47 protein-coding genes (2 of these 47 cut by a window edge) are annotated in these 57,671 nt (G+C 65.9%); 23 read left to right on the top strand and 24 right to left on the bottom strand.

The genetic code is table 11. The annotated features are described in order from the left end of the window. Positions 1-41 carry the 5' end (the start) of an efflux RND transporter permease subunit gene (locus VIM12_RS03285; RefSeq protein ID WP_331940188.1) on the bottom strand. The gene continues 3,118 nt to the left of window position 1, outside the view, so 41 of the gene's 3,159 nt are visible here — the first part of the coding sequence; it begins with the start codon at positions 39-41; its stop codon lies off the left edge, out of view. A gap of 12 nt (positions 42-53) precedes the next feature. After that, positions 54-1,316, bottom strand: coding sequence for an efflux RND transporter periplasmic adaptor subunit (locus VIM12_RS03280; protein ID WP_331940187.1), 1,263 nt, complete (start codon positions 1,314-1,316; stop codon positions 54-56). A gap of 170 nt (positions 1,317-1,486) precedes the next feature. On the opposite strand from VIM12_RS03280, the gene VIM12_RS03275 reads away from it, so the two are divergent. Together VIM12_RS03275 and VIM12_RS03270 are read left to right on the top strand one after the other, a co-directional pair. Beyond that, on the top strand, positions 1,487-2,125 hold the full coding sequence (locus tag VIM12_RS03275) for a TetR family transcriptional regulator (protein ID WP_331940186.1): 639 nt from the start codon (positions 1,487-1,489) through the stop codon (positions 2,123-2,125). A gap of 22 nt (positions 2,126-2,147) precedes the next feature. Next, positions 2,148-3,191, top strand: a complete 1,044-nt coding sequence (locus VIM12_RS03270) for a phospholipase A (protein ID WP_331940185.1) — start codon at positions 2,148-2,150, stop codon at positions 3,189-3,191. A 7-nt stretch (positions 3,192-3,198) separates the two neighbouring features. Here VIM12_RS03270 and VIM12_RS03265 read toward each other — a convergent pair whose 3' ends face one another. From VIM12_RS03265 to VIM12_RS03240, 6 genes are all read right to left on the bottom strand, one after another. Further along, entirely contained in the window at positions 3,199-7,287 is a 4,089-nt protein-coding gene (locus tag VIM12_RS03265; protein WP_331940184.1) for a translocation/assembly module TamB domain-containing protein, read from the bottom strand. A gap of 13 nt (positions 7,288-7,300) precedes the next feature. Beyond that, a complete protein-coding gene (locus VIM12_RS03260; protein WP_331940183.1) occupies positions 7,301-9,106 on the bottom strand; it encodes an autotransporter assembly complex family protein in 1,806 nt (601 codons plus the stop codon). Between the two features lie 153 nt (positions 9,107-9,259). Continuing rightward, positions 9,260-9,769 carry a LapA family protein gene (locus tag VIM12_RS03255; RefSeq protein ID WP_331940182.1) on the bottom strand — a complete coding sequence of 170 codons (510 nt, stop codon included), beginning with the start codon at positions 9,767-9,769 and terminating at the stop codon, positions 9,260-9,262. Positions 9,770-9,909: 140 nt separating this feature from the next. Next, the gene (locus VIM12_RS03250) at positions 9,910-12,750 is read right to left on the bottom strand and encodes an Hsp70 family protein (protein ID WP_331940181.1); all 2,841 of its coding nucleotides are present in this window, start codon (positions 12,748-12,750) and stop codon (positions 9,910-9,912) included. A gap of 4 nt (positions 12,751-12,754) precedes the next feature. Next, entirely contained in the window at positions 12,755-14,587 is a 1,833-nt protein-coding gene (locus VIM12_RS03245) for an Hsp70 family protein (protein ID WP_331940180.1), read from the bottom strand. After that, the gene (locus tag VIM12_RS03240) at positions 14,584-15,174 is read right to left on the bottom strand and encodes a DUF2760 domain-containing protein (protein WP_331940179.1); all 591 of its coding nucleotides are present in this window, start codon (positions 15,172-15,174) and stop codon (positions 14,584-14,586) included. Before VIM12_RS03240 ends, VIM12_RS03245 begins: the two co-directional genes overlap by 4 nt. Positions 15,175-15,431: 257 nt before the next feature. Between VIM12_RS03240 and VIM12_RS03235 the strand changes: the two genes are divergently transcribed. Beyond that, a complete protein-coding gene (locus VIM12_RS03235; protein WP_331940178.1) occupies positions 15,432-16,547 on the top strand; it encodes a DNA repair exonuclease in 1,116 nt (371 codons plus the stop codon). Further along, positions 16,544-19,177, top strand: a complete 2,634-nt coding sequence (locus VIM12_RS03230; RefSeq protein WP_331940177.1) for an AAA family ATPase — start codon at positions 16,544-16,546, stop codon at positions 19,175-19,177. The genes VIM12_RS03235 and VIM12_RS03230 overlap by 4 nt, the downstream gene beginning before the upstream one ends. 60 nt (positions 19,178-19,237) lie before the next feature. Here the strand turns inward: VIM12_RS03230 and VIM12_RS03225 are convergent, their stop codons facing one another. Further along, positions 19,238-19,636 (bottom strand): hypothetical protein, encoded by a 399-nt coding sequence (locus tag VIM12_RS03225; RefSeq protein WP_331940176.1) that lies wholly within the window; start codon positions 19,634-19,636, stop codon positions 19,238-19,240. A gap of 550 nt (positions 19,637-20,186) precedes the next feature. Here VIM12_RS03225 and VIM12_RS03220 point away from each other — a divergent pair. From VIM12_RS03220 to VIM12_RS03195, 6 genes are all read left to right on the top strand, one after another. Further along, a complete protein-coding gene (locus VIM12_RS03220; RefSeq protein WP_331940175.1) occupies positions 20,187-20,786 on the top strand; it encodes a class I SAM-dependent methyltransferase in 600 nt (199 codons plus the stop codon). Positions 20,787-20,963: 177 nt separating this feature from the next. Continuing rightward, positions 20,964-22,259, top strand: a complete 1,296-nt coding sequence (gene phaZ / locus VIM12_RS03215; RefSeq protein ID WP_331940174.1) for a polyhydroxyalkanoate depolymerase — start codon at positions 20,964-20,966, stop codon at positions 22,257-22,259. Continuing rightward, on the top strand, positions 22,256-23,128 hold the full coding sequence (locus VIM12_RS03210; RefSeq protein ID WP_331940173.1) for an NAD-dependent protein deacetylase: 873 nt from the start codon (positions 22,256-22,258) through the stop codon (positions 23,126-23,128). Before phaZ ends, VIM12_RS03210 begins: the two co-directional genes overlap by 4 nt. 96 nt (positions 23,129-23,224) lie before the next feature. Further along, entirely contained in the window at positions 23,225-24,367 is a 1,143-nt protein-coding gene (locus VIM12_RS03205) for a CaiB/BaiF CoA-transferase family protein (protein ID WP_331940172.1), read from the top strand. A 43-nt stretch (positions 24,368-24,410) separates the two neighbouring features. Continuing rightward, positions 24,411-25,598, top strand: a complete 1,188-nt coding sequence (locus tag VIM12_RS03200) for an acetyl-CoA C-acetyltransferase (RefSeq protein WP_331940171.1) — start codon at positions 24,411-24,413, stop codon at positions 25,596-25,598. Between the two features lie 19 nt (positions 25,599-25,617). Beyond that, complete coding sequence (locus VIM12_RS03195) at positions 25,618-26,295, top strand: ion channel (protein WP_331940170.1); 678 nt, start codon at positions 25,618-25,620, stop codon at positions 26,293-26,295. A 9-nt stretch (positions 26,296-26,304) separates the two neighbouring features. Here the strand turns inward: VIM12_RS03195 and VIM12_RS03190 are convergent, their stop codons facing one another. From VIM12_RS03190 to VIM12_RS03175, 4 genes are all read right to left on the bottom strand, one after another. Further along, entirely contained in the window at positions 26,305-26,892 is a 588-nt protein-coding gene (locus tag VIM12_RS03190; RefSeq protein ID WP_331940169.1) for a sugar O-acetyltransferase, read from the bottom strand. A 90-nt stretch (positions 26,893-26,982) separates the two neighbouring features. After that, positions 26,983-27,960, bottom strand: a complete 978-nt coding sequence (locus VIM12_RS03185; RefSeq protein WP_331940168.1) for an alpha/beta hydrolase — start codon at positions 27,958-27,960, stop codon at positions 26,983-26,985. After that, positions 27,957-28,766 (bottom strand): SDR family NAD(P)-dependent oxidoreductase, encoded by an 810-nt coding sequence (locus VIM12_RS03180; protein ID WP_331940167.1) that lies wholly within the window; start codon positions 28,764-28,766, stop codon positions 27,957-27,959. Before VIM12_RS03180 ends, VIM12_RS03185 begins: the two co-directional genes overlap by 4 nt. Next, positions 28,763-30,250, bottom strand: a complete 1,488-nt coding sequence (locus VIM12_RS03175; protein ID WP_331940166.1) for an NAD(P)/FAD-dependent oxidoreductase — start codon at positions 30,248-30,250, stop codon at positions 28,763-28,765. The genes VIM12_RS03180 and VIM12_RS03175 overlap by 4 nt, the downstream gene beginning before the upstream one ends. A 140-nt stretch (positions 30,251-30,390) precedes the next feature. Between VIM12_RS03175 and VIM12_RS03170 the strand changes: the two genes are divergently transcribed. The 3 genes from VIM12_RS03170 (at position 30,391) to lhpH (ending at position 34,117) form a co-directional block, all read left to right on the top strand. Beyond that, positions 30,391-30,939 carry a helix-turn-helix domain-containing protein gene (locus VIM12_RS03170; protein ID WP_331940165.1) on the top strand — a complete coding sequence of 183 codons (549 nt, stop codon included), beginning with the start codon at positions 30,391-30,393 and terminating at the stop codon, positions 30,937-30,939. A 379-nt stretch (positions 30,940-31,318) separates the two neighbouring features. Further along, the gene (locus VIM12_RS03165; protein ID WP_331940164.1) at positions 31,319-32,914 is read left to right on the top strand and encodes a glucan biosynthesis protein D; all 1,596 of its coding nucleotides are present in this window, start codon (positions 31,319-31,321) and stop codon (positions 32,912-32,914) included. 192 nt (positions 32,915-33,106) lie between these two features. Continuing rightward, positions 33,107-34,117, top strand: a complete 1,011-nt coding sequence (gene lhpH / locus VIM12_RS03160; RefSeq protein ID WP_331940163.1) for a trans-3-hydroxy-L-proline dehydratase — start codon at positions 33,107-33,109, stop codon at positions 34,115-34,117. A gap of 1,091 nt (positions 34,118-35,208) precedes the next feature. On the opposite strand, the gene VIM12_RS03155 is transcribed toward lhpH, so the two are convergent. The 9 genes from VIM12_RS03155 to VIM12_RS03115 form a co-directional block, all read right to left on the bottom strand. Next, positions 35,209-35,841 (bottom strand): hypothetical protein, encoded by a 633-nt coding sequence (locus tag VIM12_RS03155; RefSeq protein WP_331940162.1) that lies wholly within the window; start codon positions 35,839-35,841, stop codon positions 35,209-35,211. A 294-nt stretch (positions 35,842-36,135) separates the two neighbouring features. After that, positions 36,136-37,239: a zonular occludens toxin domain-containing protein gene (locus VIM12_RS03150; protein WP_331940161.1), complete on the bottom strand. Its 1,104-nt coding sequence runs from the start codon at positions 37,237-37,239 to the stop codon at positions 36,136-36,138. After that, positions 37,236-37,544 (bottom strand): DUF2523 domain-containing protein, encoded by a 309-nt coding sequence (locus VIM12_RS03145; RefSeq protein WP_331940160.1) that lies wholly within the window; start codon positions 37,542-37,544, stop codon positions 37,236-37,238. Before VIM12_RS03145 ends, VIM12_RS03150 begins: the two co-directional genes overlap by 4 nt. An 8-nt stretch (positions 37,545-37,552) precedes the next feature. Continuing rightward, positions 37,553-38,104: a virulence factor TspB C-terminal domain-related protein gene (locus VIM12_RS03140; RefSeq protein ID WP_331940159.1), complete on the bottom strand. Its 552-nt coding sequence runs from the start codon at positions 38,102-38,104 to the stop codon at positions 37,553-37,555. Between the two features lie 1,094 nt (positions 38,105-39,198). Then, positions 39,199-39,432, bottom strand: a complete 234-nt coding sequence (locus tag VIM12_RS03135; RefSeq protein WP_331940158.1) for a major capsid protein — start codon at positions 39,430-39,432, stop codon at positions 39,199-39,201. Continuing rightward, positions 39,416-39,826, bottom strand: a complete 411-nt coding sequence (locus VIM12_RS03130) for a hypothetical protein (RefSeq protein WP_331940157.1) — start codon at positions 39,824-39,826, stop codon at positions 39,416-39,418. Before VIM12_RS03130 ends, VIM12_RS03135 begins: the two co-directional genes overlap by 17 nt. Positions 39,827-39,939: 113 nt before the next feature. Continuing rightward, complete coding sequence (locus tag VIM12_RS03125; protein WP_331940156.1) at positions 39,940-40,236, bottom strand: hypothetical protein; 297 nt, start codon at positions 40,234-40,236, stop codon at positions 39,940-39,942. Positions 40,237-40,252: 16 nt separating this feature from the next. Then, complete coding sequence (locus VIM12_RS03120; RefSeq protein WP_331940155.1) at positions 40,253-41,272, bottom strand: replication initiation factor domain-containing protein; 1,020 nt, start codon at positions 41,270-41,272, stop codon at positions 40,253-40,255. Further along, positions 41,269-41,415 carry a hypothetical protein gene (locus VIM12_RS03115; RefSeq protein ID WP_331940154.1) on the bottom strand — a complete coding sequence of 49 codons (147 nt, stop codon included), beginning with the start codon at positions 41,413-41,415 and terminating at the stop codon, positions 41,269-41,271. The genes VIM12_RS03120 and VIM12_RS03115 overlap by 4 nt, the downstream gene beginning before the upstream one ends. 176 nt (positions 41,416-41,591) lie before the next feature. Here VIM12_RS03115 and VIM12_RS03110 point away from each other — a divergent pair, with 176 nt between their 5' ends. From VIM12_RS03110 to VIM12_RS03100, 3 genes are all read left to right on the top strand, one after another. Continuing rightward, positions 41,592-41,954 carry a helix-turn-helix transcriptional regulator gene (locus VIM12_RS03110; protein ID WP_331940153.1) on the top strand — a complete coding sequence of 121 codons (363 nt, stop codon included), beginning with the start codon at positions 41,592-41,594 and terminating at the stop codon, positions 41,952-41,954. Between the two features lie 67 nt (positions 41,955-42,021). Then, positions 42,022-42,327, top strand: a complete 306-nt coding sequence (locus VIM12_RS03105; RefSeq protein WP_331940152.1) for a hypothetical protein — start codon at positions 42,022-42,024, stop codon at positions 42,325-42,327. 874 nt (positions 42,328-43,201) lie between these two features. After that, positions 43,202-43,483, top strand: a complete 282-nt coding sequence (locus VIM12_RS03100) for a hypothetical protein (protein WP_331940151.1) — start codon at positions 43,202-43,204, stop codon at positions 43,481-43,483. Positions 43,484-44,211: 728 nt separating this feature from the next. Here VIM12_RS03100 and VIM12_RS03095 read toward each other — a convergent pair. Beyond that, entirely contained in the window at positions 44,212-44,661 is a 450-nt protein-coding gene (locus tag VIM12_RS03095; RefSeq protein ID WP_331940150.1) for a hypothetical protein, read from the bottom strand. A gap of 894 nt (positions 44,662-45,555) precedes the next feature. Between VIM12_RS03095 and VIM12_RS03090 the strand changes: the two genes are divergently transcribed. Continuing rightward, on the top strand, positions 45,556-45,936 hold the full coding sequence (locus VIM12_RS03090; protein ID WP_331940149.1) for a hypothetical protein: 381 nt from the start codon (positions 45,556-45,558) through the stop codon (positions 45,934-45,936). A 110-nt stretch (positions 45,937-46,046) separates the two neighbouring features. Here VIM12_RS03090 and VIM12_RS03085 read toward each other — a convergent pair whose 3' ends face one another. Beyond that, on the bottom strand, positions 46,047-46,232 hold the full coding sequence (locus VIM12_RS03085) for a hypothetical protein (RefSeq protein ID WP_331940148.1): 186 nt from the start codon (positions 46,230-46,232) through the stop codon (positions 46,047-46,049). A gap of 748 nt (positions 46,233-46,980) precedes the next feature. Between VIM12_RS03085 and VIM12_RS03080 the strand changes: the two genes are divergently transcribed. From VIM12_RS03080 to VIM12_RS03055, 6 genes are all read left to right on the top strand, one after another. Continuing rightward, complete coding sequence (locus tag VIM12_RS03080) at positions 46,981-47,223, top strand: hypothetical protein (RefSeq protein ID WP_331940147.1); 243 nt, start codon at positions 46,981-46,983, stop codon at positions 47,221-47,223. Between the two features lie 172 nt (positions 47,224-47,395). Beyond that, positions 47,396-47,752, top strand: coding sequence for a YciI family protein (locus VIM12_RS03075; protein ID WP_331940146.1), 357 nt, complete (start codon positions 47,396-47,398; stop codon positions 47,750-47,752). 138 nt (positions 47,753-47,890) lie between these two features. After that, a complete protein-coding gene (locus tag VIM12_RS03070) occupies positions 47,891-48,310 on the top strand; it encodes a YciI family protein (RefSeq protein WP_331940145.1) in 420 nt (139 codons plus the stop codon). A 41-nt stretch (positions 48,311-48,351) separates the two neighbouring features. Further along, positions 48,352-48,759: a VOC family protein gene (locus VIM12_RS03065; protein WP_331940144.1), complete on the top strand. Its 408-nt coding sequence runs from the start codon at positions 48,352-48,354 to the stop codon at positions 48,757-48,759. Next, on the top strand, positions 48,759-50,057 hold the full coding sequence (locus VIM12_RS03060) for an RNA polymerase sigma factor (RefSeq protein WP_331940143.1): 1,299 nt from the start codon (positions 48,759-48,761) through the stop codon (positions 50,055-50,057). The genes VIM12_RS03065 and VIM12_RS03060 overlap by 1 nt, the downstream gene beginning before the upstream one ends. A gap of 249 nt (positions 50,058-50,306) precedes the next feature. Further along, positions 50,307-57,671: the 5' portion of a VCBS domain-containing protein gene (locus VIM12_RS03055; RefSeq protein ID WP_331940142.1), read on the top strand. 6,159 nt of this gene lie beyond the right edge of the window; only the first 7,365 of its 13,524 coding nucleotides appear in the window; it begins with the start codon at positions 50,307-50,309; its stop codon lies off the right edge, out of view.

Raw genomic sequence — 57,671 nt, 5'->3', positions numbered from 1 at the left:
ACCCAGGCAAATACCGGGCGATCAATGAAATATTTTCCCATTCGCTTGCTCTCTTATTTGTTGCCGGCCGGCTGGCCTTTGGCAGCCGGCTTTTCTTCCGCCTTCGCGGCCGGCTGCGCGGCGGGTTGAGCAGCCGGTGCGGCGGCCTGGCCGTTTCCGGCGGCGGCCTGCTTCCAGGGCACCGCGCGCACGGTGGCGCCCGGCTGGGCCTTCTGGAAGCCTTCGACGATCACCTGCTCGCCGGCCTTCAGGCCCTCGCTGACCACCCATTTGTCGCCAATTGCGGATTCCGCCTTGACCGGCCGCGCGGCCACCTTGTTGTCGGCGCCGACCACCATCACGATCGCGCCGTTAGGCTGGCGCTGCACCGCCTGCTGCGGCACGGTGATCGCGTTCTCGCGCACCGCCTGCTCGACCCGCGCGCGGACGTACATGCCGGGGAGGAGGAAGCGGTCGGGATTGGGCACCAGCGCGCGCAGCGTAATGGCGCCGGTGCTGGGATCGACGGTCTGGTCGGAGAACAGCAGCTTGCCGGCATGCGGATAGGGCTCGCCGTCTTCCATGACGATGGTGACCCTGGCCTCGTCCTTGCCGGTCTTCTGCAACTGGCCGCTGCGCATCGCGCGCTGGAGGCGCAGGGCCTCCGAAGCCGACTGCGTCACGTTGACGTAGATGGGGTCAAGCTGCTGGATGGTGGCGAGCGGCGTGGCGGCGCCCTGGCCGACCAGCGCGCCTTCCGTCACCAGCGCGCGTCCGACGCGGCCGGAGATCGGTGCGTTGACGGTGGCGTAGCCGAGATTGAGGCGCGCGGTTTCGAGCGATGCCTTGGCCGCCTGGACGTCTGCCGCCGCCTGCTTCTGCGCGGCCTGGGCGTCATCGTATTCCTGCTTGCTGACGGCATTGGTCTCCACCAGCGGCTTGTAGCGCTGTGCGCGCAGCGTCGCCTGCGTCAGGTTGGCCTCGGCACGGGCCACCGCGGCCTGGGCGCTGTTGACCGTCGCCTGGTAGGGCGCCGGATCGATGCGGAACAGGACTTCGCCCGCCTTGACTTCGCTGCCTTCCCGGAACACGCGCTTGAGGACGATGCCGGGGACCCGCGCCCGCACTTCTGCGACGCGGGTCGCTTCCAGCCGGCCGGGCAGTTCGTTGGTCAGGGTCAACCGCTCGGGCGAGGCGGTGACGACCGAGACTTCCGGCGGAGGCATGCCCCCGGGCGCCTGGGCATGGGCGCTCGCGATCTGGTCGCCGCAGCCCGACAGATTCAGCAGCGCCACGAGGATCGCCGCAAGCGGTGTGTATCGAATAAGAGCTGTCATGGGGTTTCCGGGGGAAAAAGTGGAATAAGTTACTGCAGATTGCCGGATTGTGCAGGTTCTCTGTGACCGGAGATCGCGCACCCCGCATTCTGCCGGGCCGGTGTATTATACATACGATCCTGAATGTATGTCAGGCGCATCCCGCGCCTCGCGCGGACCGGGAGCAGGCCATGGTAAGGAAAACGAAGGAAGAAGCACTAGAGACCCGGAATCATCTTCTCGATGCGGCAGAGCAGGTGTTTCATCGTGCAGGCTATGCGCGCACCACCCTGGAGGCGGTTGCCGAAGCCGCCGGCCTGACCCGGGGCGCGATCTACTGGCATTTCAAGAACAAGAGCGACCTGTTCAACGCGATGTGCGAGCGCGTGCGCCTGCCGATGGAAGAGCTGGCGGCTGCGGGCGCCGCCGACGGCAGTGGCGACCCGCTCGGCCACCTGCGCAAGGTTTGCGTGTATTTCCTGGTGCATGCAGTGCACGACGTCCACCTGCGCAAGGTGGTCGACATCCTGTTCTTCAAGTGCGAATTCGTTGACCCGGAGGATCCGGTCTACGTGCGGCAGCAAGAAGCATTCCTCCGCGGCCGGGGGCGGATTGCGGCGATGATGCAGCAGGCGGTGGACAAGGGACAGCTCGCGGACGACCTCGATGTCGAGATGGCGGCAGTCATGTTCCATGCGGGAATTGACGGTGCATTAAGGAACTGGCTTTTCGCCGCGGAGTCATTCAATCTGGCCGGCGAAGCGGAGCGGCTGGTCGACGCCTGTCTCGACGCGGTGCGTTACGCGCCCAGCCTCAGGAAAAAACATTAAGCAAGAAACGGCGGAGGTGAGGATGGTGAACCTGAAAAAATACCTGGGCGCCGTGGCCGGCGTACTCGTCGCGGGATATCTGCCGGGGCAGGCGGCGGCCCAGGTCCCGACCCGGCTGGAAGCCTGCGCCGCGCTGCCCGATGACCGGGAGCGGCTTGCCTGCTATGACCGTCTTGCGCGCGGTGCGCCCGTGCCCGAGCAGGAGCAGGCCGCCCAGGCCCTGTCGCCCGAGCCGGACCAGGCGGCGCTGGACCAGGCCGCTGCCGAGGGAACGGAGACCTCCTTCCTGTCGCGCTACTGGGAGCTGCAACCGGCCGACAAGCGTGGCATCTTCCATTTCCGGCCGCACCGGGACAACTACCTGATCGCCACCTATAACGATTCTCCCAACGTCGAACCCTACCGTCCGTTCCGCGCGCTCGCCGACGGCGGCGGGCTGTCGAACGCGGAGCTGGCCTTCCAGATCGGCTTCAAGCTGAAGCTGGCGGAGAACCCGGCCAACCTGCCGGTGGACCTGTGGTTCGGCTATACGCAGCGCAGTTTCTGGCAGGCCGACAACCGCGAGGCCTCGAGTCCGTTCCGCGAGACCAACTACCAGCCGGAGGTCATGGCGGTGGTGCCGCTCAACCTCGACCTGCTCGGGGTGAAGCTGCGCTTCGTGAATCTGGGCTTTGTCCATGAATCCAACGGCCAGGGTTCGGGACTGTCGCGCAGCTGGAACCGCAGCTACATCCAGGCGGGTTTCGAACGCGGCGAATACACGCTGCTGGCGCGTGCCTGGAAGCGCGTCAACGAAAGCGCGGACGAGGATGACAATCCCGACATCGAGGATTACCTGGGCCATGGCGACCTGGTCGGGACCTGGCGGCGCGACGGCCACGAGGTGTCGCTGCTGACCCGCTACAACTTCGGTACCGACAAGGGGGCGCTGCAGGTGGGCTGGGCCTTCCCGCTGGCGCCGCGCCTGAAAGGCTACGTCCAGTACTTCACCGGCTACGGCCACACCCTGATCGACTACAACGCCTACCAGCGGGTGTTCGGCTTGGGCGTGCTGGTCACCTACTGATCGTCAGCTACTGATCGTCGCCGCCGGCCTCGGCGCCGTCCTCACCGGACGAGCCGGGCTTGCCGGTCGACGCTTCGCGGCGTTCACGGGGCGGCTTTTCCGCCGCGGCGCCGGTCGCGTCCAGACCGGACGCCCCGCGCCTGCCGGCCACCGGCGCACCGAAGCGGTCGAAGCGGCGGCTGTAGAACAGGTCCATCCCCGTCACCGCGCCGCCGCGCACCACCACCGTCCAGCGGCGCGACAGCTGGTAGGTCAGCTTGAGCACGCTCTCGGCGCCGGCCAGGCTCTGCTCGTAGCCGATGAACAGGCGGTCGGTGATCTCCTTGCCGAGATTGACCACCTGGCTGTCGGCGAGGCCGAATTCGCTGGCGCCGATCGACAGCTGGTCGAGGCCCAGTCCCTTGGCGACGCGGCCGCCGCCGAACTTGTTGAGCAGGCCGAGCGCCGCGCCCTGTGCCGCCGCCCTGGCCTGACCCTGCTCGGTGCCGCCGCCGCCGCGCCCGAAGATCAGCCATGACAGCTTTTCCTCGTCGGAGACGTTGGGCTCCGACACCAGCTGTACCCGCGGCTGCTGCACCGTCCCCGTGACCTGGACCCCGGCATCGACTTCCTGCTCCCTGCGCATGGCGAGGATGTTGAGATTGGGATTGGCGAGCGGGCCCTGGAAATTGATCACCCCGCGTTCGATGGCCAGCTCGGTGCCGAAGGCTTCGTAGGTGCCCTCCGCCACGCGCACGGTGCCGAAGGCCTGCGGGGTCTCGCCCGGCGCGCTGCGGATGTTCACCGTACCGGCCAGCCGCAGCTCGGCGCCCGAGCCCTCGAAGCGGAAGTTGCGGCCGAGATCGACCGCGACATCGATGCGCGGACTGAGCGGCGACGCCCGGCGCTCGCCCGGCGGCACCTGTTTCTCGGGCGGGGGGCGGTCGCTGCGGATGACGACCACGTCGTCGCCGAGCTTCGGGGCGCTCTTCTCGGGCAGGCTGAACAGCGCGCGGTCGACGGTGAACTTGCCGCTCACCAGCGTCTGGCCGTCGACGGTCGCGGCGCCGGCCTGGCCGGAGACGGTGAGCCGCCCGGTCGGGCTGGCAAGCAGCTGCAGGCGATCGGCAACGATGCTGGCGTTCAGTCCGCTGCCGTCGCCGCCCACGGGGATGCTGCCGGTCGCGCGCAACGTGCCGTCGCCGCCGTGGAATACCACCTCGCGCAGTTCGACCACATTGTTGTCGACGCCGATGCGGGCAACGCCGTCGCTCAGCCGCACGCCCTGGTCGAACAGCGTCAGCGCCAGGCGGTCGCCGTCGATGGTGCCCGTGACCCGGGGATCGCCGATGCTGCCGCCGACGTTGACATCCGCGTTGACGGTGCCGTCGAGTGCGATGCGCGGTCCTGCGAGGGAGGCGATGGTCTGCAGGCGCGGGATACCGGCCCGGATGCGCGCCGACAGCGGCGATTCCGGCCCGAGCGCGACGCGTCCGTCGACCTGCTTCAGCTGCACCCGGCCCTCGGCGTCGAGCTTGCCGATGCGCGCCGCTTCGGCCCGGGCGGTGAATGCGATGCCGTTGCCCTGTCCGTCGGCGCGCAGGGAAAGTGTCCCGATGCCCAGCGGTGTCTCGCCGGCGGCGCCGGGAATCGACACGTCGCCGCTGCGGCGCTCGATGCGCAGGAACCCGGTCGCGCTTTCGGCCAGCGCCAGGTCCCAGCTGCCATCCAGCACCAGGCTGGTGGAAGCCGGCGGCGCGATGCCGGTGAACTGGCGCAGCAGGGCCAGCAGGTGGCCGGTGTCGAGCGCGGAGAAGCGGCCGGCGCTTTGCACCCGGCCGTTGTCCAGCAGCAGGCCCTGCAGTTCGACCTCGGCCCGCGCCAGCGACAGGCGGCTGCTCCCCGCCTCGATGCGGCCCGGGCCGATCGCCAGCGGCAGGGGGGAAGCCAGCGCAACGCGCGGCTCGCTTCGGTTTTCCAGGGTGGTGACGCTGCCATCCCAGACCAGTCCCTGCGGCGTCTCCCGCAGCCGGCCACGCGCGCCCGCGCTGAGCGCCAGCGGCTGGCCGCGCAGGCGACCCTCGGCATCGACGCGGATGGTATGGCTTGCGTAGCTGCCGTCGATGTCGGCGTTCAGGGTGGCGATGGCGATCTCGCCGCTGCGGACGCCGCGCGCCGCCAGGTCCAGGTCGAGCCGGGCGTCGGGGCTGCTGTCCGGCACGCCCTGCACGCTGGCTTCGCCGTCGAGGAAAGCAAGGGTGTGGGCGCCGAAGGCCAGGCTCTCGCCGTGGTAACGCGCGTTGACCTGCGGGCGCTCCAGCGTGCCGGCGGCCTCTCCCGACAGTTGCAGGCGGCCGGCAAGGCCAAAGCCGAGGCGGTCGAGCGCCGGCGCATCGACGTCGAATTTCACGCGGTCGCCCGGCGCGCCGAAACTGCCCTTCAGCAGAATCCGGTTGCCGGCGACCTGCAGGTCGGCATCGCTCGGCAGCAGGCGCTTGCCGGCCAGCCGCAGCCGGCCGCCGCCTTCCATCGGCAATCCGGCGTAGCTGCTGTCGTCGATGTCGAAGCGCAGCTCGGCGCGCAGCGCCGGTCGCAACGCGCCTTCGGCCTCGAAGTCCATGTTGATGCGGGCATCGGGCGCGCCGGACTTGCCCTGCCTGCGACGGTCCTGCGCGCCCCGCTTGTTGCCGGCCGGCGCCTGTACCTGCGCCGCGAAGCGCGCCGGATTGAAATCCTGCAGCTTGCCGCTCGCCGCAAAGGCGCCGCTGGCGCCGCGATCCAGCGTACCGCGCAGGTCGAGGCGGGCGTTGCCGGCTTGCAGCCGGGCCGATTGCACCCGGATCCTGTCGGCGGTCATGTCCGCCTCGGCGCCCACGGCGAGGACGTCATCGGCGAGTTCCAGCCGGACCGACTGGGTGCCGGCCTCCATCTGCAATGACAGCGGGCCGGCGAGCCTGGTCGGCCGCAGGCTGCCGTGCAGCGCGCGCAGATCGAGACCGGAAGCGCGCAGCGTGAATTGGCCGCCGCCGTCGGCGCGCATCTCGCCCCCGCCGGTCAGCGAGCCGTTGCCGGCCAGGCGCAGGACGACGTCGGACAGCTGCTGCCGGCGCGTGTCGAGCCTGACCGTGGCGCTGGCGGCGGCCAGCGGCAGCAATTCCTTGTCGATGGCGCCGGGACGCGCGTTGTCGAGTTCCACCGGTCCGGTCACCACCAGCTGCGACAGGTCGGCCGCCGGTCCCTCCGGCACCAGCGATGCGCGCAGGTCGAGCTGCGCGCGCGGCCAGTCCGGATTGAGCGCCCGCGGGTCGAAATCGTCCACCCGGATCAGCGCCCGCCGCAGCGGCAGCGGCGAGAAGGGCGCCGCGTCGATTTCCGCCTTGCCGCTGAACTCGCCGGCGCCGGCGTCGGCGTCCACCCGCAGCGCTTCCAGGCTGCCGCCCAGGCGTGCGTCGAGCCGGAACGCCTGGTCCTGGTAGCGCCCTTCGAGGCCGATGTTGCCGTCGAGGGGAAAGGGGGCGTCGCCCGCGAGGCGCAGCGTGCCCTGCAGGCTGCCGAACGGGGTATCGAGCTGTTGCAGGCGCAGGCTGTGGCGCACCCGGTCGGAGGCGGCCTGCAGGCGGAGGTTGCGGTAGCGTGTTTCACCGCCTTCGGCGTGCAGCACCAGCTCGCGCAGGACCGCATCGCGCACCTCCAGCGCCAGCGGCAGACGCAGCGAACGCGGCATGGTCGCGGGTTCGGACGGTGTCGGCTGGCGGGTGACGTCGACCGTCCCGATGCGCAGCGATTCGATCGTCAGCGACAGCGGCGACAGCGACAGCCGCCAGGCGCCGTCGATGCTGTCGACGGACAGCAGTTGCGTCTCGTCCTGGTAGCGCAGCGCGCGCAGCCGCAGTCCGTCGGCGACGGTGCCGCCGGCCACCTCGCCGCTCAGTTGTCCGGGGGCGAAGCGCACCGCCGCCCGCCACAGCGTCCTGGCGCCGGCCTCGGTGTGCAACGCCGCGTGGATTGCCGCGGCCAGCAGCAGGACCAGCAGCGCGAGCACCGCCACGGTCCAGGCGAGCGCGCCGCCGCGCGACGGACGGAACAGGTGCAGGGGCGGGGAAAGGCGGGCGCGCATCGGTTCCTGGTCCTCAGAAGGCGACGCCGAGCGAAAGATGCGGCCGCAGGCGGTTTTCCTGGAACCCGTAGGCGAGGTCGACGTTTACCCGGCCCACCGGGCTGCGCCAGCGCGCGCCGATGCCGACCGCATGGAACAGCGAACGATCCTGCCAGCGGTCCGTGGCGAGGCCGACGTCGTAGAACAGCGCGCCGCCCCATTGATCGTCGAGCCAGTGCACGTATTCCGCGCCGCCGGTGGCGAGGTAGCGGACCGGGTAGACGGTGTCGCCGCTGCGGTTGCCGATGCTCTGGAAGCCGTAGCCGCGGACCGATTCGGTTCCGCCGGCGCGGAACAGCAGCGATGCCGGCACCGAGGAATTGCCTCCTTGCGTAACCACCGCGCCCAGCTCCGCGCGCAGGATCACCAGGTCGCGCCGGCCGACCGGCAGGAACTCCCGCAGGCGGCCATAGGCGCGGACGAAGGTCTGGTCGGTGAGCAGGCCCTTGAGCGCCACCCCGGCCTGCACCGTCACGATGCGGCCCTTGCGCGGATAGAGCTGGCTGTCCACCTGCCGCCGCGTGCGGGAGAAACCCAGCACCAGTGCCTGGTGCGTGCCGGGGCGGACCAGTACGTCGGCGGGGAGTGCGGTGCCGTCGATCTGGGTCAGGGCATCGCTGAAGTACTCGATGCTGTACGCGGTGTCGCGGCGCTCGGTGCTGCGCGCCCGTCGCAGCCCGATCCGGCGGCTGCGCAGGTCGATGCCTTCCAGCGTGGTGCGCTCCACGGTTCCCGCCAGGCTGTGCACCCATGCCCCGGGCGCTGGCGGCATCGACAGCTCGAGGCGCCCGTATTGCCGGCGCTGCTCCAGCCGCGCCTGCGCGTCGAACACCCACGCCCGGCCGAACATGTTGTTGTGGGTGTAGAGGCCGTCCAGGTGTACGCCGGTATCGGTGGTGTAGCCGCCGCCGGCACGGATGCGCTGCTCGGGGAATTCCGTGACCCGCACCCGCACCGGCGCGGCGGCGGCGGACTCGGGCGCGGGGTCGATGTCGATGATGGCATTGCTGTAGTAAGGCGTGCGCAGCACCTGGCGCTGGAATTCCAGCAAGCGGTCGGCGCTGTATTCCTCCCCGGGGCGCAAGGGATTGACGTTGCTGACGATGCTCTCGGGATAGCGCCGGCTGCCGCTGACGTCGACCTGGCCGAGACGGAACAGCGGTCCGCTGTCGTAGTCGACCGCCAGTTCGGCCTGCTGGCGGTCGGCGACCACGCGCGCCTCGGAGCGGGCGATGCGCGCGGCCGGATAGCGTTGCCGCTGCAGCACCTGCAGGCCGCGCTGCTTGGCGGCTTCCCAGGCCTCCTGCCGGAACGGATCGCCGGCCCGCAGCGGCCATTCGTCCACCACTTCCCGCGCCTGTTCCGGAGAACGCTCCCGGGCGGCGCCGTTGACGGTGATGCCGGCAGCCGAGATGCGGGTACGGGGACCGGCATCGACGGTCACGCGCACCAGGGGCAAGGCATCGGTGCGGTCGACGGTGACCTGCGTCTTCGGCGTGAAGTACCCCTCCGTCGACGCCAGTTGCTCCACCTGCTCGGGCGCGGTGGCGACCATGAAGTTGAGCTGCTCGGCGTCGATGTCCTCCCGCTCGCGATAGCGCATCAGGTCGAGGAATTCATTCAGGAGGCCGCGCAGCGCATCCGGCGCCTCCAGTTCCACCCGGTAGCGTTCGGCGGCGGCGCCCTCGGCTGCCGCGAGCAGGCCGCCGCCCGCAAGCAGCATCGCCAGCAGGCGGACGGCGAGGCGCCGCCGGATTCCGGAAAAATGATCGCCGCTCAAAGATCCTCCGGTGTCCCGGTCGGTGCCCGCATTGCCGTTCCTCTCACACTCATCCGCGCCGTCCGGCCTGGCTGCCGCGACGCGAAGCCGAGATCTTGCCACAGCCTTGCGGCGGGGCAGGCCGATGTCCGCCGCTTCCGGTGCCGGCGGCCATTAGTGGTCGAGCCGGCGCGGCGTGCCGGGCTGGCGATTGTCATTGCGATCCAGGCGGTCTTCCAGTTCGCCGAGATAGGCCGCGAGCGTGTTGTTGGCGTCGTCGAGCGCGGCGCGCATCGTGGCTTCGAGCTGGTCGATCCGGCTCACCAGGGCGCGGGTGTTCTCCGTGTCGCGCGCGGCGATCGCCTGCATCTCGCCTTCGAGGTAGGCGCGCAGCTCGGTGAAGCGGGACGCTTCGGCCTGGTCGGCCAGCGCGCGCTGCGACTGCAGCTCGCGTGCGTGGCGCCGGGCATCGAGCAGTACCGAGGTCTGCAGGTAGACGATGAAGCTGAGGAAGACCAGCGCCAGCAGCGTGAGCAGGCCCAGCATCACCATGCCGAGCGGCGCCTGGAAGTCGGCGAAACCGACCGACAGCATCGAAGGCGCGAGGAAGGTTTCCCAGTTGAGGGCGGTGAATGCGACGATGGCGGCGAGCGCCAGCAGCAGGAGGAGTGTCCGTATCTTCATGCTCGGCTTTCAGTTGGGCTACAGGACGGCGCGGCGCGAAGTGCCACCGCAAGGAATGACCTCGCCGCGCAGGCCCGGTTCCGTTTTTGCAATTACGAGAGGAACTGCGTCAAGGAATTGCAGGCGGGAATTGCGGCTGCTCACGGAATCAGGCGCAGTCCGGGCGGCAGCGAGTCGCCGAGCAGGCCCTGCTCGGTCGCCGCGTCGAGCGCCGCCACCTCGCGCACCATCGCGGCCCATGCCGGCGGAAGGCCGGGCGCGGCGAGCCGCGCCAGCAGTTGCTGGCGCACCGCGCCGGGAAGGTCGCGGACCCGGTCGCCGGTCATGCGGCCGATATGGGCAGCGGCGAAACCGGCGGCCTGCATCCGCTTCCAGTCGAGCGCGAGCAGCCGGTCCAGCCAGCGCGCGGCGTCTTCGGGCGGCACCACGTCATGGGCACTGCCGTGGAACGGCTGGCGTGCGCCGATGCGGGCCAGGCACCAGAGCACGAGCGCGTCCACGGGGGTGTCCGCGGCGGGCGTCAGCAGGCCGAGCAGCCAGTCGCCGATCTCGACCTTGTAGGCGGCGGGAACGCGCTCCAGCGCGCCCGCCAGGCGCAGCATGTCCTCGCGGTTGCCGTCGACCAGCCGCGCCGGGCGGGGGCCGCGCTCCGCCTCTTCGGCGACGTTGAAGCCGAAGTCTTCCAGCAGGCGCAGCTGCGCGTCGCGGTCGAGGCCGCCGGCCGCGCGCCGCCACATGGTCCACCATTCGCTCGCCACCTGGCTGTCCTTGCCGTACTGCGCGCCGGTCTCGAACAGGGGCCACAGCCGGCCGATGCGCCAGCCGTCGACCGGATGGCCGAAACCCGGCCGCAGGCAATAGCCCACCAGGTTGAACCAGGCCTTCTCATGGTCTGCCGAGCGACGGCGGCCACGCGCCCGTTGCAGCAACGCATCGCACAGGTGGCGCAGCAGCGGCGTGGTCCAGCGCTCGCGGTCGCCGAGCAGGCGCTCGAGCTGCGACCTGAGCTGGCGTACTTCCTTGGGCGTGGTTTTCTGTGCCCGGCTGCCGAAGATGCGGTCGATCTGCGCGACCGCGTCCGGCGTGCGCGCGGGAAGGCTGGCTGACGAAGCGGCATCGGCGCCCGGACTGCCGGTATCGCCGGCGGCTTCGTCGCCCGCTTCCGCGGCCGCCTGATCGGCAGATCCGCTGCCTGCGGCGCGCAGCTGGAACTCCAGCAGCCATCGCCGCGCAGGATCGTCGATGCCGACGCAGTGCATCTCCAGTGTGCCGACCTCGGTCAGCATGCTCGCCAGCTGCACCCGCACCTCTTTCGCCGTGCCGGCGCGTTCCGGCTGCAGCACGGTGGCGATCGGCGGCAGGGGGGTGAAGTCGCCGTTGGCAAGGTCGACCAGCGCGCCCGGCGGCGGCGGGCTGCCCTCGTCGGCGGTGCTGGTGAAGAGGTGGAAGCGGACCGGCTGCCCCAGCCGCAAGCCGAAGCTGCGATCGGCGAGCAGCTGTTCCTTTCCGGGCTCGCTGCCCCGCGGCAGCACGCAGACCGCGCCATGGTGCCGGCCGCCGCTGTCCGCCAGTGCGAGGAAATAGCTGCGGGCCGAGCCGCCGCCAATGCGCGGCGCGCGGCCGCGGCGCGCGAGCGTGTATGCGACCGCGCCACGGGCGACGGCGATGTCCGGGTCGGCGTTGTGCAACAGCCGCAAGGGCGCGCCGCGCCAGGCGGCAAGGGTCTGCTGCAGGCGGGCGGCGATCGCCGGCGCGCGAAACACGCCGCCGTTCAGCAGCAGGGTGTCGGGCACGGCCGGCATGTCCGGGGCTACCCCGAGCGCCTCGCGCGCGGCAGCCGCATGCTGGGCGAGGAAGGCGGCAAGATGACGGGTCACGCCGGGATCGCTGGCATAGGGCAGCCCGAATTCGACGATGCCCGCGCGGCGCTGGGCCGGCCGGTCCGCGAGGGAGGCGAGCGGAAAGAAGCCGTCGACGATGCTGCGTTCGACCTCCTCGCGGCCGAGTTCGACGGTGGTCGTGCCGCCGACCAGCCGGGAGCCGGCGCCGAGCAGGGTGACCGCCGCAGCGTCCGGCGCTCCCCATGCCAGCAACTGCTCCTTCGCCGCCCGGCAGCGCTCCACCAGTTGCGAGAGCCGGGCCGGGGACAGGGCTTGCCCGGCGTTCGCTCCCGCGCGCATGCGCTGCTCCGCCAGATGGGCCAGCACGAGGTCCATGTTGTCGCCGCCCAGCATCAGGTGCTTGCCGACCCCGATCCGGGTGAGCTGCGGCGTGCCGTCCGCCAGGCTCACGCGGATCAGGCTGAGGTCGGTGGTGCCGCCGCCGACGTCGCACACCAGCACGAGGCGCGCATCGCCGAGCTGCGTCGCGAGCGAAGCGCGCTCGCGGTGCAGCCAGTCGTAGAAGGCGGCCTGCGGTTCTTCCAGCAGGCGCACGCCGCCCAGTCCGGCGTCGCGCGCCGCCTGCAGCGTCAGCGCCCTGGCGCCCTCGTCGAAGGAGGCAGGCACGGTCAGCACCAGCTCCTGCTGTTCCAGCGGGGCATCGGGAAAGCGCCAGTTCCAGGCGTCGCGCACGTAGGCCAGGTAACTTGCGCTGGCTTCCACTGGCGAAACCTTTTCCACGTCCGGCCCCGCGCCCCACGGCAGGATAGGCGCCAGCCGGTCCACCGCGGCGTGCGACAGCCAGCTTTTCGCGCTGGCGACCAGTCGTCCCGGCACCTGCGCACCGAGGCGACGCGCCAGCAGGCCGATCACCGCCTGTCCGTCGCCGCCGCTGCGCCAGGGTAGTTGCAGCGCGCCGGGCGCCAGCTCGCCGACTGCCGGGTGAAAGCGCAACGACGGCAGCAGCGGCGCCGGCTTGACCTCGCCCGGCGCCACCAGTTGCTCGATCTCGAACAGCCGGATCTCGTCGCTTTCCGCCTCGGCATAGGCGACCACGGTGTGGGTGGTGCCGAGGTCGATGCCGACCGCGTATCGTTTCATCGCATCAGGACTCGCCCTGGCCGCGTACGTCGAACTCCACCTTCCAGCGCTCGCCGCCGGCCAGCGGCGTGGCCGACAGCTCGAGCGTGCCGGCCTCGGTGACGGCCGCATGCAGCCTTACCTGCACCACTTCACCCGGCTGCCTTCCTTCCGCGGGCAGGGTCGCCTGTATCTCGTCGAGTTCCTGCAGCTCATCCGGCTGCCAGGCCTCGAGCACGTCGCCGAGACGGTCCTGGCGGCGCGTGGTGGAGCCGAAGAAACGGAAATGCACCGGCTCGCCCACCACCAGTCCGAATTCCTGCGTCTGCAATTCGGCATCCGTGCCTTCCTCCATGCCGAACGGCGCCACGCACAGGGCCTGTACCGGAGGCTCGAACCCGGGAATGGCCGGCATCGCCGATTCGACCGCGACGTAGAACGCGCGCGCGGTGCCGCCGCGGATGCGCACCCCGGTGCCCTGGCGCACGTAGCCGTAGTAGGCCGCGCCCCGGGCCACCGCAAGGTCGAGGTCGGCGCCCTGCAGCAGGCGTGCCGGGGCGGCGTTCTCGGAGGACAGCCAGCCGTTCACCGTGTCCAGCATGCGCTGGGCCAGCATCGCGGACTTGAACACGCCGCCGTTGAACATGATGGCGGTCGGGTGCAGGAAGCTGCCGGTGGCCTGTACGCCGAGTTCCGACAGGGCGCCGGCCTGGCGGCCGAGGAAGGCGGCCAGGTGCCGGCTCACGGCGGCGTCCTGTGCGAATGGCAGGCCGAGCTGGGTCAGCGCGGCGCGGGTGCGGGTGGCGGGGCGGGCGCTCGCGTCGACCTGCGGGAAGAAGCCCTCGAGGATGACCGCGCCGACTTCGTCGCGGGTCAGCTCGGTGCGGATCGAACCGCCGATCAGCCGGGAACCGCGGCTCGGCACCACTAGCGGCACGTTCTCGACGCCGGCATCGGACAGCAGGGTCTCCTTCGCGGAACGGCAGGCGTAGGTCAACGCGCGCATCTGCCATGGATCGAGCGTGGACCCGTTTGCCGCCAGCTTGCGCGCGACGACATGCGCCAGCGTCAGGTCCATGTTGTCGCCGCCCAGCAGGATATGGTCGCCGACGGCCACCCGGTGCAGCTCCAGGTTGCCCTCGCGCTCGACCACGGCAATCAGCGAAAAGTCGCTCGTGCCGCCGCCGACGTCGATCACCAGGATCACGTCGCCCGGCTTCACGTCCTTGCGCCAGCGGCCCTGGCTGGCCTGTATCCAGTGATAGAGCGCGGCCTGCGGTTCCTCCAGCAGGGTGAGCGAGGCAAAGCCGGCGATCCGCGCCGCCTCGGCCGTCAGCTCGCGCGCGGCGGGGTCGAAGGAGGCCGGAATGGTGACGGTGACATCCTGGTCGGCGAAAGGCGCGTCCGGGTGGGCGTGGTCCCATGCCGCGCGCAGGTGCTCCAGGTAGCGTACCGACGCCTGCAACGGCGACACGCGTGCCACTTCGGGCGGTGCGTCCGCCGGCAGGATCGCCGCGCGGCGGTCGACGGCGGGGTGGCAAAGCCAGCTCTTGGCGCTCGAGACAAGACGGATCGGCGTGCCCGCGCCGCGGCTGCGCGCGAGCTCGCCAACGATGTCCGGCTGCTCGCCGCTCCATGGCAGGCTGCGTTCGCCTGCCGCAAGCTCGTCGGCATGCGGCAGGTACAGGAAGGACGGCAGGAGCGGCAACGCCTCGACTGCACCCGGCGCCGTCAGCTGCGGCACCGGCAGGATGCCGTGCACGGTGCGGTCGCCGTCGGCGGCGCCGAGTTCAGTCCAGGCAAGCGCCGAATGGGTGGTGCCGAGGTCGATGCCGATCGCATAGCGGGCGGTGCTCATAGTTCCACCTCGGCCGGCGCCACCACGCTCGCATCATGGGCCTCGGCCAGTTTCGGCAGCCGCACTTCGGACGCCCGCCAGCCGCGATGCGTCAGGCTGCCCTTGAACGGCGGGCCGCCAACCACGTTGCCCGTCAGGTGCACGGCCGCGGCGTCGAAGCCTTCGTCCAGTACCACGCGGCTGCCTTCGCTTTCCGCGCGCACCGGTTCGATCGTGAAGTGCTCGCGCAGCACCTTGCGGCAGCCTTCGTGCACGACGCGCGCGGCGGCGCCGATTTCCTGGTCGGAATAGGCGGAGAGGTCTTCCATCGCGAAATCGATCAGGCGCGCATCCCGCTGCAGCAGGCCCAGCAGTTGCAGCGCGGCGTCGGGCGCCGCCTCCTTCAAGACGGGAGGCGCAGGCTTCGGCGCCTCCGGTGCCGTTGCGGCGGGCGCGGCAGCCGCCGCGCCGTGCCGGTCGATGCGGTCCACCTCGCGGGCGAACTCGCCGTCAGAAAAGCTGCGGAAGAAGGCGCCGAAGGCGATGGAGATCCTGCGCATGAATGACGGCTTCGCGTCGTTCTCCGCGGCGGTCTTCGGTTCGTTCATGGTTTTGCTCCTCAATGTTTACCTGTTGCAAGTCCGGCAGGCCGACCGGTATCTGATGCGCGGGTGAAAGCGAGGTTCACCGGCGGCGGGGCGCGCAGTTTACCAGCCCCGCGGCGAAGGATCAGGAAGGCCGCAGGCGGGGCAGGCAGGAAAATACTGTATGCCCATACCGTCCTTTCTGTAGAATTTCCGCTTGCGCCGGCCCAACTGCCCAGCATCCGCGAATCAGTCCGCCGGCGTCTTGAGGAAAACTATCGATGGTGCATTTTCTGCATACGGCCGACTGGCAGATCGGCAGCCGTTTCGGCCAGTTCAGCGCAGAGGAGGCGGCGCTGCTGGGCGAGGCCCGTTTCGAGGCCGTCGAGAAGATCGCGGCCCTGGCCACGGAGCGGCAGGTGCAGGCGGTGCTGGTGGCGGGCGACGTATTCGACCAGCAGACTGTCTCCGACCGCGTGATCCGCAGGCTGTTCGGCGCGCTTGCCGGCTACGCCGGAACCTGGGTCATGATTCCGGGCAATCATGACGCGGGGCTGGCCGAAAGCGTCTGGACCCGCGCCGCCGCACTCGATTGCGTTCCATCCAATGTGCATGTCTGCCTGAAGCCCATGGTGGTCGAGGTCGGCGATTGCGCCGTGCTCGCGGCGCCCCTCGCCCAGCGCCACACGATGGACGACGTCACCGCCGTATTCGACGACATGGCGACCGCCCCCGGCATCGTGCGCGTCGGCCTGTCTCATGGATGCGTGGCCGAGCGCCTGCCGGAAGGCATCGAGGCGACCAATCCGATTGCCGCCGACCGGTGCGCGCGCGCCGGCCTGGACTATCTTGCGCTGGGCGACTGGCACGGCATGTTTCAGATCGACGACCGGACCTGGTATTCGGGCACGCCGGAGACCGACCGCTTCACCAACAACGCGTCGGGCATGCTGCTCGAGGTGCGCATCGCCGCGCCCGGCAGCGTGCCGGAAGTGACCCCCCATCGCAGCAGCAAGTACACCTGGCAGCGCTGGGATGAGACCCTGGCCGTGGCCAGCGACGTCGATGTGCTGGCCGGACGGCTCGCCAGCCTCGGGGCGAGGGACGTGCTGATGCTGAAAGCGGACGGCGGCGTCGACCTTGCCGGACACCGCGCGCTCGAACAGGCGATCGAGACCGCGGCCGCCCGCGTGCGGGCGCTGCGGCATGACCTGTCCGGACTGCGCTTCCTGCCGACCGACGCCGATCTTGCCGCGCTCGGTGCGCGCGGCGGCTATCTCGCCGGTGCGGTGGAACGTTTGCGCGCCGAGCAGGAGATACCCGCGGAGCGCGCCGCGGCAACCGAAGCGCTGCTGCTGCTGGCGCGCTTCCAGCAGGCGCTGGGGGCACGGCAATGAAGCTGCGGCGCATCGTCATCGAGGATTTCCGCAAGTTCAGCGGCCAGCTGGTGATCGACGGCCTGCAGGACGGCATCAACATCTTCACCGGCCCCAACGAGGCGGGCAAGACCAGCATCGCCACCGCCATCCGCACCGTTTTCCTCGAGCGATATCGTTCCTCGGTCCTGTCGCACGTCGTTCCCTGGCAGTCGCCGGCCGCGCGTCCGCAGGTGCTGGTGGAGTTCGAGACCGGCGGCCGCAGTTATCGCCTGCGCAAGCGCTTCATCAAGGGACAGGAGTGCGAGCTGCTGGTCGATGACGGACGCGAGAAGTACAGCGGCGACGGCGCCGAGGAGATGCTGTCGGCGCTGCTGCGCTTCTCGATGCCGGGACGCGGCGCCTCGACCGCCCAGCACGGCGGCATTCCCGGGCTGCTGTGGATCACGCAGGGCCAGGGACATGAGCTTGCCGGCCCTGCCGCCCACGCCGGGACACACCTGCGGCAGGCATTGGGGGAACTGGCGGGCGGCAAGGTGGAGCAGGGCGAAGACGTGCTGATCGCCGCCGTGCAGAAGGAACTGCACAAGCTGCTCACGCCGCGCACCGGCCAGCCGACCGGCGATTATGCGGAGGCCGATGCCGCGCTGAAGGCCGCGCGCGAGCGCCTGCAGCAGTTGCAGAAGACCCAGGACGCGTTCGCCGCCGACGTCGAGCGGCTGGCGCGGCTGCAGGCCGAGTCCGACGAGGTCGGCCGGCGCAGGCCTTGGGAAGCGCTGGCCGCACGTGCCGAAGAAGCGCGCCGCCGGTTCGCCGCGCTGCGCGAGGCGCGCGACCGGCTGGCCCAGCTCGACAGCTTGCGCGAGGCGATTGCGGAACGCATCCTGCTGCTGCAGGAGCGCGAGCAGCAGGCGCAGCAGGAACTCGCCGCCATGCAGGCGCTGGAAGCCAACCGGGCAGCCGCGCAGCAGTCCGGGGAGGCGGTGCACGCCCGCTGGCTAGAGGTCCGGCAATCCGAGGAAGCCGCCGCCGGCGCGCTGGAGCGGGCGCGTCGGGCGCTGCAGGCCGCGGCCGCCGCGGAGCAGGCACAGCAGTTGCGCGAGCAGGCGGCGCTTGAACAGGAACAGCTGGCGCGCCTGCAGCAGGCACTGCAGGCGGCGCAGTCCCTGCGCGAGCAGGCCGCCGCCTGCCGAACGGCGCTGGAGACGACACGCATCGACGTCGCCCTGCTGCGCAGGCTGCGCGCACTCGACGCCGAGATTGCCAGCCTGCAGGCAAAGGCCGAGGCGGCCGGCACCCGCATCGCCTTCCGGCTCGCTCCGGGCAGCGCGGTGGTGCTCGATGGCGCTGCCTTGTCAGGCACCGGACAGGTGCTGCTCGAGGGCGAGGCGGTACTGGCCGTGCGGGACGTCGGTGAATTCCGCCTGATTCCCGGGACGTCCGCGGCGAGTGAAATTGCGGCCACCCTTCGCGAGCGCCAGGCGCAACGGGAAACCTTGCTGCTTCAACTCGGCGTTTCCGGCCTGGCGGATGGCGAGGCGCGCCTGGCCGAGCACGAGGCGCAGCAGAAGGAACTGGAAAGCCTGGAGAAGCAGCTGAAGATTCACGCGCCGTCAGGACTGCAGGCGTTGGGCGACGCAATCGGCCAGGGCCAGGCCAGGCTGCAGGCGCTGCAGGTGCGGCTGGACGGGTTGCCCGCCGCCGGCGGCGCCAGCGGCGTCGACGAGGCGCGCGCGGCGGCAGGCCAGGCGGAAGCCCGTTTCCAGGCCTGCCAGCAGCAGTCCCGCCAGCTGCATGATGAACACCTGATGCTGGCTGCGCGTGCCGCCTCGCTCGGGGATGAGCTTGCGGGGCGCCGTTCCCGGATCGAGGGTGCGGAAGGGCAGGCCAGGCGCGCCGACGCGCAGCGCGCATTGGTCGAGGCGGCCGCGCAGGAAGAGAAGCTGGCGGTGCAGGCGCGGCAGTTGCGGGCGGAGGTGGACACGCTTGCCGCCGACGTCGACGACGACGAAGCCGACAGCCTGATGCGCGCCGCCGCCAACCAGCGCGAGGCCCACGCCAGGCTGCAAAACGAGATCGTCGCGCTGCGGACGCGGCTGGAACAGGTCGGCGCCAGCGGCCTGGGCGAACAGCTCGCGGAGGCCGCCGCGCAGGCCGAGCAGCTCGGGCGGCGTCACGCCGAAATCGCGTTGCGCGCGAGCGGGCTGGCGAAGCTGCATGCGGTTCTGGTCGAGGAACGGGACAAGGCCGTGCAGAAGCTGCAGGCACCGCTGCTGGCGCGCATGGAACATTACTTCCGCAAGCTGTTTCCGCAGGCGGAACTCGCGCTCGGCGAACAGCTGACCCTGAGCAGCCTGGTACGAGAAGGCGCGGCCGCCGAGCCGGAGCAGCTCAGTTTCGGCACCCAGGAACAGATCGGCCTGCTCGGCCGTTTCGCCTATGCCGACCTGCTGAAGGAGGCCGGCATGCCGACCCTGCTGATTCTCGACGACGCGGTGGTTCACACCGATGCGGAACGGCGCGCGCGCTTGAAGCGCGCGTTGCGCGACGCCGCACGCCGGCATCAGGTGCTGGTATTCACCTGTCATCCTGAAGATTGGGACGACATGCCGGAGGCGCCGCGCGACCTGCGGATGCTGACGGCCGGCTAGCGGGCAGCCGGCGAGGCGGGCAGGGCGACGGAGGTGGCCGGCTGCCTGGACAAGCGCCGCTCACGCATCCCGCAGCAGGCCCTGTTCGTTCAGGATGGCGTAGACGATTTCCGGATTCCGTTCCAGGCAGCGGCGTACGGCGGCGGGCACAGCCTGCCGCGTCTTGCGGCAGAGTCCCGGCTGCTCGTCGAGGGTGATGCTGATGCCGCGCACCGTGCGCACTTCACTGCTTCCCGGCGCCACGCGCAGCACGATGCCGAGCTGTTCATGCATGCGGGCGGCAAGATGGCGGAGTTCGGCGAGGCTGCGCAGCCCTTCGATGCGCGCGACCAGCTTTTTCTCCTCCTCCTTCGTCAGCAGCAGGATCCGCAGGGCATGCGCCGGGGCGTCCGCCAGCTGCTCGCGCGCGCAGGTGCAGGCGCCCGGAGGGCATTCCTTGCGGATCGGCGGCTGGTGCATTGGCGTCTTCGGGTGTCGGCTGGAAAACAGCGAGTATAGCGAGGCCGCGCAGGAATGGAATGGCATGGCACCCAGACTTGCCGCGTCGGTCGCGTCCCGGTGTCTTCGGCGCCGGACTGCGCCGGCATCCGCCGGTGAATCCTTGCCTTGCGCGCCCGGCAAGAGGTTCGACGCAGCCCCGTCTTTTCACCGAGCCGGGCCTCAGACCACGAGGTCCGTCGCCCGGCTGATCGGGCCAACCCCTTCTGACATGCCTTTGATCCCCCCGCATCGGCCTGCCGCGCGGCCCGCTTCAACGTCGCCGGCGCTGCCTTCACGCTAGCGCGGCATGTCCGCGACAGCTCATTTCATTTCGTTCCAGCCGTTGCCATTGGGCAGTCTTGGTTGCCGGCATTTCCCGACCGGTACCGAGGCGCGCGGCGCGGCCCCGGTACAGGCGCAGGAATTCGTTGCCGCGGATGCCAGCGACTAGCGCCAGCGCAAATTCGAGAACTTCCCGTACGCCGGCCCATCGGATCGGAACCGCCCACGCATTCCAACCGGAGTCCGCATGAAGACCAAGCCCTTTCCGCAGGCGTCCTTCACCGTGCGCCGCAATACCCTCCGCCTGTGCGCCGCCGCCGCCGTCGCATCGATTGCACCGCGCACCTGGGCCCAGAAAGCCGGGCCGAAGCTCGACGTGCCCTATGTGCCGACGCCGCAGGAGGTGGTCGACCGCATGCTGGAGATCGCGAACGTCCGGAAGAGCGACCTGGTCTATGACCTCGGCTGCGGCGACGGCCGGATGGTGGTGACGGCCGCGCGGAAATACGGCGCACGCGGCATCGGCATCGACATCGACCCGCAACGCATCGCCGAGGCACGCGCGAATGCGGCGAAGGCGAAGGTGACCGACAAGGTCAAGTTCAATGTCGGCAACCTGTTCAAGACCGATCTTTCCGATGCCTCCGTGGTCACGCTGTACCTGCTCAACAGCATCAACCGCGAACTGCGCCCGCAACTCTGGCGGCAACTGAAAGTCGGCACGCGGGTCGTGTCGCACGCCTTCGACATGGGCGACGAGTGGCCGCCGGAAAAAACCGAAACCGTCGCGGGCAGCACCATTTACTACTGGACGATCACCGAGGCGCAGAAGCGCGCGATCGCGTAACACACCGGCAGGCAATGCCGCGGCGCTGCATCCCGGACGCCATGTCGTCCGCACCTTGACGTCGCTCAGTTCTTGGCGCGACGTCCCGGCGTTCCCGCCGTATCCCTGTCATCGTAAACGCCCGCATCAGGCATGCCCGGTTGCCTTCCGGCTGCCGGACATGCCCTTCCACCTGAGATGAACCACGATATCTATCGGACCTACCTGGACGCCGCGGCATGGTGCACACCGGCGCGCAGTGCGATGCTTGCCGCGATCCAGACATGGCGGCCCTTCGGCGATGCCCTGCCCGGATCGGATGCGGCTGCTGCTGCGCTGGAGCTGCTGGCGTCGCTGCAGGTGAGCGGCGACGCGCCGCCGTTCGTGCTCGGCGGCGCGCCCGCAGCTGACGGCGACTTTTCTGCGGTGCGCCAGGAAGTCGTGCTGCGCCTGCCGTTCTGCAACCTGGTCCGCTTCCGCCGCCAGCAAGACTTGCCACGCCCGAAGATTCTGCTCGTCGCGCCGCTGTCGGGACACCATGCATCGCGACTGCGCGACACCGTCGGCGCATTGCTCGGTGGGCATGACGTCTTCGTGACCGACTGGCGCAATGCCCGCGACGTCCCGGTCGCCGCGGGCCGCTTCGATATCGACGACTACCTGGAGTACCTGCTTGTCTTCCTGCGCGAGATCGGCCCCGGCGTCCATCTCGCCGGGATCTGCCAGTCGTGCCCTCCGGTCCTGGCGGCCGCCGCCCTGCTGGCGGAGGACGGCGACCCCGCTACGCCGCGCAGCCTGATACTGATGTGTGGGCCGGTCGATCCGCGCATCAACGCGACGTTCACCGGGCTGGCCGCGCGTGCTGCTCCGCTGGCTTTGTTCGAACAGGCGATGACGGCGACGATTCCGGGGGAATTTGCCGGGGCGGGACGACGCGTTGCACCGGGCTTTCTCCAGGCCGCGTGCCTTCTCGGTGCGGATGCGCCGGGCCGCATGGCCGCGCTGCTGCAGACCTGTGCCGGCCTGGGCGTCCTGGACCGGGCAGGGCTGGAAGAAGCAAGGCGCTGCTACCAGGATGAACTGTCCCTGGTCGACCTGCCGGCCGAGTTTTACCTGTCGACGATCGACCGGGTGTTCCGGCAGGCGGCGCTGCCGCGGGGTCGCTTTTCGTGGCGCGGCAGGCCGGTGCGCCTGGCAGCGATCCGGGACACCGCGCTGATGACCATCGAAGGCGCGGACGACGCAATCTGCGGGGCCGGCCAGACGCACGCGGCGCATGCCCTGTGCGCCGGCATTTCCGATGCGCTGCGCGTCTGCCATACAGAACCTGCCACCGGCCACGCTGCCCTGTTTTCCGGTGCGCGCTGGCGCTCCGGCGTCCATCCGGCGGTACGCGCATTCGTTGCAGCGCAGGAGCGCCGCATGTCCGGTGGCTGCGCGGCCTCGCCCGGTGTGCGAACATGCGCCCAGGAAAACGAGATGCTACGCCCATGAGCTTGAAGGAAGACGCAGGAAAGCTGCAGCAGTGGTTGCAGGGCAGGGGGCCGGTCGTGGTGGTCACGGGTGCCGGCCTCAGTACCGCCTCCGGCATTCCGGATTACCGGGACGCGCACGGCGTGCGGCGCGGGCGGATGCCGGTGCAAGGGCCCGAATTCCGCGCCGATGCATCCGTGCGCAAGCGCTACTGGGCGCGCAGCATGGTCGGCTGGCGCCTGCTCGGGACGGCGCAGCCCAATCCCGGGCATCTCGCCCTTGCCGCACTGGAAGCCAGTGGCATCGTGCCTGGCGTGGTCACCCAGAACGTCGATGGATTGCATTTCGCCGCAGGCAGTCGCCAGGTGGTCGAGCTGCACGGCTCGATCCGTGTCGTCCGCTGCACGACGTGTGGAGGGCGGCTGGAGCGCAGTCGTATGCAAGCGCTGCTGGAGGCCGTCAATCCGTTCTGGTCCGCGCACGCTGCAGCGCCGGCGCCGGACGGCGACGCGCTGCTCGAACCGGCCGACCTGTCCACCTTCACGGTTCCCGGATGCGCGCATTGCGGTGGCGTGCTGCAGCCGGATGTGGTGTTCTTCGGCGACGGCGTGCCGCCCGAGTGCAAGCAACGGGCGCACGCGCTGCTGCAGCAGGCCGGCGCAATGCTGGTGGTGGGTTCGTCGCTGATGGTGCATTCCGCCTACCGCCTGTGCATGCTGGCTGCCGAACAGGGCAAGCCGCTTGCCGCCGTCAACCTCGGCATCACCCGTGCCGATCATCTGTTCTCGCTCACGCTGGCCGCGCGGTCCGAGGAAATCCTGCCCGCGCTTGCGGAACAGCTCGGGTTGTCCGGCGCGCGCCAGGACAACCCGCTCGCACACGCGGGATGACGTGGACGCGACGGGCGCGGCGGATACGTCCGTGCCCTGGTGCAAGTCCGCCGCCGCCGGGATAGTATGGCGGTTTCGGATAGTCGGGAGAGTGCGATGGCAGGTCCGCTGGCGGGACTCAGGATCATCGAGATGGTCGGCCTCGGGCCGGCGCCGTTCTGCGCGATGATGTTCGCCGACATGGGCGCGGAGGTGATCCGTATCGACCGGCGCCGCAGCGGCGCCAGCGTGGTCGTCGAGGAAATGCGTTTCGACGTCACTGCGCGCGGACGCCGTTCGCTGGCGATCGACCTGAAACAGCCGGGCGCCACCGACATCGTCCTGGACCTGGTGTCGCAGGCGGATGCGCTGATCGAAGGATTTCGTCCCGGCGTGATGGAGCGCCTCGGCCTCGGCCCCGACGCCTGCCTCGCGCGGAATCCGCGCCTGGTCTACGGGCGCATGACCGGCTGGGGCCAGGAAGGGCCGCTGGCGCACGCGGCCGGGCACGACATCAACTACATCGCCCTCTCCGGCGCGCTGCATGCGATCGGCAAGGCCGGGGAGCCTCCCGCGGTGCCGCTCAACTACATCGGCGACTTCGGCGGCGGCGCGATGATGCTTGCCTTCGGCGTACTCGCGGCCATGCTCTCGGCCGGCCGCACCGGCAAGGGCCAGGTGGTGGATGCGGCGATGACCGACGGCGCCGCCTTGCTGTCCGCGATGATGTACGGCTTCCGCGCCGCGGGCACGTGGAGCAATCGCCGCGGCGAGAACCTGCTGGACGGCGGCGCCCATTTCTATGGCACCTATGCCTGTGCCGACGGCAAGTACGTCGCCATCGGCGCCATCGAGCCGCAGTTCTATGCGCTGCTGCTCGAGCGTTGCGGGATCGACGACCCGGCCTTTCGCGCACAGAACGACCGCGGCGCCTGGCCATTGCTCAGGCAGCGTCTTGCGGACCTGTTCCGGACGCGGACCCGGGCCGAATGGTGCACGCTGCTCGAAGGGACGGACGCCTGTTTCGCGCCCGTGCTCGACTGGGACGAGGCGCCGCGCCATCCGCACAACGTCGCGCGCCAAGCCTTCGTCGACCTCGACGGAATCATCCAGCCTGCGCCGGCGCCGCGCTTCAGCGACAGCAGGCCGGACACGCCGTCGCCGCCGGCACAGCCGGGCGAGCACAGCGCCGCGATCCTGCGCGACTGGGGTATCGACGCCGGGCGGATTGCCGCACTGCAGAACGCCGGTGTCATTTGAGCACCGCCCGGACAGTTTTCAACGAACAAAGGAGACAACAATCATGGCCGAAGCTTATATCGTCGCTGCGACAAGGACCGCCGGCGGCCGCCGTGGCGGCCGCCTCTCGGGATGGCACCCGGTGGACCTGGCCGCGGGCGTGCTGGACGAACTGGTCGCCCGTGCCCGTATCGACCCGGCCGCGGTCGAGGATGTGATCATGGGCTGCGTGAGCCAGGTCGGCGAGCAGTCGACCAACATTGCGCGCAACGCGGTGCTGGCCTCGACGCTGCCGGAATCGGTGCCGGGCACATCGGTGGACCGCCAGTGCGGGTCGTCGCAGCAGGCGCTGCATTTCGCGGCACAGGCCGTCATGGCCGGCACGATGGACGTGGTGATCGCCGCCGGCGTGGAGAGCATGACGCGGGTGCCGATGTTCAGCGCGAGCGCGCTGCCGCGCAAGAACGGCATGGGCTACTACATGAGCCCGCGCATCCGGGCGCGGTATGACGGCATCGAGGATTTCAGCCAGTTCGTCGGCGCCGAGATGGTGGCGCGCAAATACGGCCTGTCACGGGATGCACTCGACCAGTATGCGTGGCGCAGCCACCAGCAGGCGATTGCGGCCACCCGCGAGGGCCTGTTCCGCGACGAAGTCATGGCGGTCCAGGCGCGTACTGCCGATGAAGGCGGAGCCGGGAACGGTGAATTGCATACGGTGGACGAAGGCATCCGCTTCGACGCGTCGCTGGAGGGCATCCGGGGCGTCAAGCTGCTGCAGGAGGGCGGGGTGATCAGCGCCGCCAACGCCAGCCAGATCTGCGACGGTGCCAGCGGCGTCATGGTTGTCAGCGACAGGGCACTGAAGACCTTCGGCCTGCAGCCGCTGGCGCGCATTCATCACATGTCCCTGCTCGGGCACGATCCGGTGATCATGCTGGAAGCGCCGATTCCGGCCACCCTGCGCGCCCTGGAAAAGGCCGGCATGAAGATCGACGACATCGACCTGTTCGAGGTGAACGAGGCCTTCGCTTCGGTACCGCTCGCGTGGCTGCAGGCAACCGGGGCGGACCCGGCGCGGCTGAACGTGAACGGCGGCGCGATCGCGCTCGGCCATCCGCTCGGCGCCTCCGGCACCAAGCTGATGACGACGCTGGTCCATGCCCTGAAACACCGCAACAAGCGCTACGGACTGCAGACCATGTGCGAAGGCGGCGGCATGGCCAACGTCACGATCGTCGAACGCCTGTGACCTGCTGAAAGGGAGCCGTATGGCATCGATGAAGTCGCTCCAGCTCCTCGCCCGCAGCCGCCGCCACCCCTGCGCCTTTCTGCTAATCGTGCAGATCCTCGGCATGCTCCTCTACCCGATGATAGAAACCACGCCTGCCGGGCATGTCGCCTTCAACCTGTTCGGCATCGTGGTGCTCAACCTGACGGTGTACATGGTGCGGCGCACCCCCGGACTGGCATGGATCAGCGCCAGCATCGCGGTACCTGTCACGGTGCTGCTCCTGCTGCAGATGGTCTTCAGCCTGCCGCAACTGGTGCCATGGTCGGCGGGGCTGGAGGCCCTGTTCTATTTCTACGCGGCGGGCAGCCTGGTGGCGTACATGATGGGCGACCGGCGGGCGACCACCGACGAACTGTTCGCGGCGGGCGCCACGTTCACGCTGCTGGCCTGGGCCTTCACCCATCTGTTCGTGCTGATACAGGCATTGCAGCCGGGTACCTTTGCCGCCGCCGTCAATCCGGAGGCCGCGCGCACCTGGACCGAACTGAACTACCTGAGCTTCGCGCTGCTCTCGAGCACCGGCATCGGCGACGTGATCCCGCTCAGCCCGCAGGCCCGCGCGGTCGCCTCGGTCGAGATGTTCGTCGGCCTGATCTACCTCGCCGCGGTGGTGGCGCGCCTGATCGGGTTCACGGTACAGGCGCCGCAGCGATGAGGGGCGCCTTCAGCCCGCGAGGGCGCGGATGACGCGACAGGGATTGCCGGCCGCGAACACGTCTTCCGGTATGTCCTTCGTCACCACGCTGCCCGCGCCGATCACGCTGCGGGCACCGATGGTCACGCCGGGACAGACCACCGCGCCGCCGCCGATCCATACGTCGTCGCCGATCACGATCGGCTTGCCGCCTTCGAGGCCGCCCCTGCGCTCTGCCGCGCGCATCGGATGCGTCGCGGTGTAGATCTGTACCGCCGGGCCGAACAGCACGAAGCTGCCGACATGCACCGGCGCCACGTCCAGCACCACGCAGTTGAAGTTCATGAAGACCTTCTCCCCAAGGGTGATGTTCGTGCCGTAATCGCAGTAGAAAGGGGGCTGGATCAACGCGTCGGTGTCGCTGCCCAGCAGTTCGGCCAGCAAGCGTTGCCTTTCCTGCAGCTGGTCCTCCCGTGTCGCATTCATCTGCAGCAGCAGGTCGCGGGCGCGACGCCGTTCAGCGACGAGCTGCGCGTCGTTCGGATCGTAGAGCTCGCCGGCGAGCATCTTTTGCTTCTCGGTCTTCATGGCAGGGGCAAGTGATGGGCGTGCCGTCATTGTCCCCAGCCATGCCCGTGCGCGGCCTTGTGCCCGGTCAAGCAGCCTGCCGATACCTGTCGGGGCGCGGTAAAGGCGGCGGGGTTGCGCTCAGGTTGCGCGGCTGGTCCGGAATGCCTGCTCCGCGCACTCCCGGATGAAGTCGGCCGTGACGTCGGGCTGCGTTACCGGCAGCATGTGTCCGCCGTCAACCACTTTCAGGCGCGCGCCCTGCACCTTCGCGGCAAGCGCGTCGCCGTTCGCCCGCCAGTCGAGGATGCGGTCGCCGCGGGCGAACAGGATGCCGACCGGCGTCCGCAGTTCAGCGTAGCGGGCCGCAATGGCGGACAGGCGCAGCGGAACCGCCTGCAGGTCGCGCGACGCAGCGATGAAATGGCTGGGACGCAGTCCGAGCAGGCCACCGCCACGCGTGCCGAAATCGGCGGGCACCGGCTCGGGTCCGAACACCTGGTCGAGGACGGCGTGCCGTCCGGCGATGGACCCCGGAATCGCCAACGTCCATGCGAAGACCTTGCGCAGGAAGGGCGATGCAATGGTCAGGGCGCGGAAGGCCGCGGGCGGAGCATCGTCTTCCGGCGGATGCGTCAGCGGCGCGACCAGGGCGAGTCCGGCGACATGTTGCGGATGCTCGACGGCCAGCGTGAGGGCGATGGCGCCGCCGAGCGAATGCCCGGTGACGAGAGCCGGTCCGAGTTGCAGCGTGTCGATCAGGCTGGCGATCGATGCTGCCTGGGTAGACAGGTCGGCCGGGGTCGATGCGTCGCGCACCGAGTAACCCGAGCCCGGCCGGTCGATCGCGACAACCCGGTATTCCCGCGCGAGTTGTGATGCCACGCCGTAGGTGTAGTGGCGCATCTGGCCCGCCAGTCCGTGGATCAGCAGTACGCCGGGCCCGCTGCCCTGTTCGGTGACATGAAACCGCACGCCGGCGGCATCGACAAAGCGGCCTTGCGGCGGCATGCCGGCCTCCACCCGCCGGGCGGTCCACCAGGTGAACAGCGCCAGGCCGGCCGCCCCGGCCAGGACGAGCATGGCCATGATTGCCGCCGCCGTCAGAATGATGCTCATTGCTGGACTCCCTTCTTCAATAGTTGCCAGTAGCGGACCGGCGCCAGGCGTTCGATCAGCGACACGATTTTCGCATCGGTCCCGACCAGGATCCGTGCCTTGTCCCGCTCGATGCCGCGCACGATGATCTCGCCTGCCTTTTCCGCCGGCATGCGCAGCATTTTCTCGGTCAGCGCCTTGCGCTTGCGCACTTCCTCCTCCGGCACGCCGGCCGGGGTCCGCGCGCTGCGTGCGATCGAGGTGGCGACGCCGCCCGGATGCACGACGGTCACGCCGACGGTAGAACCTTCCAGCTCGTGACGCAAGGCATTCGAGAATCCGCGTACCGCGAACTTGCTGGCCGAGTATGCAGCCTGGCCCGGCGGCGAAACCAGGCCGTAGAGACTCGAGACATTGACGATGCGCGAACTGCTGCCAGCGTGCAGGTAGGGCAGGAAGGCACGCGTCATGCGTACCACGCCGTTGAAATTGATGTCCATCAGCCAGTCGAAATCCGCCTCGCTGACCTGCTCGAAGTTGCCGCCCAGCGCGACCCCGGCATTGTTCACCAGCACGTCGACGCGGCCATGCGCCGCGTTCACGACGGCCGGCAGCGCGCGCACCGATTCGCGGTCTGCCACGTCAAGGCGATGCGTGCTGACGCGCGCGCCCGCGGCCTTGGCCAGGGCCGCCGTCTGCATCAACCCGCTGTCATCGATGTCGGCCAGCGCAAGGTGACAACCTCGGCGCGCGAGCGAAAGGGCAGTGGCGCGGCCAATGCCGCCGCCTGCGCCCGTGACGACCGCCACCCTGTCTTTCAGATTCATGGCATGGCTCCCTTGGCGCCGAAGCGCATGACGCCGTCGGCCACGCGGCCGAAGCGGATGGCGACGAGGTCCTGCAGGTAGTTCTGGTACACCTGCCAGGGCGTGCGCGAACCTTGCTTGGGCAGCAGGTGCTGTGCCCGCTGCACGTAGCCCGAGGTGAAGTTGAGGAAGGGCTGCGGCGCGACGCCGGCTTCGCGCCGCGGCACGGCGATCGCCGCCCCGGTGCGGTCCATGTACTGCAGGAGGCGGCAGACATAGCCGGCGGTGAGGTCCGCCTTCAGCGTCCACGACGCGTTGGTGTAGCCGAACGCCATCGCCATGTTGGGTACGTCGCTCAGCATCATGCCCTTGTAGGCCATCGCCTCGTTCGGCACGCACGGGACGCCGTCCACGGTGAGGCTGACGCCGCCCAGCACATTGAGCTTCAGGCCGGTCGCGACCACCACGATGTCAGCCGGCAGCTCACGCCCGGACTGCAGGCGAATGCCGGTGCTGGTGAAGCATTCGATGGTGCCGGTGACGACGGAGGCGGCGCCCTTGCGGATCGCGCGAAACAGGTCGCCGTCCGGCACGGCGCACACCCGTTGGTCCCAGGGCTTGTACTGCGGCGTGAAATGGGTGCCGACGTCATAGCCCTGGCCCAGCTGTTTCGCCGCCATCTGCACGATGTAGCGCTTGAACGGCTCCGGTCGCTTGCGCGCCAGGCGGAAGAAGAACATGCCGACCAGCACGTTTTTCCAGCGGGTGAGGCTGTAGGCGAACCGTTCCGGCAGAACCCGCCGCAGTCCCTGCGCAATGCGGTCCTGCCCGGGCCGGGTGACGACATAGGAAGGAGAGCGTTGCAGCATCGTCACGTGCGCCGCCGTCTGTGCCATGGCCGGCACGATGGTGACCGCTGTCGCGCCGCTGCCGATGACCACGACGCGTTTGCCTGCGTAATTCAGCCCCTCGGGCCAGAATTGCGGCAGCACGAAGGTGCCCTGGAACTGTTCCTCGCCGGGGAATGGCGGGCGGTAGGCCTCGTCGTAGCTGTAGTAGCCGCTGCAGCTGTAGAGGAAGCGCGCGCGGACGGTGTAGCGCCGGCCGGATGCCAGGTCCTCGACGACGACCGTCCAGCAGGCCTCCTCGCTCGACCAGGCGGCACTCGCGACTTTCTGGCGGAAGCGGATGTGCCTCGTGATACCCGCTTCATCCGCGGTTTCCCGGATATAGGCGCGAATCGACGGTCCGTCCGCGATGGCCTTCGGATTGGTCCAGGGCTTGAACGCATAACCGAGGGTATACATGTCCGAGTCCGAGCGGATGCCGGGATAGCGGAACAGGTCCCATGTGCCGCCGATGGCGTCGCGTGCTTCCAGGATCGCGAAGCGCTTTCCCGGGCAGCGCTTCTGCAGCTGCCAGGCAGCGCCAATGCCGGACAGGCCGGCGCCGATGATGAGGACGTCGAGCATGTTCTCGGTCGAAGCTGGGGGAGTGATGGCCATGGTGGTCGCCGTGCGTGAAGTAATTTTGACACTGTACCTTGTCAATTGCGGTCTGACAAGAAGTCGTGTCAAAATAGCGCATGGCCGCCCGACCACCCACCCCTCGCCCTTATCGCGGCATGTCCCAGGATGAACGGCGCATGCTGCGCCGTCACAGCCTGATAGCCGCCGCCATCGCCGTGTATGGCGAGCGCGGGTACCGCAACGCATCGGTGAAGGCCGTGTGCGAAGCCGCCGGCCTGACTGAACGGTACTTCTACGAATCCTTCGCCAACAGCGAGGAGCTGCTGGTCGCGGCTTTCAATGCAGTGACCTATGCGGTGCATCGCGAAAGCCTGGACGCGGTACGCGGCATGCGCGGTCGCAAGCAGCGTGCGCGCGGAATGCTGCATGCGTACTTCTCCGCGCTCCAGCGGGAGCCGCATTCGGCGCGCGTGTTCCTGGTCGAGATCCGGGGCGTGAGCCGGGCGGTCGACGAGGCATTCGAACTCGCCCTGCGCGCGATCGCGCGCAGCAACAGCGAAGCGTTATCCCTGCAGGGGAACGGCAAGGATGAACTGTTGCACCTGGCAGTGCTCGGCGGCGTGATCCAGCTGGCGTCGAGCTGGGTCAACCAGGGCTACGCGCCGTCGATCGGCACGTTGACGGACACCGCGATGCGGCTGGTGCAGGTCCTGTTCACGCGGTAGTGACAGCACCGGCACGGATGCCCGGGGCAGGAGAGGGCGTTTCGCCGCCTCCATTACGTCCGCGCCATGCCGCCGGACGGCGCAAGGTTGACCCTGGCGTCCAGCTGCACATTCTCGCACTCGGACGCCATGCCATCCGGCGCCGGTGCCACGGCTCCGCGATCCGGGAATCATGTCCGCATGGCACTTGCATTTCTCGTCCAGGACGGGATTTTCTGCAGAAACTCTTATCTAGAACAAACAACGCTCGCGCTGCCGCGCTTAAGCTCTCGGCACGGCGGAGCCGCCCGCAAGCTTCATGCATTGTCACGCGCGGCGCCCTTGCTCCGGCGCGCCATTCCTGCGCGCCGCCTTTCCCAACCGGAAACCGAGAGGACCTATGCAGAGACGCCATATCCTGCGCGGACTCGCTGCGCTTGCCGCGGCGGGTTTTCATCCCCAGCTGCTCGCCGCAGCGGCCCGGCCACGCACCACGAAGTTCATCGGCGAAGCACGCCCGTTCGACTATGCCTGGCTGAAGGGAGAGGCACGCCAGCGCGCCGCAAGGGCTTACCAGCCGGTGCCGGACAGGGTTCCGGCGGACGTCGAGAAACTCGACTGGGACCAGTACCAGGCCATCCAGTACCGGGCCGATCATGCGCTCTGGAGCGACGATGCCGCGCGTTTCCAGGCGCGCTTCTTCCACCTCGGCCTGTTCTTCAGGACCCCGGTGCAGATCCACGAGGTGGTCGACGGCCGCGCACGCGAGATCGCCTACGACCCCGCCATGTTCAACTACGGGAAAAGCGGGCTCAACGCCGCCAAGCTGCCGAAGGATCTCGGCTTTGCCGGCTTCCGCCTCAACTTCCATACCGATCTGACGCGCGACGTCGCCGCCTTCCTCGGCGCCAGCTATTTTCGAGCGGTCGGTTCGGACTGGCAGTACGGCTTGTCGGCGCGCGGGCTGGCGATCGACTGCGGCATGGACCGGCCCGAGGAATTCCCCAACTTCACCCACTTCTGGCTGGAACGGCCGAAGAAAGAGGCGGGCAGGCTCGTGGTCTATGCGCTGCTCGACTCCCCCAGCATCGCCGGTGCGTACCGCTTCGAGATCGAGCCGGGGGCGACACTGGTGATGGATGTCGATGTCGCCCTTTACCCCCGCAAGACCATCGAGCGCCTCGGCATTGCGCCGCTGACCAGCATGTACCAGTTCGGCGAGAACGATCGGCACATTGCGGCAGCCAACGACTGGCGCCCCGAAATCCACGACTCGGACGGTCTGTCGATGTGGCGCGGCAACGGCGAGTGGATCTGGCGTCCGTTGACGAACCCGGCGCAGTTGCGGTTCAACGCCTACCAGGACGACAGCCCGAAGGGCTTCGGCCTGATGCAGCGCGACCGCGATTTTGACAACTACCAGGATGACGGCGTCTTCTACGACCGCCGGCCCAGCCTCTGGATCGAGCCGAAGTCGAACTGGGGCAGGGGCGCCATCCAGCTCGTCGAGATCCCCACCGTCGACGAGACATTCGACAACATCGTCGCCTTCTGGAACCCCGCCGAGAAGCCGCAGGCCGGGCAGGAGCTGCTGTATTCCTATCGTATGCACTGGGGCCGCCAGATGCCGGTCAACCCCTCGCTCGCCACCGTGGCGCACACCCGTACCGGTATCGGTGGCGTGGTCGGGCAGCCGCGCAAGCATTTCTCCTGGCGCTTCGTGGTGGACTTCGTCGGCGGCAATCTCAAGCTGCTCGGCAAGGATGCCAAGGTCATTCCCGTGGTGACTGCCTCCCGCGGGGAAATCGAACTGGCCTCCGCACGTCCGCTGGAGCATGTGCAGGGCTACCGCCTGATGTTCGACCTGCGTCCGACGGACAGCAACATGGCGCCGATCGACTTGCGCGCCTACATGACGGCAGGCGGTGCGCCGCTTTGCGAGACCTGGCTTTACCAATGGAGCCCGACCGGCGCGGACGTCGCGCAGCGCGGCTAGCGAAGCCGGGGCATTTGCACGACCTGCCGTGCGCGAGTATCCTTTCGCGCCGGCGCATGCAGGGTCGCATGGCACGCCTGGACACGCTGCCGCGACCCGTGAACGGTGCCGGCAGCTTCGGCTGCGGGAGCGAGGCCGCCCCGGCGCTCGCCCGGCCGCCAGTTCGCTCCGCATGAAAAAGGGAAAACGGAAATGCCCAGCTTTGTTCGTACCATCCAGACCATAGACGCACACACCGGGGGCGAGCCCCTGCGGATCCTGGTATCCGGCATGCCGCCGGTTCCCGGCAACACCATTCTTGAAAAGCGCGCGTGGTTGAAAGCCCACCGCGACGACCTCCGCCAGTTCCTGATCAACGAACCGCGCGGGCATGCCGACATGTACGGCGCCTACCTGTTGCCGCCGACGACGCCGGAAGCGGATTTCGGCGTGATCTTCATCCACAACGAAGGTTACAGCGACATGTGCGGCCACGGCATCATCGCCCTCGGCCGGGTGCTCGTCGAGATGGGGTACGTGGAAAGAACGACGCCGGTCACCCGCATCGGGTTCGACGCGCCGGCCGGCTTCATCGAAGCCCGGGTGGAATGGGACGGCAAGCGCGCCGGCGCCGTCACCTTCCGCAACGTCCCCTCTTTCATTTACATGCGTGACCTCGAAGTCGAGACGCCCACCTTCGGCCGCATTACCGGCGATATCGTCTTCGGCGGCGCCTTCTACTACTACATCAATGCCGCCCAGGCGAAGCTCGACATCGTGCCCGAGCGCGTCCGCCCCCTGATCCAGCTCGGCGCGGAGACCAAGGCCGCCGTCAAGGCCAAGGTGAAGGTCCAGCATCCGGTCGAAGCCGGCCTAGATGCACTGTACGGCACCATCGTCGACGGCGCGCCGAATCGCAAGGGCGTCGACCAGTCCAATGTCTGCATCTTTGCCGACAGGGAAGTGGACCGCTCGCCAACCGGAACCGGCACTTCCGGCCGCGCCGCGCAACTGTTCCTGCGCGGACAACTCGCCCTGGACCAGCCTTATGTGAACGGCAGCATCGTCGGCAGCAGCTTCACCGTGCGCGTGACCGGAACCACCAGGGTCGGCAACTACGATGCCGCCATCACCGAAGTGACCGGGACCGCACATATCGCCGGCTTCAATCAGTGGGTGCTTGAGGACGACGATCCCTTTCCCTCGGGCTTCTTCCTGCGGTGATCCGGGCCGGGGCGAGCGTCCGGGGCGCCAGTCGGCATCGCCGGACGCGTTTGCAGCATGCAGCTCCCGTTTCTGGCGTCGGAAGCACGCTCAGGAGCTCCGGTCGGCAGCGTGAGGCGATTCCTGCGATGGGAAACGATCGCCTCCTGCAGGGCTGCGGGCTGGTTCAAACCACAAGCCCGCAAAGTAACCCGGTGACATGGAACACAACCGCTGGTCGTGAGAAACCGCGATGCATTTAGCGGCAGAACCTCGCTTTTGTGCCAGTAGAGCCGCTGCAGCAAACCTGGACCGGTGCAAATAGTTCAACGTTTAGTGAGCTAGCAACTTTGCCAATCTTCAATTGGTTTATACGTATAATTGTTCTTATGTCAAATCTGCTGCGGAAGTTGCGCCGTGCAGCTCGCCGGCTGCTAAAGTCACCCAGGGCGCCTGCACTCGGCTAAGAAGTCCAGAATTTCCCGTTTAGACACGCCTGCCTCGAGCAGGCGTTTTTTATGCCTGGCAATGTTGCGGTAGTGCCGTCGCCGGGCCGCGTCATTGTAGCCGCGTCGCGTGTTCCTGATGAACCAGTAGCCGCGTCGGATCTCCCCCAGGCAGTGCTGTCTCTCCGCCTCTGTGAGCGGTTCCCATTCGAATAGCTCTAATTGCACGTGGGTAATGATATCGTGCCGTCGCGGCCCTCCGGATTTGCCTGCGGCAAGTCCTCCAGTGCCACTCCTACAGCCCGCAGGGTCGATACGACCCTGCCTTGGGTTATGACACGGCCCGTCTGCCTTACTGGAACCGAACAATATTCGACCTGGTCAGCTGCTTTTCGTAACCAGGTCGTCGATTTTGGCCGCGCCGGCGCAAATTTTATTTGGTCAGATCGCGATCGACGGAATGGTCTTCAGGAGCGAGGGGTTTTGCGTTAGAGCCTGCACTCTGTAGGCGCTGAGGCGATGGCAACCGCCTGAAAATCCGGCCCGACGCCTGAAGCGACGACCCGGTCTGAACTGGTTACCGCACCTGGTGACCTTCTCCCTGGGAGACCCGGATATTTCACCCCTTCGGGGCCGGCTTGACGTCATTTTCGTAACGCGTCACGATTACCACGCGTTGCAAATACCCTCTAACCGCTTACGATCTTCAACAGGACGGTCATAACCTGTGAGCTCTGACCAAGCAAGATAGCAACCAAAGGCCCAATTGCGTTTTTGACTGGCTGCGTGATAGTCACCGGAATCAACATTAGAACCCGCCTCCGCCATAAGCTCGGAAATTCGCTTTTCCGTAATTTCCGTGACTTGCGCGTATGTCCAACGTTTACCACCACCAGCATTCAACCGGCGCTCAAGCTCAACCGTGCGCTCCAACTGCGCGTCGTACATGCCGCGCCAGAAATCAACATCTTCATTATTCGTGACGTCACGGGTTTGGTTATTTTGCGTGACGTCACCGTTATTCGCCATTTGGCGGCGACGCTCCCGATACCGCTTAGCGCGCTCAGCTGGCGTCATTGCATCATCCTTGCGGGGACGGCCGCGACCACGCTTCGGCTGAGGCTCCTGCTGCTGAAATAAGTCGCTTTCACCACCAGGCCCATATTTACGGTTCAACCGCTCTACGATGGCCAAATCAGTCGCAACCTGTTTAGCCTTCAACTGCTTGCGCCGAGCCTTTTCAGCAGCTCGCTCACGCGGATCAGCAATCGTTCTCTCAGCAATGTAGTTACGGCCCATATATCCCCCTATCCAATGATTGCATTTTACGTGACGCGTCACGTTTATGCAATGTTTTTCGTGATGCGTCACATATATTTGCGCTATATGCGCGATCCGGTTTACTACTTTTCGTTATTTGCGTGACGGCGCGGATATTTCACCCCTTCGGGGCCGGCTTGACGCCGACACATCAGCGTCTGAGGGACACACAAACAGCGATCACAAACACAAACAGCAACAGCAGCTCGGCCGCCGATGCTGTGGCCACAGGTGCAGCCGGAATGCCTTCCGCCGCCATCCAGTCTGCCGGAATCACAATGCACCCCCGCGACCGCGTCGGCCAAGAACGCCATAGCCGTTCTCATCGCCCATCACTGCGACTGGTGACCTGTCCCGGGACTCTGCGCCCGAGATCGGCAGACGATCCTGCCTCGAAAGGTATTGCGCCGACTGATGCGCCCTATCGCGGTTCGCCTCGAACTCCTGGAAGTACCCGTTATGGGCAATGTCAAGGCAAAGGTTGTGCGGCACCTGAAGCTTGGTTGCCTGCTGCGTGTAGCACTGGCAACGAGAGCCAGAATGCACGCACGCCGCAGGCACCGGGACGTGCTCAGGCTTGGTCATCGCATCATACTTTGGAGCCGTGTGCGGCAGCCCATCGACCCGCGCCGTGTTCTCAAACGCATATTGCCTAGCGTCCTCCATCGGGTTCTGGTACCCAGCACCACGCTGCAGGCCGCCAAACGCAGGAGAAGCCCCTCCAGGGACGCCCGGCGCCGGCGCAGACGCAGCACTAGTCCGATCCTTCACCGACCCGTAGAAGCGCCAGCCAAGGACGCCAATAGCGATAGGCAGAATGACGAAGAGCACGATGACCCGGAACGGTATGTTCCGCTTGACCGTATGCACCTCGGCGGACTTGTAGTAGCTATACGCTTTCTTGTCGTACTTCCAGTGGTGTTTGATTGAATCAGCACGGCCGGAAGGCTTACCGCAGTTCTCCACAACTGCGTTCCACTCATGCAGAGTAGCCGCCGCCATACCGAATTTTCGTACCGCATGCATGTGACGACCGACGAGCCGACGCACGTTCGTATCCACCAGTTGGGGATGTTGCGTGATGATGAACAGGTCTAGGCCCTGGTGCCGGTGCGTTTCCAGCTTCGCGACGTATTCAGGCACGTTTGACCCGAACGACCGAGGCCGGAACAGCGTCTGGCACTCGTCCAGGACAATGATTGAACCGTTCGGGCAATCAAACCACTTTGCGGCATCGATTTCCGTCCAGGGCAGCATCAAATCCTTGATGCCGGAATAGAAGACCTGCCGCCCTTCCTTCTCCGCTAACGCCTTGACATACGAAAGCGTCCAGAGCGTCTTGCAGGCACCAGGCAGACCGGTGATGAGGGTGATCATGTCGTCTTCCTCACGATCATCGAAGTGATGGTGTCAGAGCCACCCATCTTAAAAGTCAGCGCCGCGACCCACGCGGAAAAGATCATCGTTATCCCCTTGTCCACCCAGAGGAAAGCGAGAAAGCCAAGCGCGTCGGCCGGCAGGCCAGACAGTGCGCCCTTCATCTGATCGAGCACCCACTCCCCCAGGTTGCCGACACCGGAAAAGGTCAGATACCCGATCCCGAGCGCAAGCAGCACTCGTCCGACAATAGACCCCGCGCCGGCCGCGAGACCCCCAAGTAATGCAGCTATCCAATGCGCCATGATTCACCTCATTTAAAAATTGCAGCCGACAGAATGCGGAACGATGCCAGCGCCGCCATGAGCATCACCAGGTAGCGAAATGCGATCAGGTACTGACACGCCTCAGAGAATGGAATCACCATCGTGAACTGACCGACAGAAACCGTTTTGTCGGGGAAGCACTGACCGCCGCCGAGCCAGCCAGATTGATTCAACGACGCTGGCATGTTCACGACCTGGGCGCGATCTGGCGAAGGCAGCTCAGACGCCTTCGGATCGTTCCCCGCCAGGATCTGCGTACCGAGCTGGTAATGCCCTGTCTGCTTGAGCGCGTCCTCGTCGGCCTGGCGCTTGCAGGCCTCTTCGTGGATCTTGCGAGCGATAGAACATTGGATAGCGTCACCCTGACAAGCCAGTGCCGCGCAGCTGCCAGACACGGTCGAGTTCCTACAGACGTTCAGTTCAGGATGCTTCGCGCAGAAGTCGTCTTTCTTGTCGTCGGTGGAATCGTTCGTGCCAGGGCCGCCGCCGGGCCTGTCACCAACTGTCACCGTCGTCTTGCAGGTCTGTGAACCAGCCATGTTGTTGCAGACCGTCGTCGTCGTCGTCTCCGAGCCGTCCCTATTGCCAGTCTTCGTTACGTCAGTCGTCGTCGTAGACCCGTCAGGGTTCGTCGTTGTCTGCGTAGGAAGCTTGGTTTCTGTCTTAGGCGGCACGTCAGGCGAAGTACCGCTGCCCTGGCAAATGGCCGTTCCCGCGGAGTCGGTACCGGTCTGCACTGTTCCCGCGGGACAGCCGCTACCAGGTAGCCCGACCTTAGGCGGGACAGGTTCCGGCATGTCTTCCTTCGTTGGGTCGTTAGTAGCCGTTTCATCCGGCGGAGTACCAACCGGAGCGGTTGCTCCCGTCTCCCTGACTTCATACGTGCAGTAGACCTGAGTCGAGGGCGGCTCGCGGAAGCAGCGCAGCACCTTCGTAGGAACGATTACGCAGCCGCCTAGCGTGGAAGGCAGAGCCGTAGGCGTCGGATTGGCAGCACCAGGGTCCTTGAAGGTCTGTGTATGCGTGGCACCGGCGGTGCAAGTGGGTGGATTCGGGACACAAACACCCGTAGACGGGTTATAGGTGGTGTTGGTCGGACAACCGGTACCGCGACGCTCAGCGTACGCCACCAGACCATTCACGGTGCCCGACTGGCCCATGCATCCGAAGAGCGTGTCTGACTGCCGCTGAACGCCTGTGTAGGTCCAACCAGAGAGCTTGGCAAGCAAGCCAGAACATGCGGCCGCCGGCGTATCAGCAATATGTTCAACGCCGCTAGAGCCAGACCCCGACGACGCGCGCCAGGTGTATGTCTGGGCCTCAGCGCGAGACACACAGACCAACGCCATCAGCCCCCAAAGTAGCATGCAGGCTAGTGGTTTAGCAGAATCCATACCGCCCCCAGAATTGCGATCACAACAAAGATCGACATGCGACTACCTCCCGAACCCGCGTCGCCACCAGCGCCCGACAGCTTCAGCGACGTAGACGAGGAACACCATCAGCCCGACCGCCGCAACCTCCACAATCACAGAGCGCACTAGCGCTGCCATCGCTGCACCCATTACGACACCTCCACCTGTTGACAAAAAAGGGGGCGCTAGGCCCCCTGGTCGATCCGTAGCGCCCTCGATTACAGAGCGCGGCGGAACCACTTGAACAGCACGATGGCGACCATCACCGCGAACACGGCAGCACCGATGGTGCCGACGTCGGTTTTCGCAGTGGTGATTTCGGTGGTGACCGCTTCCGGCACAGCGGCCATGGCGTTGCCAGCCAGGACGAGTGCACCGCCAACGAAGACCTTGCCAGCGCGAACAGCGGATTGATGAACAGAGACCATGCGGCCGTTAATTTTCTTCAGCATCTTTGCTACTCCCTAAAGCACGAATCGCTTGTTTAATGGCCCATGCGACCACCCAGACGAGCGCCACCGCCCAACTGAGTGCAACCGCTTCAGGAACCGTCAGCTGGAACAGCGACTCAAAAGCCCCAGCCGATTCTCTGTACGTCCGATATGAATCCATCTGTTCGATGTACCCATAATCGGACGTCTCTTGTTGTGTTTCAGAGTTCCACCACTTGAAATCGAACCTGCCGGACTGGGGGAGCAGATCGGCCAGGCATGACACTTGCGTCCAGCCGTCGACGTACCCGTTGTGCTCCCACCGGTAAATGGTGATTGCCCTGGCGAAGTCAGCGCAGCTGGTCCCGGTGAAACCAACGCGAAAACCGCCGACTCCAGTGGTTGCGATGCTCAAGGCCACACCCTGGTGCAGAGCCAGTGCACCGCACGTAGGAGCGCAGGGCCGCCGACCATCACGCCGACGGTGAACAGCAGGCCGTACAGTGCGAACAGATCGGCGTGCATGGATTACGCAACCTTAGCTTCGCGCTGAAGGGGCTTGATCCCTGTGACAACCTTGGTGCTTTCCTTGCCGTTGCTCTTTTCGACCATTGTTACCTCGGCGATAAACGGAAAGGGGTTGTGCTTGATACCGTCGATCAGCTTGGAACCCTCGCACTTCAGTTCCTGAGTGCAGACCCCGAACGAGTTTTCGCCCTTGAGGTCAACGTCGACATAGATCTTGCCGCTGTCGAGGTCTTTGCCCTCGATGGCACCACGGAAGAACTTCGCACCGCGAACGGTGACACGTGCAATCATTTCCATCTGCTTCTCCTAAATGTCAGGCTGGTGCATGCGCCTGCTTCACGCCGCCGGCGACAGCGGATCGTTCTAATCGAGCAGGAACACCCTTGACGTGTATAGACTCGAAAAGCGCCTGGTAATCGTGTTCACATTCTTCAGCGAGCTGATAAATGGTTTTGCCGTAGGCCGCCTGGAGGAAGTGATTCAAGCGGCGTAGCACGATGCCCCTCTCCTCCTCTGCGATCTCCTTCTTCGTGGTGAGGACCTTCTCCGGCAGCGCGTCGACGAGCTGCTCCAGGGCGAGGAAGCCCCCTGCGAAATACTTGGTAGGATTCAGTACGATGTCGTGTGGGATGACGCGATCGCGATTGCCGAACCGGATCTCGATGCGCACCCACTCGCTTTCGGCGTTACCGAGCTGCTTGCCCTTCTCGTAGATGCAAAGCTCTTTGCCGTTCGCCTTCTTTCCGAGGTAAAGCGTCTTGCCGTAGCAGCTACGAGAGCGAGCGTCGCCAGCTTCGAAAAAACGCCTCGATGGGATGCGGCCGCCGCAGTTGAATTCGCCCCGGAAGTACATGTCGTCGAACTGCTCTACGGTAAAGCCCTCCATCAGGTCGAGGGCCGTGTCGGCGCGGGTAATACGTGCATCGAGGTCCTGCATCGTGCTGTAGACGGCCTGCCAGTCCTCCACCAGGGCGCAGCCCTTGCCGGACATGTCCAGGCACATCGTATTGCCGGCCGTCGATCCGCCCAGGGCGATGATGGCGACCCGGATCATTTCCCCGTTCGCCCAGATCTTCACGTCATAGCTCGACTCGTACCCGAACAAGCCCTTGTCGGCCGGAATGAAGTTGACCGGGACCGGGAACCACATGCGCATGTACCGTTGCAATTGCTCCAGGGCGTCACTGAGCGAGCCAACAGGCAGGAAGGTAAAACGCAGGTAATCGACGATTGCGCCCTTGGCAGAGGGACTTTCCCCCCGTATTACAGTACGGGGGGAGCCGGCTGCGCCGGCCCCTGCCGCGCTCCGCTGCGGCGCGTGGCCGGCGCTCATGCGCACACCCCGAAGGACTGACGGAAAACGAAAAAGCCCAGGCTGGCAATTACAGTGATAGATGCGCCAAGGAAAACGATAAACAGGAGGCCGATCATCCAGTGAATCAGCGCGCCGCCGAGATCTTCGAGTTCCTCGATCACTGGAGACCTCCAAACAGCTGAAGCTGCCTCCACCAGGTGCGAGTGCCGCAAGGACGCTTGCGGTTTACCTTTCTTGCCGTTGTGCTAGAGTTCGCCATCAGTCATCCCTGCTAAGTCAAATCGACTAGTCGGGAAGACTAAGTCAACAAGACAAATCTTGTCAACGGGAAAATGCCATGACTTACACTGAGCTTATTGCCAAAGTATTAAAAGGTCGCAGCGTGAACTCAGTCGCGCTGGAGATGGGTGTGCCGCAGAAGTCGCTAGATCGCTACGTAAAAGCCGAGTCGATGCCGTCGGTAAGCGTGGCGATAAAAATGGCCGAGCGTGCCGGAGTGAGTGTCGAAGAGGCAGCCAGGGCGATTGCAGAGCAAGAGAACATGGTGCGTCCCAAAAGACAGCTCTCATTCCCTCGGCTCGCCGCAACTGCCGCTGGACTGGTAATCGCTGTCACAAACTTTGTGACACCTGGAAACGCGGAAGCCGCGCCACGTCTCCCCTACAGTCAAGTAGCCGGTGACCCTCTTGTTCTTATGTAAAATGACGGCGGTCCGATACTGTCACAAGTAGTAACACCGCCACGTCAACGCAGACCGCCGCCGACCGTTGAAGGACGTACGCGCGGCGTTGCATGCTCGCATTTTTTCCGCGCGAGTTGAGGACAATATGGAAACCTGCACTATCGAATCATCCATCCAGGCCGTCATCGTCTCCTGGAACGGCAGTAGTTACGTGGCCAGCAATGTCAGCGGCGATTGGGTAGACGCTGACGCGAGCTATGAGGCGCTCCACGCCCGCCTTGCTCGACGCGGCTTCGAAGCCGAAGACTGCCACACGCTGGAAGCCGTGCGCAATCTAGTTTGGCATCCCCGCACCTATCGGACCGTTCACCCTTCCGACCTGCGCCGTTAGTCCCGGATCGTCCACTCAGTACGGCACAGGACGCCCCCGTACTGCGGCGGACAAAAAAATCTACGCAATCCCTTCGGCGCACTTGTTTCAAGCCTCGCGTCGACTTGGCCAGTCGGTCCTTCCATTCCTATCGCAATCGTCCAGTACGAACTCGGGCGTCCATCCGTCTGGTTTGCCGACAACACCGGCCCATCGGATGGAGAATACACGCGCGGGATTTGGACCGCTTTGCCGCCGTCCCTGCTGTCATGAAGGCAATGCTGGAATTGGAAGCAAGAATCGCCGGAAGCGGCATGGAACCTCGCCTTCTCGAACTCGTTGAGATCCCCGCCCCGCGGATCAACACAGGTGTGTTCCGTATCCACAATCATTGTGTAACGCGCGGGCGGAGGCGAAACGGAAGAATACCTGTACGCTGAACGCCTAGCGTGATCTACAGGAGAGCACTGGGTTGACATGACAGTGATTGCAACGCCGTTAGCGCCTAACTTGGAGAAAGCACAATCCTCTCATGGCGTCCTGCCATTCCAGCAGGCCTTCGCGGCGAGATGAAAACGGCGACTCGCAGCGCTACAAGCCGAGTCGGTTGTGCACGCGACGTTTCGCCTCCATGGCCGAAGACAGCGATGCGTAGTTATCGGAAGGCCCACGTTGCCAGACCGGCTGGAGCGGAGTGATACTGCCCTGCCCGACCGCATTGTAAGAAATCAACAACCGCCCGCCCCGGGCGAGTTGTCGTGTTGATTACCGCGTCCGACAAGTCGTGCGGCTTTTACGGCAGCGTCGCGTATTCAGACCTTTGCCGATCGCGTCTGAGGGATTCCAGCGCTCGCCCTGAGCATGTACCATGGACATTTTCTAGCCGGAATTACTTATGCATCAGAACGACATTTTCGCTGCCCTGGTTTTCATCACCCTGGCAAGCGCCGTGATCGCTTGGATCGTGTTTCAGGCGGGCCGTTTGAATGGCTACCAGAATGGTGTCGAGGAAGGTTTGAAACGCAATGCAAAGATGCAGCACTTGCGGGGAATGACGGACGGTTACACGATGGCGCTCCGTCACACTCCCGGGCAGCGCAATGAATACGTGACCAATGTGCTTCTGAAAAGCGCTGCGACGAGCCAGAGCGATACCGAGGCAGGTCGCAACAGCTAGGGTCCGCCTGCCCTTGTCCTAGCGGTGCGCTTACGCGTAAAGAACCGCGGGTTGCATGCGTGTCGCAGTAGCGAGGCAGATGATGGGCCACAGCCTACGGCTATTCGAACCGCCCTGTTCCATCCCCGTAAGATTGCATGCGCTGTTTTCGATCGCGCTGTGCGCGGGACTTCGCTGGGGACTTCTCACCACCTGAAGCGGCGGTGTGACACGCAAAACCGGTTTCAGTTGCCCCTCGGTTGCTACTATGCTGAAGAACGACCCGGCAATGCAATTAACCGTCGTTTTAGTTTTGGGCAAGGAGGAATGCTGATAGCAGCGCCGTTGGCGCCGAGTAGCGAGTAGAGTTTCAGTTGAGACGGTTAATTGCGTTCTTTTCTTGCTCGGTATAAGGTGTCCGCTCGGGCAGCCTTTGAAAATGAAAAATGATCGCCGGCTGATGCAATCTTAGAGAGTCATCAGAGCGCCTACTTGCGACTGAACGGACTGCGGGGTTCGGGAAAAAATAGCAGTACCGGAGAAGTACCGGACGCAGGCAAGGCGCTCTGCTGGACGGGCGGGCCTACCAGAGGCAAAAACCGGCCCGCCCTGCAGCATCTTGTCCCTCACATGACGGACACCTGTCCTGCCGGTGGCGGGATGCATTGTCTCAAGCGAGGGAGGCAATGCATCCAGGGTAGCGCCGGTTCAACGCGTTCTTGTCACCCGTTGGTTCGGGCCAACGCAGCTTAAACCGGACGATAGAAACGCCGTTCGCGGCCGGCGCCTGTATCGGAAATGAGCTTTTCCTTGACAAGCGTATGCAGGGCGTTGGCCTGCCGCTGCGAGAGCTTCTTCAGATCGTCCTTCGATGGCGAGATGCCCAGGGCCTTGATCGCCGACTCCAGGATCTCCTTGGTTGATTTCGGCTGGTTGCCGATCAGGCCGGTCCAGAATTCCTTGCCGGTCTGCGGCAGATTTCCGGCTTGCTTCGTCTTCTCCGCCGCCTTCGCGCCCGGCCGCTTTTCGCGCCCCGGCCGTCGCGTCTTTTCCCTGAGGCCAGCGTCGGAATTCAAGTTTTCGAGTTTTGCGAGCGTGTCTTCAAGCGCCGCAACGCGTGCATCATAGAAAGCCAGACCCTGACGTGCATGGGCAAGTTCAGCGGCAAGTGAATCACGGGCTGCTCTGAGGTTCGACATGGTAGCTCCGACAAGTGTTAGTAACCGGCATACAAGGCCGTCCGCAGCATTGCAAGTTCCCGCCGGGTGAGGAACCACAAGTTAAAGCTTGGGCGAGCGGCTTAATTTTTACATGACTCATGACGAAAATGCTTATACAAAGTTCAATTCTTTGAAACTCAATCCCTATTTGCAGAAAGATCTGTCTTGATGACCCGTCACTTCATTAATCGATCGACCTTGAGGACTTGCACTAGCACTTTCCCTCTGCGCTGCAGGTGGAAGGGAGCTTAGTGTCGCGCTCACACATATCCGCAAATACAACCACATCAGGCCCCGCCATACACCTTGAGGATATATGGATTCAGGTTGTCATCGTAGATGCCGGCGTTGCGGGTGGCATCCAAACGACTGATATGATTCCCGTTCAACACCTCGCCTTTGCTGCGCTACTTCAAGATTCGGCGAGCAACAAATCGGATATTTCGCATCCGGCGCTGCCGGGCTTAGTTCATTTTCATCACCTTGCTCTGCGCGGCCGGCGCTGCCTCTCAGGATAAGGCATTTGAAACCGGCGCCTAAGCAGGCCGGGTAGCACCACGTTGCACGCAGCAGGATCAGCCTGAACACGAAGATGAGCACCGCTAGATTGCCCACGACGATGCCTGCTTAGCCAGGCGCTTGTAAGCATCGGGCGAATACCTGAGGCCATTGCTGTATTCACAGCACTCAACCGTACGTCCCCCTGCTGGCAGAACCCTAAATCAATCTGGCGGGGCTTCACGCGGCCGACGTACAGCATGAATTGCTCACCGCGCTGAAAATTGCATTGCCCATCGATCGGGGTATGGAACGGCGTATGAGGATCGCGCCGACCTGGAAGCCTATGCCTAGGCATAGGAATCAATCCTGGCAATGCAGTGGCGCGCCGTCGACACACTGCCTTGCTTGAGCTGGCTTAAGCTCGCGGACGGCCTCCTCTGTCGACTCCACTACCGGGAAGTGCGCGACTGCCGCCGTCAATACCGGATAAACTGTGCTCGCCGTAGCACATTACCGTGCTGCCGCGCGGTGTGTGCCGAAGTCGATGCCCGTCTCGCCTTCTTCGATAGCGCGTTCAAAGTGCCAAAGCAGAATTCGCAGGCAACGCCGGCAACGAAGCGCCGAGTGCTCATCGAAAGCACATCGCGGATTGCGGTGAGCGTGAGCGCGCCGGAGATGGCGATCAAGAATGGGCAAGGTACGGTGCGGTTCCGCCAGAAGTATGTATCCGTCCACTTTGTTTCGGACGAATGAAAAACGCTGAAGGCGACAAACGGCGGCTGGAAGATTGCCGATTAGCGCGGCGACAGTTGAGAGCAAATCACCTATCCATCCGCTGCTGTCTCGCCGATCGCCGAACCGACTTACAGGGCTGCTTCGAGCATGCTCAGCACTTGCTCCCTGGTCTCCCAGAAGTGCACAGGATGTGCCTGCCCTGCCAGGACGATTCCGCATCCGCCGAAGCGGGTCTCAATGATTTCAGTGATTCTCTCCGTGTTGATGGCGCGCGGCGATTTTTCCGACAGTGCGTGGAGCGTGATGGTATGCATAGATGCTCGCTGAAGTATCGATTTCCTTTCGATCACTTTCCTACGGGCAGCGCCAGCCAGTATTGACTACGATCAACAGAAAGAATTGGTGTTCGGGCCGTGGCAGATTCGGGGCGAAAAAAAAGCCCGCGGTTAAGCGGGCTTAAATCCAATTCAAAGAGAGTTGGAGGAGACAAGTGAAGAATACCGCGGTGCACAAGATTTGTCCGCTTTCGCTTCCGAATGACTGGTATTTCGAATGGTAATAACATGAAAAAAGCCTGCGCCGAATATTCGGCGCAGGCCTCTTTGCTTGTCTCCACCTCATCCTTGATACGGATTTTTTGGGTACTGCGGACGCAATCCTACACCGGATTTTCCGGAATCTGCGTAAAAATGCTTAGGCGAATCAGCTTTGCGTGCGACCGTCGCGCGGACGCTGCTTCTTGCATGGCTTGTGGTTGATGGCCCGCAGACGTCTGGCGTCGCGGAAGCCCTACGCGCCATCGCTTCCAACCTTTTTCGCATTCCGGTCCGCGCATGCCCCCCGCCCACAGTGACCGCGGGAATGGGCGAGCGTCCGCACGCGCTGATGGCAGCACTGCCGACGCAGGTTTCCGGGCAAAACTGCGCTTCAAGTCTTGCGGGGACTACTGCCAGGCTTCCTCATATCTGCCGCGTGAATGCCGGATATGTGAACACGTGATTGGATCAATGAGGCAGGAGAACAGATACTGGGAATACACAATTTCATCCACCGAGGAAAATCATGATCGCATCCGCAACCGTTCCCCGTTCTGCCGGCAATGGCGCCGCACTCATCGTGGTGGCGCTCAATGCGGCAATCAATCTGCTGGCGGCAGTAGAGAAGCAGATGTTGAAAGTGCGGGTGGCGCCGTCCCCGGCGGCAGCGGTTCGCGACCGACGGGATGGAATCTGGCACCTGTATCGGATTGTGGGCGGCAGCGACTCCGTCGCTCCGGAAGTCAGCGAATATCTGAACCGGGACTGAAGCGCCACAGCTCCCGCCGCTAGTTGTACGAAAAAGCCCCCTGGCCTCCTCCCAGGGGGCTTTTGCTTTCCGCGGGGGTCAGGGGTATGGCAATCGCAAGGATGTTTTCCTTTTTGCCACTTTGGTTTATAAATGAAGGCCCGGCGCAACGCCTCCAGACCATTGCCCTGTCATGTCCTACATGCTTCTCATCCTGGAACCCACCGAGCAGCGACGCTCCCGCACAGAAAGCGAAGGCAGGGAGGTCTATGCGCGCATGCAGGCATTCGCAGCCGATCTTCAGGCAGAAGGACGCTTGCTTGCGGTTGAATCCCTTGCCTCCCACGCCTCCGCCACCCGTGTCCGGGTCGAGGGCTCACGCACGCGCGTGATGGACGGCCCGTTCGCCGAGGCCAAGGAAATGGTCGGCGGCTTCTTCCTGCTGAACTGCGCTACGCGGGAAGAAGCGATTGCCATTGCCGCCCGCTGCCCTGCCGCCACCTGGTGTACCGTCGAGGTGCGTTCTCTCGCGCCCTGCTACGAGGCCTGACCCGCTCCTGTCACGACTTCACGCAGCTTGATCCAGGCAGTCTGTCGATTCCGCACCGGCCCGTTCGTCGTATGAATGAGCGCCGGCACCAGCGGGCGGCCGCCACGCGGCCGGCGGTCGAATTTCAGGAGAACATGCATGCGATTCATGATCATCGTGAAGGCAAGCGCGGATTCGGAGGCCGGGGCAATGCCCGACGAGACCCTCCTGGACGCCATGGCGAAGTACCACGAAGACCTTGCCCAGGCTGGCGTTCTGCTCGATGGCTCCGGGCTGCAGCCGAGCGCCAAGGGGTGGCGTATCCGCTATGCGGGTGGCAAACGCACCGTCATAGATGGCCCGTTCGCCGAGACCAAGGAACTCATCGCCGGATATACGCTGATCCAGACCCGGAGCCGGGAGGAAGCGCTGGAGTGGACACGACGCTTCCCGGCGCCGCACGGCGATGGAGAAGCAGAGATCGAGGTCCGGCAGATGTTCGAGCTGGACGACTTTACCCCCTCGGCGTCCATCGACCGCTTCCGGACCATGGGCATTGGCGAGGCCGGCCCGCGGTAAGAGCGGCACATTCATCAGGCAAGTTTAGGAGAGATCGCACTATGCATAAGCAAATCTACGTCAACCTCCCGGTCAGCAACCTCGAGCGCAGCAAGGCTTTCTTTACCGAACTCGGATTCAGCTTCAATTCGCAGTTCACGGATGACAAGGCGGCGTGCATGGTAGTCAATGACAATATTTACGTCATGCTGCTGATGCGGGACTTTTTCCAGACCTTCACCTGGAAGCCGGTTGCTGACGCACGCGCGATCACGGAGGTACTGGTCTGCCTGTCCGCCGACAGCCGCGGCGAGATCGACGCATTGGTGGCTAAAGCGCTTGCTGCGGGAGGCGCGGCCCCGAACCCGCCGCAGGACCACGGTTTCATGTATGCGCACGGCTTCGAGGACCTCGACGGGCACCTGTGGGAGCTGGCGTACATGGAACCACAAAGCGATGGTCAGGGCTGATGCATACGGCGGTCCATCAGGCCATTGCGGCCGTCTGGCGCATCGAGTCCGCGCGCATCGTCGCGGCTATCGCCCGCATGGTGCGCGACATCGGCGTTGCCGAGGAGCTTGCGCAGGACGCGCTGGTGACTGCGCTGGAACGCTGGCCGCTGGACGGCATACCGGACAATCGTGGCGCATGGCTGATGGCAACCGCGAAGAACAAGGCGCTTGACCGTTTGCGTCGCGACAAGTCGCTTGTGGCCAAGCTGGAACAGATCGGTCACGACCTGGAGGCACAGGAGGCGATGGTGGTGCCGGACTTCACGGATGCGCTGGACGACGCGCGCGCCGACCAGATCGGTGACGACCTGCTGCGGCTGATCTTCACGGCCTGCCATCCGGTGCTGTCGCAGGAGGCGCGGGTGGCGCTCACGCTCAAGCTGCTCGGCGGCCTGACGACACATGAAATCGCCCGCGCCTTTCTCGTGTCCGAGCCGACGGTCGCGCAGCGCATCGTGCGCGCAAAACGCACGCTCAGCGAAGCCGGCTTACCGTTTGAAGTCCCTCGCGGGGAGGCGCTTCGCGAACGTCTGGCCGCAGTGCTTGAAGTGGTGTACCTGATCTTCAACGAAGGCTATACCGCCACATCCGGCGAGTCGTGGATGCGGCCGGCGCTGATCGATGAAGCCCTGCGACTGGGCCGCATGCTGGCGGAACTGGCACCGCATGAGCCGGAGGTGCACGGGCTGGCGGCGCTGATGGAATTGCAGGCGTCCCGTGCCGCCGCGCGCAGCGACGCGACCGGGCGCCCGGTGCTGCTGGCGGACCAGGACCGTACGCGCTGGGACCGGCTGCTGATCAAGCGCGGGCTCGTGTCATTGCGCCGGGCAGAGACGCTCGGCGGCGCCGCCGGCCCCTATGTGCTGCAGGCGTCGATTGCCGCATGCCACGCCCGCGCCGCCACTGCTGCGCAGACCGACTGGCCGCGTATTGCCGCACTTTACGGCGTTCTCGCCAACGTGATCCGGTCGCCTGTCATCGAGCTCAACCGGGCGGTCGCCGTAAGCATGGCGGAAGGGCCGGCAGCGGCGCTCGCCATCGTCGACAGTCTGCGCAACGAGCGTACGCTACAGTCATACCAGTGGTTACCGAGCGTGCGCGGAGACCTCCTCGCCCGGCTGGGCAGGCGTGAAGAAGCGCGCGCCGAATTCGAGCGGGCGGCGACTCTCGCCGCCAATGCACAGGAGCGCGCATTGCTGCTGGAGCGGGCGGAGGAATTGCGGACGCCCCGGAAGGACCCGGGCGAAACAGGCTGACGGAATGCGCGACGGCCGGGCGGCAGGAGTTGTCTGCATGACCAGCTTAGGGAGAGACCTTACCCTTCCCGATTTCGAGAAATTTTTCCTCACGGAAAAACTTTGGAGCGCCTTTTGGCCCGGCCGTGAGAATTTCGCTGCACATATCCTTTTTTAACCAGAAATTTTCTGTCGAATACGACCGCTTTGCATCGTTTCCGCATGGCATTCCCGTAAAATGTTTCCTACGCGAATTCCTCGAGTAACGAAATGACAAAGCGCCGGCCAGCCTCCCCTACTTCTTCCAAAACCACTGGCCGGCCGCGAACCCGCCTCCTGGCACTCGAGCCACGCATCCTGTTCGACGGTGTCGCGGTAGTGGACCCGGCGAGCGTCGTTCCCGACGCGAAGACCGGGGACGCGGCGTCAGTGCCGACCCGGGCTGCGGATGCTGCGACTTTTCAGCCGGCGCCGCTGCCGCCGGCTGCGGAACAGGCGACCGCGCCGGCTTCCGATGCCGATATTGCCCCACACGATGACGTGCCGGCAACCGACCCGAACGCCAACGCGGAAAACGCCACCGCAACGGACACGAACGAGGCTGCCGCCATCGAGGCGAATGCCAGCGCCGCGCGCGGGCGCCAGATCGTATTCTATGACCCTCGCGTCTCCTCGCGCGAGCAGCTGCGCGAAGAACTTGGCGGCGACGCGGAGTTCATCGCGCTCGACCCCGCAGGCGACGGGATCGACCAGATCCGCACGGTACTTGAAGACGGCGGGCCGGTGTCCGCCGTGCACATCCTGACCCACGGCAGCGCAGGCGGCATTGCGCTCGGCGCAAGCGCCTTGACGACCGAGACCATCGACGCCCGGGCCGCGGACCTCGCCGCCTGGGGCGCCGCGCTCGACGCACAGGCCGACATCCTGATCTACGGCTGCGATGTTGGCGCCGGCGCGACCGGGGACGCCTTCCTTTCGCGTATCGCCGCGCTTACCGGGGCCGATGTCTCGGCGTCGACGGACGCCACCGGCAGTGCGCTGCGGGGAGGCGACTGGTCGCTTGAGGCGAACCACGGCAGTATCGAAACACGCAGTCTTGCGGTTGACGGCATCGAAGGGCTGCTTGCCGCGCCGACCAGCGCGGCAGGTTCCGCCACGGTCGCGGAAAGCTCCTTCAAGGTGTTCTCGTCATCCGACTTCGCCTTCACCGACAGCGACGCCGGGCAGACGCTTGCATTCGTCCGGATCACCGGCCTGCCGACGGATGGCGACTTGTACTTCAACGGCAGCCTGGTCACCATCGACCAGGAAATTGCCGCAGCCAGCCTGGGTAACCTGCGTTTCAACCCGGCCAACAAGACGGCCAACTACACCGCCACCTTCCAGTTCCGCGTCAGGGACAGCGCCGGCGACCTGAGCGTCAGCGCCTACACGTTCTCGATTGCCGTCACGGCCTCGAACAATGCGCCGACCGCGCAGGCGGACAGCAATTCAATCGCCGAAGATGCCGCCAATGTGGCCGGCGACGTACTGTCCAACGATATCAATCCCGACGTCAACGAATCCAAGACCGTCACCGCCGTCGGCATCGGCGCCGAGAACGGTACCGTCGGCCAGGCACTGGCGGGAACCTATGGCAGCCTGACGCTGCAGGCGAACGGCAGCTACACGTACACCCTGAACAATGCCCATCCCGCCGTGCAGGCGCTGGCACCCGGGCAGACGCTGACCGAAACCTTCCGCTACACGATGCGCGACGGGGTCGCCACGAACACGTCCAGCTCGACGCTGACCATCACCATCGCGGGCACAAACGACGCCCCGGTCGTGACCGCGCCCGCCGATCCGAGCGCGCCTGCTGTCACGATTGCGACGCCGGTCCCGGAGAACGCCAGCAACGCGGAAAACCCGGGAACGACCGTGTCCCAGTTCCTGGCGAGTGCCTCCGGGGTGTCGCTGGTCACCGATGCGGACGCCGCCGATACGCGCTTCGGCGTTGCCGTCTTCGGCAGCACCACCTCCGACGGCATGACCGGACACTGGGAATACCAGCTGAACGGCAACGGCACCTGGACAACGTTCTCGCCGAGCGTCAGCGCAGCGACCCTGCTGCCGTTCGATGCAAAAATCCGCTTCGTCGCCGAGTTGACCACCGCGGACGCCACCGAGTCCGGCACGGCAACGCTCAAGTACTATGCATGGGACGGCCGCAGCGGCAGTGCCGGCATGACGATCGACGTCTCGGACGGCAACCGTGGCGGCAGCACGCCGGTCAGCCTCACCGCCCTCTCCGGCGCGATCAACATCGCGCCGCGCAACGATGCGCCGAAACTGACCCTGAACACGATCACACTGGCAGAGCGCGATGGCAGCGGTGCGAGGGGCAGTATCGTGATCACGGCCAACCTCGATCCGTCCAGCGACGCCGAAAGCCTCAAGCATATCTACCTGCGCGACCCGGACAACAGCACCGACCAGCTGATGTACCGGCTGGAGGAATTGCCCGCCGCGGGCAAGCTGTACAAGAACAATGTCGAGATGGACGTCGGCAGCCTCTTCACCCACGAGGAGCTGGCAAGCGGCGCCATCAAGTATGCCTACACCGGCGGCGAACTGTCGGGCAACACGACCGACACCTTCCGCTTCAGCCTGCGCGACGGCGCCGGCGGGGTCATCGGCGCCACCGGCGCCGGCGGCCTCGATCCGTGGAAGACGGTCACGATCGCCATCACGGACGTCAATGCGCAGGTCGGCGTTGCCAACACGTCGTTCACCACCACGGAGTACATGCAGGACGGCGATCACATCGATCTTGCCGGCCTCACGCCTGCCGACGCCGACAGGGCGGGGTCGCCGGACGGCTATCCCCGCATGGTCCTGACCAGCCTGCCGCTGGTCGGCCGGTTGCAGTACTGGACCGGCAGCGCTTATGCCGATCTCACCGCGGCCAACCTGAAGGACGGAGGCAATCCGGTCTGGCTGGACGAGGCGTCCATCGCGGCGCATCCGCTGCGCTACATTCCGCCCGCCGGAGAGCCGTCGCTCTATGGCGGACAGGTCAGTTTCATGGTGCACGTGACCGATGGCGGGCGGGAAGGCAACCCGGCGCTGGCGACCACGACGGAGACCACGATCACGATCAATGTCACGCCGGTCAATGATCTGCCGGTGGTGATCACCAGCCCGATCAGCGTCGACCGCGATTCGGCCGACAACGTCATCGGCATCGACAAGTTGACGGCGACCGACGAGGACAGCGCGGCGATCAAGCGTGTGTACACGATCTCGGCCGCTCCCTCCAAGGGCTACCTGACGCTTGGCGGCGTGCGGATCGGCATCGGCGCCACCTTCACCCAGGCCGACCTCGACGCCAATCGCCTTGCATACACCCATGAAGGCGAAGCCCCGGACAACAACGATCCGACGACCTACGAGGACCACTTCCGGTTCACCGTCAACGACGGCGACGGCGGGGTGGCTTCAGGGCGACTGGACATCAACGTCGTTCCGAAGGACATCACGGGCGGCGGGCCCGGCGGCACCTTGACGGCCACCATTGCGGAAGGGCTCTTCCGGGTCATCGACGCCACGATGTTGTCTGGCTCCGGCAGCTACCAGCTCGACGCCGCGCCGACACATGGCACGCTCTTCCGCGACGGCATCGCGCTGGCAGTCGGCGCCATCTTCACCCAGGCCGACATCGACGGCGGCAAGATCGTGTACGTCAGCGACGGCAAGGAACCGGGCGGTTATGCGCCCTCGACCTACCGCGACGGATTCCGCGTGGTCCGCAGCGGCGGCACGGTCGCCGGCACGGCCAGCTTCACGCTGGTTGTCACGCCGGTCAACGATGCGCCGGTCATCGAGCAGGCGGACAGCAGCACGCCCGTCATCAAGGAGCACAATGTCGACGGCGGCGACCCTACCGCCGATCCTAACGAACATGGCGCGCCCTCGCTGGCCGGCGTAAGCAACGCGACCAAGCTCACGCTCGACAACCTCAACGGCAAGGATGTCGACACCGCCGACGCCCAGCTCTACTACGTGCTGGAAAAGGCGCCCGACGGCGGCACGCTCAGCCGCTGGAACGGCGTCGCCTGGGCGGTACTCGCTGCGGGCGATCGATTCAATGTGAGTGAAGTGGCGCAAGGCAAGATCGCCTACTTCCACAACCCGGACTCGGAACTGCGCAACGACAGCGTCCGCGTGTACCTCGTCGACGGCGCCGTGGTCCAGGCCGGTGACGTCGTGCCGAACGGCGCCGGCTTCACCGAGAAGTCCACGGTGCGCGTGGACGACGGCACCAGCCACCTCGACCTGGCGAAGGGAAGCGTGGCGCGCAGCCCCACCCGCACCGTCAACTTCTTCATTGACAATGTGAACGACGCGCCGGCGGCGGCGTCCACCCGGTTCACGGTCGCCGAAGGCACCGGGGAGACGGCTTCGAGTCCGCCGACGAACCCGGCGTCGACGCGTGTGCTCACCACCGAGATCCTGGCGGTCAGCGACAGCGACAACCTGGTGACGGGATTCGACAACAACGGCGGCGGCTACTACGAGATCACGGTCGTGCCGTCCCGCGGCACGCTCTACCTCGATGGCGTCGCCGTCACCGCAGGCACACGCTTCTCGCATGCGCAGCTGCGCGACGGCCTGCTCAGCTACAGCCACGATGGCAGCGAGCCCTCGCTGTATGGCTACGTCGACAGTTTCCAGTATCGTGCCGCAGACGTCGAAGGGCCAGGCGCGCCTGCCACGGTGACGATAGACGTGCGCCCGGTCAACGACATTCCGAAGGTCGCCGGGACCCTGATCCTCGATGGCGCCCAAAGCGTGCCGGAAGGCGGCGCGCGGAAGATCACCGCGGCCATGCTGGGCGTCGACCAGGCGTCGACCGACCCCGACAACACGACGAACCAGGTGCAGTACCGCATCACCGACATCGACCTGCTGCACGGCGTGCTCTACCTCGGCGATCCGGTCACGGGTGCTCCCGCCAAGGCGCTGGGCATCGGCAGCGCGATCACGCTGAAGCAGATCCTCGAAGGAAGGCTCTGGTACCAGCACGAAGGCAGCGATCCGGGCCAGTACGAAGGCAAGGCGAGCTTCGGTTTCCGCATATCGGATTCGAGCGGCATGGGGGAACCCGCCGGCACGTTCAATATCCGGATCATCCCGGTCAACGATGCGCCGCTGGTGTCCAACCTGAACGGCGGGGCCACCTTCACGGAAGGCGATACCGCGGCAAGCCCGAATGTCGCGCCTGTGTTCATCGACAACAGCATCCTGCTGATCGACAGCGACCTGGCCAACAACAGCAACGATTTCCGCGGCGGCCACCTGCGCGTCGGTTACCAGAGCGGCGGCCACGGCCTTGACCAGCTCGGCATCGCCAATCTCGGGACAGGGACCGGCCAGATCGGCATTTCCGGCAACGACGTCACTTTCAGCGGTGTCGTGATCGGCAGCATCGACGCCGTCGAGAACGGCCTGAACGGCGCGGCGCTGCGCATCAACTTCAGCGGCGGCGCCAACGCCTCGCTGACGATTGCCGCGGTGAAGGCGCTGATGGAGGCGCTGACCTTTGCCCATACCGATTACAACAACGCCGCCGCTGGCGTGCGCACGCTCGCCTATACCCTGGTGGACGGCGGCGGCGACACCGACTACACCGATGGCCGCGGCCGCACGTTCGACGGCCGGGATACCTGGACCGGCACGGCGACCGTCACCGTGCGCGCGGCCAACGACCGGCCGGTGCTGGACAAGAACCAGTCCGGCGGCAACATCGACCTCGGCACGATCAGCGAGAACGACACCACCGCGCCTGCCAGCTTCCAGGTCGGCTCCTTCCTGAGCGCGGTCAACGGCGGCGCCGACGCCACGCACTCCGGCTTTGGCGACGTCGACACGGTGACGAACCGCGGCATTGCGATCACCGACGTGGGCAAGACAGCCACCGGCAAATGGCAGTATTCGGCAAACGGCACCAGCTGGACCGATGTTGGCACCGTCAGCGCGACCAGCGCGCTCCTGCTGAGCGCCACCGACTACCTGCGCTTCCTGCCGGACGGGATCGACGGCGGCAATGCGACGTTCGCCTACAAGGCGTGGGACCAGAGCAGCGGCAGCGTGCGGACGAAGGTGGACACCACCTCCACCGCGCAGACCAGCGCCTTCTCGGCCGACAAGGACACGGCACAGGTCAATGTCACCGGCGTCAACGACAAGCCGACCATCAGCGGGCCCGACGTGGTCAGTGCGACCGAGGACACGCTATTCGAGTTCAAGGACACGAACGCCCTCTCCCTGGCCGACATCGATTCCGACACCCACCTGATCATGCTGACGCTGACCTTTGCCGGCAAAGGCAGCTTCCAGTTCTCGGGGGCGACGGGGAACATCTATTCGAATGAAGCGGGTACCGCGGCACACACCGGATGGAGCGGTTTCGGCGACGGCAGCACGCTGACCGTGTACGGCACGGCCGGCAATCTGCGAACCATGCTGGGCAAGCTCCAGTACACGCCGGAAGCGAATACGAACAATACCAACCTGGCGTCGCAACCGCAGGTCAGGATCGATGTCAGCGACCTCGGGTGGGAAGTGTCGGGCAGCAAAGCCGGCACGGCGGAAACCGCCACCAAGACGGTGGTGATCGACATCAAGCCGGTTAACGACGATCCGACCATCACGCTGGGCGGCAACACTGTCGCCGCGGATGAAAACGGCGGCGCGACGCCGCTTGCAGTCGGCATCACGCTTGCCGATCCGCTCGACGCCGACAACGGCAGCTATGCGGCCGACGGCCCCTCCCTGCCCTATCTCGTGCTGACTTCCCTGCACGGCAACCTGAGTTTCGCCGCCGCGCCGGGCGTCACGGTCGTCTCCGGAAACAATTCGCGCGAACTGGTCCTGCAAGGCACGCTGGCTGCCCTCAACGCGGCGCTCACGGCGGACGACAACCAGGTCAGCTACCGGCCCGACGCCTCCTTCTCGGGCAGCGACACGATCAGGCTGACGCTGCATGACAACGGCAACGTTGGCGGCACCGACAAGACTGCGACCGCCAATATCGCGGTGACCGTGACTGGCTTCAACAACAGGCCGGTATTCGCGGGCCTGGACAACACGCCGGTGTTCGTCGAGAACGCGACGACCGGCGTCGTGCTGGACGGCGACGCAAGCCTGTCCGACGCCGAGCTGTCGAACTACGGCAACTGGAAGGACGCGGTGCTGACGCTGCAGCGCCTGAACGGCCCGAACGGCGACGACGTGTTCGCGCTCGCCGCCGGCAGCGGTGTGAGCTTCAGCGGCAGCGACGTGAAGATCGGCGACGACATCGTCGGTACCTACACCAATGGTGGCGGCAAGCTGGTCATCACGTTCAGTGGCAATGCGAACAATGCGCGTGTGGACCAGGTGCTGCGCGCCATCACCTACAGCAACACCAACGACAACCCGACGGGCGATGTCACGATCGCTTACACCATCAACGACGGCGATATCGATCCGGACAGCGCCGTAAACGACCAAGGCACCGGCGGCGCGTTGATCGGCACGGGCCAGGTGGTGGTAACCGTCACGGCGACCAACGACCGGCCGGTGCTTGGCGGTCTCGCCGGGACCGGGTAT

Origin of the sequence: Noviherbaspirillum sp., assembly GCF_036563305.1 — a bacterium.
Taxonomy (GTDB): domain Bacteria; phylum Pseudomonadota; class Gammaproteobacteria; order Burkholderiales; family Burkholderiaceae_D; genus Noviherbaspirillum.
Note: the sequence above shows the minus strand (reverse complement) of the source record. Positions and strands in the feature narration are given on the sequence as shown.

What these genes read in the sequence shown, in the direction of transcription:
- VIM12_RS03280 (WP_331940187.1), bottom strand. Translation starts at nt 1,316, where the DNA reads ATGACAGCTCTTATTCGATACACACCGCTTGCGGCGATCCTCGTGGCG.
- VIM12_RS03275 (WP_331940186.1), top strand. Translation starts at nt 1,487, where the DNA reads ATGGTAAGGAAAACGAAGGAAGAAGCACTAGAGACCCGGAATCATCTT.
- VIM12_RS03270 (WP_331940185.1), top strand. Translation starts at nt 2,148, where the DNA reads ATGGTGAACCTGAAAAAATACCTGGGCGCCGTGGCCGGCGTACTCGTC.
- VIM12_RS03265 (WP_331940184.1), bottom strand. Translation starts at nt 7,287, where the DNA reads ATGCGCGCCCGCCTTTCCCCGCCCCTGCACCTGTTCCGTCCGTCGCGC.
- VIM12_RS03255 (WP_331940182.1), bottom strand. Translation starts at nt 9,769, where the DNA reads ATGAAGATACGGACACTCCTCCTGCTGCTGGCGCTCGCCGCCATCGTC.
- VIM12_RS03250 (WP_331940181.1), bottom strand. Translation starts at nt 12,750, where the DNA reads ATGAAACGATACGCGGTCGGCATCGACCTCGGCACCACCCACACCGTG.
- VIM12_RS03245 (WP_331940180.1), bottom strand. Translation starts at nt 14,587, where the DNA reads ATGAGCACCGCCCGCTATGCGATCGGCATCGACCTCGGCACCACCCAT.
- VIM12_RS03240 (WP_331940179.1), bottom strand. Translation starts at nt 15,174, where the DNA reads ATGAACGAACCGAAGACCGCCGCGGAGAACGACGCGAAGCCGTCATTC.
- VIM12_RS03235 (WP_331940178.1), top strand. Translation starts at nt 15,432, where the DNA reads ATGGTGCATTTTCTGCATACGGCCGACTGGCAGATCGGCAGCCGTTTC.
- VIM12_RS03230 (WP_331940177.1), top strand. Translation starts at nt 16,544, where the DNA reads ATGAAGCTGCGGCGCATCGTCATCGAGGATTTCCGCAAGTTCAGCGGC.
- VIM12_RS03225 (WP_331940176.1), bottom strand. Translation starts at nt 19,636, where the DNA reads ATGCACCAGCCGCCGATCCGCAAGGAATGCCCTCCGGGCGCCTGCACC.
- VIM12_RS03220 (WP_331940175.1), top strand. Translation starts at nt 20,187, where the DNA reads ATGAAGACCAAGCCCTTTCCGCAGGCGTCCTTCACCGTGCGCCGCAAT.
- phaZ (WP_331940174.1), top strand. Translation starts at nt 20,964, where the DNA reads ATGAACCACGATATCTATCGGACCTACCTGGACGCCGCGGCATGGTGC.
- VIM12_RS03210 (WP_331940173.1), top strand. Translation starts at nt 22,256, where the DNA reads ATGAGCTTGAAGGAAGACGCAGGAAAGCTGCAGCAGTGGTTGCAGGGC.
- VIM12_RS03205 (WP_331940172.1), top strand. Translation starts at nt 23,225, where the DNA reads ATGGCAGGTCCGCTGGCGGGACTCAGGATCATCGAGATGGTCGGCCTC.
- VIM12_RS03200 (WP_331940171.1), top strand. Translation starts at nt 24,411, where the DNA reads ATGGCCGAAGCTTATATCGTCGCTGCGACAAGGACCGCCGGCGGCCGC.
- VIM12_RS03195 (WP_331940170.1), top strand. Translation starts at nt 25,618, where the DNA reads ATGGCATCGATGAAGTCGCTCCAGCTCCTCGCCCGCAGCCGCCGCCAC.
- VIM12_RS03190 (WP_331940169.1), bottom strand. Translation starts at nt 26,892, where the DNA reads ATGACGGCACGCCCATCACTTGCCCCTGCCATGAAGACCGAGAAGCAA.
- VIM12_RS03185 (WP_331940168.1), bottom strand. Translation starts at nt 27,960, where the DNA reads ATGAGCATCATTCTGACGGCGGCGGCAATCATGGCCATGCTCGTCCTG.
- VIM12_RS03180 (WP_331940167.1), bottom strand. Translation starts at nt 28,766, where the DNA reads ATGAATCTGAAAGACAGGGTGGCGGTCGTCACGGGCGCAGGCGGCGGC.
- VIM12_RS03175 (WP_331940166.1), bottom strand. Translation starts at nt 30,250, where the DNA reads ATGGCCATCACTCCCCCAGCTTCGACCGAGAACATGCTCGACGTCCTC.
- VIM12_RS03170 (WP_331940165.1), top strand. Translation starts at nt 30,391, where the DNA reads ATGCTGCGCCGTCACAGCCTGATAGCCGCCGCCATCGCCGTGTATGGC.
- VIM12_RS03165 (WP_331940164.1), top strand. Translation starts at nt 31,319, where the DNA reads ATGCAGAGACGCCATATCCTGCGCGGACTCGCTGCGCTTGCCGCGGCG.
- lhpH (WP_331940163.1), top strand. Translation starts at nt 33,107, where the DNA reads ATGCCCAGCTTTGTTCGTACCATCCAGACCATAGACGCACACACCGGG.
- VIM12_RS03155 (WP_331940162.1), bottom strand. Translation starts at nt 35,841, where the DNA reads ATGGGCCGTAACTACATTGCTGAGAGAACGATTGCTGATCCGCGTGAG.
- VIM12_RS03150 (WP_331940161.1), bottom strand. Translation starts at nt 37,239, where the DNA reads ATGATCACCCTCATCACCGGTCTGCCTGGTGCCTGCAAGACGCTCTGG.
- VIM12_RS03145 (WP_331940160.1), bottom strand. Translation starts at nt 37,544, where the DNA reads ATGGCGCATTGGATAGCTGCATTACTTGGGGGTCTCGCGGCCGGCGCG.
- VIM12_RS03140 (WP_331940159.1), bottom strand. Translation starts at nt 38,104, where the DNA reads ATGGCTGGTTCACAGACCTGCAAGACGACGGTGACAGTTGGTGACAGG.
- VIM12_RS03135 (WP_331940158.1), bottom strand. Translation starts at nt 39,432, where the DNA reads ATGCTGAAGAAAATTAACGGCCGCATGGTCTCTGTTCATCAATCCGCT.
- VIM12_RS03125 (WP_331940156.1), bottom strand. Translation starts at nt 40,236, where the DNA reads ATGGAAATGATTGCACGTGTCACCGTTCGCGGTGCGAAGTTCTTCCGT.
- VIM12_RS03120 (WP_331940155.1), bottom strand. Translation starts at nt 41,272, where the DNA reads ATGAGCGCCGGCCACGCGCCGCAGCGGAGCGCGGCAGGGGCCGGCGCA.
- VIM12_RS03110 (WP_331940153.1), top strand. Translation starts at nt 41,592, where the DNA reads ATGACTTACACTGAGCTTATTGCCAAAGTATTAAAAGGTCGCAGCGTG.
- VIM12_RS03100 (WP_331940151.1), top strand. Translation starts at nt 43,202, where the DNA reads ATGCATCAGAACGACATTTTCGCTGCCCTGGTTTTCATCACCCTGGCA.
- VIM12_RS03095 (WP_331940150.1), bottom strand. Translation starts at nt 44,661, where the DNA reads ATGTCGAACCTCAGAGCAGCCCGTGATTCACTTGCCGCTGAACTTGCC.
- VIM12_RS03090 (WP_331940149.1), top strand. Translation starts at nt 45,556, where the DNA reads ATGCAGTGGCGCGCCGTCGACACACTGCCTTGCTTGAGCTGGCTTAAG.
- VIM12_RS03085 (WP_331940148.1), bottom strand. Translation starts at nt 46,232, where the DNA reads ATGCATACCATCACGCTCCACGCACTGTCGGAAAAATCGCCGCGCGCC.
- VIM12_RS03080 (WP_331940147.1), top strand. Translation starts at nt 46,981, where the DNA reads ATGATCGCATCCGCAACCGTTCCCCGTTCTGCCGGCAATGGCGCCGCA.
- VIM12_RS03075 (WP_331940146.1), top strand. Translation starts at nt 47,396, where the DNA reads ATGTCCTACATGCTTCTCATCCTGGAACCCACCGAGCAGCGACGCTCC.
- VIM12_RS03070 (WP_331940145.1), top strand. Translation starts at nt 47,891, where the DNA reads ATGCGATTCATGATCATCGTGAAGGCAAGCGCGGATTCGGAGGCCGGG.
- VIM12_RS03065 (WP_331940144.1), top strand. Translation starts at nt 48,352, where the DNA reads ATGCATAAGCAAATCTACGTCAACCTCCCGGTCAGCAACCTCGAGCGC.
- VIM12_RS03060 (WP_331940143.1), top strand. Translation starts at nt 48,759, where the DNA reads ATGCATACGGCGGTCCATCAGGCCATTGCGGCCGTCTGGCGCATCGAG.